The 49,045-nt window shown below is 36.1% G+C and carries 47 protein-coding genes and 1 pseudogene (1 of these 48 running past the window's edge); 3 read left to right on the plus strand and 45 right to left on the minus strand.

What is annotated here, in order from left to right; translation table 11 throughout:
* The 25 genes from J7I90_RS03030 to J7I90_RS03150 all read right to left on the minus strand — a co-directional run.
* Positions 1 to 326, minus strand: partial view of a glycosyltransferase family 2 protein gene (locus J7I90_RS03030; RefSeq protein ID WP_214768332.1) — the start only. It extends 730 nt beyond the left edge of the window; the window shows 326 of its 1,056 coding nt (coding positions 1-326); its start codon is at positions 324 to 326; the stop codon falls past the left edge of the window.
* Between the two features lie 38 nt (positions 327 to 364).
* Positions 365 to 709 carry a helix-turn-helix domain-containing protein gene (locus J7I90_RS03035; protein WP_214768333.1) on the minus strand — a complete coding sequence of 115 codons (345 nt, stop codon included), beginning with the start codon at positions 707 to 709 and terminating at the stop codon, positions 365 to 367.
* Between the two features lie 22 nt (positions 710 to 731).
* Positions 732 to 1,937 carry an aminotransferase class I/II-fold pyridoxal phosphate-dependent enzyme gene (locus J7I90_RS03040; RefSeq protein WP_214768334.1) on the minus strand — a complete coding sequence of 402 codons (1,206 nt, stop codon included), beginning with the start codon at positions 1,935 to 1,937 and terminating at the stop codon, positions 732 to 734.
* Between the two features lies 1 nt (position 1,938).
* Positions 1,939 to 2,580, minus strand: a complete 642-nt coding sequence (locus J7I90_RS03045; protein ID WP_214768335.1) for an acetyltransferase — start codon at positions 2,578 to 2,580, stop codon at positions 1,939 to 1,941.
* Complete coding sequence (locus tag J7I90_RS03050; RefSeq protein WP_214768336.1) at positions 2,577 to 3,191, minus strand: sugar transferase; 615 nt, start codon at positions 3,189 to 3,191, stop codon at positions 2,577 to 2,579. Before J7I90_RS03050 ends, J7I90_RS03045 begins: the two co-directional genes overlap by 4 nt.
* 20 nt (positions 3,192 to 3,211) lie before the next feature.
* Positions 3,212 to 3,349, minus strand: a complete 138-nt coding sequence (locus J7I90_RS03055; RefSeq protein ID WP_214768337.1) for a YwzD family small protein — start codon at positions 3,347 to 3,349, stop codon at positions 3,212 to 3,214.
* A gap of 16 nt (positions 3,350 to 3,365) precedes the next feature.
* Positions 3,366 to 4,439, minus strand: coding sequence for a UDP-glucose 4-epimerase GalE (gene galE, locus J7I90_RS03060; protein WP_214768338.1), 1,074 nt, complete (start codon positions 4,437 to 4,439; stop codon positions 3,366 to 3,368).
* A gap of 29 nt (positions 4,440 to 4,468) precedes the next feature.
* Complete coding sequence (locus tag J7I90_RS03065) at positions 4,469 to 5,668, minus strand: glycosyltransferase (protein WP_214768339.1); 1,200 nt, start codon at positions 5,666 to 5,668, stop codon at positions 4,469 to 4,471.
* 16 nt (positions 5,669 to 5,684) lie between these two features.
* The gene (locus J7I90_RS03070) at positions 5,685 to 6,824 is read right to left on the minus strand and encodes a glycosyltransferase family 1 protein (RefSeq protein WP_214768340.1); all 1,140 of its coding nucleotides are present in this window, start codon (positions 6,822 to 6,824) and stop codon (positions 5,685 to 5,687) included.
* A gap of 20 nt (positions 6,825 to 6,844) precedes the next feature.
* A complete protein-coding gene (locus J7I90_RS03075; RefSeq protein ID WP_214768341.1) occupies positions 6,845 to 7,927 on the minus strand; it encodes an EpsG family protein in 1,083 nt (360 codons plus the stop codon).
* A gap of 6 nt (positions 7,928 to 7,933) precedes the next feature.
* Positions 7,934 to 8,833: a glycosyltransferase family 2 protein gene (locus tag J7I90_RS03080; protein WP_214768342.1), complete on the minus strand. Its 900-nt coding sequence runs from the start codon at positions 8,831 to 8,833 to the stop codon at positions 7,934 to 7,936.
* A gap of 5 nt (positions 8,834 to 8,838) precedes the next feature.
* Entirely contained in the window at positions 8,839 to 9,948 is a 1,110-nt protein-coding gene (locus J7I90_RS03085; RefSeq protein ID WP_214768343.1) for a glycosyltransferase family 1 protein, read from the minus strand.
* Positions 9,933 to 11,090 carry a glycosyltransferase family 4 protein gene (locus tag J7I90_RS03090; protein ID WP_214768344.1) on the minus strand — a complete coding sequence of 386 codons (1,158 nt, stop codon included), beginning with the start codon at positions 11,088 to 11,090 and terminating at the stop codon, positions 9,933 to 9,935. The genes J7I90_RS03085 and J7I90_RS03090 overlap by 16 nt, the downstream gene beginning before the upstream one ends.
* Positions 11,091 to 11,159: 69 nt before the next feature.
* The gene (locus J7I90_RS03095; protein ID WP_214768345.1) at positions 11,160 to 12,986 is read right to left on the minus strand and encodes a polysaccharide biosynthesis protein; all 1,827 of its coding nucleotides are present in this window, start codon (positions 12,984 to 12,986) and stop codon (positions 11,160 to 11,162) included.
* Positions 12,987 to 13,276: 290 nt separating this feature from the next.
* A complete protein-coding gene (locus J7I90_RS03100; protein ID WP_311315188.1) occupies positions 13,277 to 13,975 on the minus strand; it encodes a CpsD/CapB family tyrosine-protein kinase in 699 nt (232 codons plus the stop codon).
* 16 nt (positions 13,976 to 13,991) lie between these two features.
* Complete coding sequence (locus J7I90_RS03105; RefSeq protein WP_214768347.1) at positions 13,992 to 14,741, minus strand: YveK family protein; 750 nt, start codon at positions 14,739 to 14,741, stop codon at positions 13,992 to 13,994.
* Positions 14,742 to 14,922: 181 nt separating this feature from the next.
* Entirely contained in the window at positions 14,923 to 16,710 is a 1,788-nt protein-coding gene (locus J7I90_RS03110) for an ABC transporter ATP-binding protein (RefSeq protein ID WP_214768348.1), read from the minus strand.
* Position 16,711: 1 nt separating this feature from the next.
* Positions 16,712 to 17,893 (minus strand): nucleotidyltransferase domain-containing protein, encoded by a 1,182-nt coding sequence (locus J7I90_RS03115; RefSeq protein WP_214768349.1) that lies wholly within the window; start codon positions 17,891 to 17,893, stop codon positions 16,712 to 16,714.
* A 14-nt stretch (positions 17,894 to 17,907) separates the two neighbouring features.
* A complete protein-coding gene (locus tag J7I90_RS03120) occupies positions 17,908 to 18,363 on the minus strand; it encodes a lasso peptide biosynthesis B2 protein (RefSeq protein WP_214768350.1) in 456 nt (151 codons plus the stop codon).
* A 33-nt stretch (positions 18,364 to 18,396) separates the two neighbouring features.
* Entirely contained in the window at positions 18,397 to 18,696 is a 300-nt protein-coding gene (locus J7I90_RS03125; protein ID WP_214768351.1) for a lasso peptide biosynthesis PqqD family chaperone, read from the minus strand.
* The gene (locus J7I90_RS03130; protein WP_214768352.1) at positions 18,693 to 19,628 is read right to left on the minus strand and encodes an aldolase; all 936 of its coding nucleotides are present in this window, start codon (positions 19,626 to 19,628) and stop codon (positions 18,693 to 18,695) included. Before J7I90_RS03130 ends, J7I90_RS03125 begins: the two co-directional genes overlap by 4 nt.
* Positions 19,629 to 19,715: 87 nt before the next feature.
* The gene (locus tag J7I90_RS03135) at positions 19,716 to 19,841 is read right to left on the minus strand and encodes a paeninodin family lasso peptide (protein WP_133346496.1); all 126 of its coding nucleotides are present in this window, start codon (positions 19,839 to 19,841) and stop codon (positions 19,716 to 19,718) included.
* A gap of 4 nt (positions 19,842 to 19,845) precedes the next feature.
* Entirely contained in the window at positions 19,846 to 21,777 is a 1,932-nt protein-coding gene (locus tag J7I90_RS03140; RefSeq protein WP_214768353.1) for an asparagine synthase-related protein, read from the minus strand.
* A gap of 545 nt (positions 21,778 to 22,322) precedes the next feature.
* Positions 22,323 to 23,228: a hypothetical protein gene (locus J7I90_RS03145; RefSeq protein ID WP_214768354.1), complete on the minus strand. Its 906-nt coding sequence runs from the start codon at positions 23,226 to 23,228 to the stop codon at positions 22,323 to 22,325.
* 238 nt (positions 23,229 to 23,466) lie between these two features.
* The gene (locus J7I90_RS03150) at positions 23,467 to 24,360 is read right to left on the minus strand and encodes a selenium metabolism-associated LysR family transcriptional regulator (RefSeq protein WP_214768355.1); all 894 of its coding nucleotides are present in this window, start codon (positions 24,358 to 24,360) and stop codon (positions 23,467 to 23,469) included.
* Positions 24,361 to 24,494: 134 nt separating this feature from the next.
* Here J7I90_RS03150 and J7I90_RS03155 point away from each other — a divergent pair, with 134 nt between their 5' ends.
* A complete protein-coding gene (locus J7I90_RS03155; RefSeq protein WP_251025088.1) occupies positions 24,495 to 25,520 on the plus strand; it encodes a YeiH family protein in 1,026 nt (341 codons plus the stop codon).
* Positions 25,521 to 25,546: 26 nt separating this feature from the next.
* Here J7I90_RS03155 and speD read toward each other — a convergent pair whose 3' ends face one another.
* The 10 genes and pseudogenes from speD to J7I90_RS03205 all read right to left on the minus strand — a co-directional run bounded on the left by speD (position 25,547) and on the right by J7I90_RS03205 (position 34,238).
* Entirely contained in the window at positions 25,547 to 26,383 is an 837-nt protein-coding gene (gene speD / locus J7I90_RS03160; protein ID WP_214768356.1) for an adenosylmethionine decarboxylase, read from the minus strand.
* 160 nt (positions 26,384 to 26,543) lie between these two features.
* Positions 26,544 to 27,206, minus strand: coding sequence for an ABC transporter permease (locus J7I90_RS03165; RefSeq protein ID WP_214768357.1), 663 nt, complete (start codon positions 27,204 to 27,206; stop codon positions 26,544 to 26,546).
* A gap of 17 nt (positions 27,207 to 27,223) precedes the next feature.
* Positions 27,224 to 28,141, minus strand: coding sequence for an osmoprotectant ABC transporter substrate-binding protein (locus J7I90_RS03170; protein WP_214768358.1), 918 nt, complete (start codon positions 28,139 to 28,141; stop codon positions 27,224 to 27,226).
* A gap of 11 nt (positions 28,142 to 28,152) precedes the next feature.
* Positions 28,153 to 28,806 carry an ABC transporter permease gene (locus tag J7I90_RS03175; protein ID WP_214768359.1) on the minus strand — a complete coding sequence of 218 codons (654 nt, stop codon included), beginning with the start codon at positions 28,804 to 28,806 and terminating at the stop codon, positions 28,153 to 28,155.
* Positions 28,807 to 28,818: 12 nt separating this feature from the next.
* The gene (locus J7I90_RS03180) at positions 28,819 to 29,973 is read right to left on the minus strand and encodes a betaine/proline/choline family ABC transporter ATP-binding protein (RefSeq protein WP_214768360.1); all 1,155 of its coding nucleotides are present in this window, start codon (positions 29,971 to 29,973) and stop codon (positions 28,819 to 28,821) included.
* Positions 29,974 to 30,179: 206 nt separating this feature from the next.
* Positions 30,180 to 31,343 (minus strand): annotated as a pseudogene (locus J7I90_RS03185) (acyl-CoA dehydrogenase family protein).
* Between the two features lie 566 nt (positions 31,344 to 31,909).
* Entirely contained in the window at positions 31,910 to 32,716 is an 807-nt protein-coding gene (locus J7I90_RS03190) for a hypothetical protein (RefSeq protein WP_214768361.1), read from the minus strand.
* Positions 32,713 to 33,180 (minus strand): flavodoxin, encoded by a 468-nt coding sequence (locus J7I90_RS03195; protein WP_214768362.1) that lies wholly within the window; start codon positions 33,178 to 33,180, stop codon positions 32,713 to 32,715. Before J7I90_RS03195 ends, J7I90_RS03190 begins: the two co-directional genes overlap by 4 nt.
* A 48-nt stretch (positions 33,181 to 33,228) precedes the next feature.
* On the minus strand, positions 33,229 to 33,627 hold the full coding sequence (locus tag J7I90_RS03200) for a hypothetical protein (protein WP_214768363.1): 399 nt from the start codon (positions 33,625 to 33,627) through the stop codon (positions 33,229 to 33,231).
* Positions 33,628 to 34,022: 395 nt separating this feature from the next.
* Complete coding sequence (locus tag J7I90_RS03205; protein WP_095391132.1) at positions 34,023 to 34,238, minus strand: hypothetical protein; 216 nt, start codon at positions 34,236 to 34,238, stop codon at positions 34,023 to 34,025.
* Between the two features lie 296 nt (positions 34,239 to 34,534).
* On the opposite strand from J7I90_RS03205, the gene J7I90_RS03210 reads away from it, so the two are divergent.
* Positions 34,535 to 35,725, plus strand: coding sequence for an MFS transporter (locus J7I90_RS03210; RefSeq protein ID WP_214768364.1), 1,191 nt, complete (start codon positions 34,535 to 34,537; stop codon positions 35,723 to 35,725).
* 107 nt (positions 35,726 to 35,832) lie between these two features.
* Positions 35,833 to 36,012, plus strand: coding sequence for an acyltransferase family protein (locus J7I90_RS27170; protein ID WP_251025089.1), 180 nt, complete (start codon positions 35,833 to 35,835; stop codon positions 36,010 to 36,012).
* A 690-nt stretch (positions 36,013 to 36,702) separates the two neighbouring features.
* On the opposite strand, the gene J7I90_RS03215 is transcribed toward J7I90_RS27170, so the two are convergent.
* The 10 genes from J7I90_RS03215 to galU form a co-directional block, all read right to left on the minus strand.
* Positions 36,703 to 37,089 (minus strand): DUF192 domain-containing protein, encoded by a 387-nt coding sequence (locus tag J7I90_RS03215; protein ID WP_214768365.1) that lies wholly within the window; start codon positions 37,087 to 37,089, stop codon positions 36,703 to 36,705.
* A gap of 906 nt (positions 37,090 to 37,995) precedes the next feature.
* Complete coding sequence (locus J7I90_RS03220) at positions 37,996 to 39,726, minus strand: phospho-sugar mutase (protein WP_214768366.1); 1,731 nt, start codon at positions 39,724 to 39,726, stop codon at positions 37,996 to 37,998.
* A gap of 39 nt (positions 39,727 to 39,765) precedes the next feature.
* A complete protein-coding gene (locus J7I90_RS27670) occupies positions 39,766 to 39,894 on the minus strand; it encodes a hypothetical protein (RefSeq protein WP_285289401.1) in 129 nt (42 codons plus the stop codon).
* A gap of 113 nt (positions 39,895 to 40,007) precedes the next feature.
* A complete protein-coding gene (locus J7I90_RS03225) occupies positions 40,008 to 41,318 on the minus strand; it encodes a glycosyltransferase (protein WP_251025057.1) in 1,311 nt (436 codons plus the stop codon).
* Positions 41,315 to 41,647, minus strand: coding sequence for a hypothetical protein (locus J7I90_RS03230; protein ID WP_214768367.1), 333 nt, complete (start codon positions 41,645 to 41,647; stop codon positions 41,315 to 41,317). Before J7I90_RS03230 ends, J7I90_RS03225 begins: the two co-directional genes overlap by 4 nt.
* Before the next feature lie 175 nt (positions 41,648 to 41,822).
* Positions 41,823 to 42,827 (minus strand): NAD-dependent epimerase, encoded by a 1,005-nt coding sequence (locus tag J7I90_RS03235; protein ID WP_214768413.1) that lies wholly within the window; start codon positions 42,825 to 42,827, stop codon positions 41,823 to 41,825.
* Positions 42,828 to 43,187: 360 nt separating this feature from the next.
* Positions 43,188 to 44,369, minus strand: a complete 1,182-nt coding sequence (locus tag J7I90_RS03240; protein ID WP_214768368.1) for a hypothetical protein — start codon at positions 44,367 to 44,369, stop codon at positions 43,188 to 43,190.
* Positions 44,356 to 45,879 (minus strand): glycosyltransferase, encoded by a 1,524-nt coding sequence (locus J7I90_RS03245; RefSeq protein ID WP_214768369.1) that lies wholly within the window; start codon positions 45,877 to 45,879, stop codon positions 44,356 to 44,358. Before J7I90_RS03245 ends, J7I90_RS03240 begins: the two co-directional genes overlap by 14 nt.
* Before the next feature lie 371 nt (positions 45,880 to 46,250).
* Positions 46,251 to 47,570 (minus strand): UDP-glucose dehydrogenase family protein, encoded by a 1,320-nt coding sequence (locus J7I90_RS03250; protein WP_214768370.1) that lies wholly within the window; start codon positions 47,568 to 47,570, stop codon positions 46,251 to 46,253.
* Between the two features lies 1 nt (position 47,571).
* The gene (gene galU / locus J7I90_RS03255; protein ID WP_214768371.1) at positions 47,572 to 48,477 is read right to left on the minus strand and encodes a UTP--glucose-1-phosphate uridylyltransferase GalU; all 906 of its coding nucleotides are present in this window, start codon (positions 48,475 to 48,477) and stop codon (positions 47,572 to 47,574) included.
* Positions 48,478 to 49,045 lie beyond the last annotated feature (568 nt).

Genomic DNA, 49,045 nt, shown 5'->3' on the forward strand with positions numbered 1-49,045 from the left:
GTTAAACTCGTACGAACAAGTTCTTCAATCATAGTAAGTTCCAACCAATCATCACTATCTACAAAAATAGTTAATTCACCTGTAGCTATTCTCATCCCGTAGTTTCTAGCATCGGATAGTCCCCCATTTTTTTTATGAATTACTTGTATTCGGGAGTCCTTTTTTTCATAATCATCTGCAATTTTTCCACAGTTATCCGGTGAACCATCATCAACTAATATTATTTCAAGATTAGTGAAGCTTTGATTTACGATACTATCAATACACCTTGTTAAGTACTTTTCCACGTTGAAAATAGGTACAATAACACTTACTTTCGGTAACATAATCATTGTAACCACCTAACTTTAATGAAAGCTTTATCTCATTTATCGGATGTGTTATTTTGCCATTTTATAAAATCAATTAATTGTTTGTACTGAGGAATCTGTTCTTTCTCAAGACCATTCCTTTTTAGTTCTTGAACAAATTCAATCCATTCTTTTTCTATGTAATATGGAGCCAATGTTGGCGTTTCTTGGTTTAATAGTGAAACAAAATCGACATTCAATACATGCGCAATTTTTTCCATAATGTGAAGTGAGGGATTGCGATTTAGATTGCGCTCAATGTTACTTAGATAAGACTTCGATATATTTGCCTGTTCAGCCAATTCAGATAACGTATATCCTCTTTTCTTACGCAATTCGGCAATATTTTTTCCAATCATTTGATTACCTCTTCATCCTTTTTTACCCATTTCCAATTGGATTCCCTTTGGATGAATGGGTATTATCAATTCCTTTATTTATAGCATTATTAATTGAGTTGATGACTCTCATTTGATCATCTCGAGACATGTTTGATCCGGATGGTAAACAGATCCCTGTAAAAAATAACTGTTCAGAAACGTTCGTTTCTTTATAATGTGGGTAATAGACATACCCTTTAAAAATAGGTTGCATGTGTAGCGGCTTCCAAACATGTCTAGCCTCAATATTTTCCTCCTGTAGAGCCTGTAATAATTTTTTTATAGAAATTCCAAATTCAGCTTCATTTATGGTCAATGCGGTCAACCATCTGTTTGAACGGGTATTTTCTAATTCGGGCATGAATTTTAATCCAGGTAAATCAGCCAAATGCTGATAATATAAATCATAAACCGCTCTCCTTGCTTTTACTCTTTCACCCAATACCTCTAATTGCCCTCTTCCAATGCCAGCAAGAATATTACTCATACGGTAATTGTAACCAACCTCACTATGCTGATAATGAGGGGCAACATCTTTAGCTTGAGTAGCTAAAAACCGAGCTCGTTGTATTGCATTAGTATCGTTAGAAATTAACGCTCCGCCACCAGAGGTTGTGATAATTTTATTTCCATTAAATGAGTAAATTCCAAATTTCCCAAATGTCCCACTCGCTTTTCCTTTATAAGTGGCACCTAATGACTCGGCTGCATCTTCGATAATCGGGACGTCATACTGATTACAAATCGTTACTAGTTCAGCCATTTTAGCCGGTTGACCGTATAGATTAACTATTATGACGGCTTTAGGAAGTTTGCCGGCATTAGCAGCTTCTCTTAATGCTCTTTCTAAAGCAATAGGAGACATATTCCAAGTTTCTGGTTCAGAATCTATGAAAATAGGTTGTGCACTTAAATAAAGAATCGGATTGGCGGTTGCCACAAAGGTAAGACTAGAGCAAAAAACAGTATCATTTTTTCCCACACCCAATAAAGAAAGAGCCAAATGAATTGCGGCAGTTCCAGAGCTGACAGCAAGCACTTCTTTGACTCCTACATATTTGGCTATATCCTTTTCAAAAGCATCCAGATTTGGCCCCAGCGGTGCAATCCAATTTGTTTCAAATGCTTCATTAATATACTTTTCTTCATTTCCGCTCATATGGGGAGCTGAAAGTAAAATTCTTTTTTTGCTTGTTACATTTAACATTCTACACACCTCCTATACCTATTTTTTTCATCTTTGCAGGGGTTCCGACAGCTAAACTATGAGATTGAATGTTATTTATAACAGTAGCTCCAGCACCAATCACGGACCATTCTCCAATATTCACATTTGGTATCAGTGTAGAACCGGCACCTACATGAGTCCCTTCATCTACCTTTACGGCACCAGTTAATGTCGCATGGGGTGAAATATGTACAAAATCACCTATTTCACTATCATGTTCTATCACAGAAGCTGTATTGATGATTGAATGACGGCCAATTTTAGCATCAGCATTGATAACAGTTGATGGCATGACTACTGTACCTACTCCTATCTTTATGCTTGGACTAATAATGGAAGAAGGGTGAATTACCGATACATAATAAGAATCCGGTATATTCAATTCCTCTACAACTTTTTTACGAATATGGTTATTACCTATTGCAACAATGAATTTTATATCCTTGAATTGCTCTAATAAATCGGATACGATTGAAAGCGGTGCAAAAAACAAATGTTCTTTCACGATTGTTCGATCATATTTATCGTCTAGATAACCAATTAATTCGTTCCCTTCAGCTATATCAATCATGTCCTTTATAACTTTACTATGACCGCCTTCCCCAACTAATACAATTTTCATCCCTGCCCCTCTCTTTCCTGACCATCAGATCCTCTAAAGGGAAGCATGGTTTCATTTGTCCCTGAATTTACTCCTTCAGATTTAACCACTTTTACTATCGTGAGTAATAATATTTTAAAATCGAGTAATAATGATTGATGATTTACATACCAAACGTCCAATGTGAATTTTTCTTCCCATGATATCGCATTTCTACCATTTACTTGTGCCCAACCAGTTATTCCAGGACGAACATCATGACGTTTAGCTTGATCATCGTTATATAAAGGAAGGTATTCCATTAATAAAGGACGTGGTCCGACTAAACTAAGGTCACCTTTAACAACATTAACTAACTGTGGCAATTCATCTAGGCTTAACTTTCTAAGTGCATTGCCAAATCTGGTTAATCTCAAATGGTCAGGAAGGGGTTTACCGTGTTCATCGGTTTGATTATTCATGGAACGAAATTTATAAAGGGTAAAAGGCTTTCCATTAAAACCTGGTCTTGTTTGTTTAAAAAGTACAGGCGTTCCAAGGTTATACTTTATAAAAATTCCTATTATCACCATTATTGGACTTAGGATAACCAATAAAATCAATGAAATTAAAAAATCAATTATTCTTTTCATAATCTTCACTTCCGAGATTTTTATTTACCATTTGTCATGACAATTTTTTGTTTGATTTCTTCTATTAATATAGATACTTTCATATCTGATTGATTACCCAACTTATAGGCAACTAATAAAATATCTTTAAAGTTTTCCTTCTTTGCTTTTTTGCTCATCCCTTACACCATTTTTCTAATTATTTGGTATTAAAAAATCCTCGCATTGTATTAAGCGGGGATTTTCCAATTCATCTTTTATTTTATATCCATTAGGATTACGTGATTGCCATCTCCAAGAATCCTCACACATATCGTGAATGCTTTTCTTTGCAATCCAGTTTAATTCTTTTTCCGCTTTCTTAGGATCTGCATAACAAATGGCGGCATCTCCCGGCCTAGGATGTGAAATGTTAATGGGGATTTTTACTCCTGTTGCTAACTCAAAAGCTGACACTACTTCTAAAACGCTGTATCCTATTCCGGTTCCAAGATTATAAATATTAACACCGGTGGATTTTAGAGTTTTATCTAGTGCTGCTACATGGCCATTTGCAAGATCAACTACATGGATATAATCTCTTACACCTGTCCCATCTTTCGTTGAATAACCATTCCCGAAAATATTAAGTACATTTAACTGACCTACGGCCACTTTAGTGATATATGGCATTAAGTTATTAGGGGTTCCGCTTGGATCTTCACCTATCATACCGCTTTCATGTGCCCCTATTGGATTGAAATATCTCAGGATTGTAATGCTCCATTCATTGTCTGAAATATATATGTCCTGAAGAATTTCTTCGACCATTAATTTTGTCCTGCCATATGGATTCAAAGCTTTTAAGGGAAATCCTTCTGATATTGGAACTGTATCCGGCAATCCATATACAGTGGCAGATGAGCTAAATACCAGTTTTTTCACACTATATTTTTGCATAAGGTCACAAATTATAATGGTCGTAGTGATATTGTTTTTATAATATTTCAGAGATTCTTTAACGGATTCACCTACCGCTTTAAGTCCAGCTAAGTGGATAACTGCTTCAATTTGATTTACTAGGAACACTTTTTCTAAAGATTCTGAATCTAAAAGATCCAAATGATAAATCATGATGGTTTTTCCTGTTATTTCACAAACACGCTTTAGCGATTCTGGTTTACTATTAGAAAAATTATCTACCACAATAATCTCATAATCTTCATTCAATAGCTCTATGCATGTATGGCTGCCGATGAATCCAGCTCCGCCGGTGACCAGTATTGCCATTTATTAGATTCCCTCACTTTCATTTAAATTTAATTGTTGATTAATCCATAGATTTTATTAATTTCATTTTCATTGCCATAATCCTTCGCAAGTACGTTCGAAACTATTGCCCCCCTAAATTCATCATCAACAATCATTTTTACAATCCCTCTGGCAATTCCATCCTGACCGCACTCTGTTATTAAGGCATCAAACCCATTATCCGCTTGGCTTTTTGCGGTAGGGAAATTGGTTATCACAACTGGTTTACCAAGCACTTGTGCTTCTCGTATTGTTACTGCTTTACCTTCATAACGTGAAGGTTGAACATAAATATCACAAGCTGCAATATATGGATATGGATTGGTTTTCTTCCCTAATAATATAAATTGCTTTTCAACTCCTAATTTTATTATTAAGTTTCTTAACTCGTTTTCGAGAGGTCCATAACCTACCACATACCACTGAATGTCAAATCCCTCGTCTATTAGCTTTTTACAAGCCCTTATTGCTTCATCCAAACCTTTTGCATGTGTTAAACGTCCCACTGTTACTAATATGGTTTTACCAGGTGAATTAATGATTTCTTTGGGAATATCTGCCTTCGCTTGTTCTCTAACAAAATCTGGAGAAAGAATATTTTCGATTACCGTTGTTTTTTCCTTGAAGTCAGGAAAAACTTCTAAAAATGTTTGAGAACATTCTTCAGAAACCACTACGATATCATCTATTTTCCCCCACATTTTCTTCTCAATTTTCTTATTCACATAAATATTGGAATAATCGGTATGAATCCAGCCGATCTTCTTCTTGGCTTTGACTTTATCCCCGATAAAGTGATGTGGCCATAAAAAACCTATGGCCACATCATATTCTTTATTAAGATTTGGTAAATGCCGGGTAGTAAGCTCCCAACCGTACTGAATGGATAAATAACCTGGTTCTTCAACCTTTTTTACTTTTCCATGTACTACACCTGAATACTTTGCGATGACTCTAGAAATAGCGATAGGGTAAAAACCCTCTTTTACAATTTGTTGAATGGATTTTCTAAAGGTTGTATACGAAGGTTCTTCCGGTAATAAATTAGGACCTTCCGGGATAAATGACAGGAATTCTCCTTCATGTTTAAATAATAATAAATCGACATCGTATTTAGCATAATTGATTTGATTTAACAATCCTATTAGACTTCTTTCGACTCCTCCAATTGCCAAGTCAAAAGATGTAATCAAAATCTTTTTCTTCATCGTAAAAACCTCTTTTTCAGGAAACTTCATATAGCTTTAACCAATCCCTAACATTCCCATGTATATCATAACCCTTATTCGATATTTTTCTTTTAATCGTTTCATTGTCAGGGGTATCGATCAATAAGGATCTAATTACTTCGTTACACCAAACGTCTAGAGGCTCCTGCAAACTAATAAATGATGCTAAGCCGAGTTCCATATCTATACTTTTTGGTAAAGTATCCGACATAATGCAAGGCGTTCCAGATCCTTGTGCTTCTAATGCAGCAATTCCAAAGCCTTCGAATAATGAAGGAAATAAGAAAACATCAAAAGCTTTCATTAATCTAGGAATATCCGTTCTTACTCCTAAGAATTTGATATTTTTTTTAATTCCTAACGCTTCTGCTTTTTGCTCCATTTCCAGTCTTAAAGGACCATCTCCGATTAAAAGGGCAAAAAACTTTCTATCTTTCTTTATTAATGTATTTAAAAATTGCAAAATAAAAAGGTGGTTTTTCGAATCCGAAAACCGCCCCACGTGTCCAATGATTTTTACTTCTTCGCTTAAACCAAACTCTCTAATGATACTATCCTTACTATTTACATTTGATTCAGTAAAATCGTTAACATTTATTCCATTTTTTAATATCGTGACTTTTCCATTTTTCACTCTTTGTTTACCAAACATGAATTGAGCCGCCTCAGGACTACATCCGCAAAATCTATTTGCTGAAATTTTCATGATTGTTTGAAGGAGCTTAAGCGTAAATCTTTCTTTAAAATGGTTTCCTTTTGCCCAATTATTACTGTGTGAATGACAGATCCTTATTTTTATCCCCGCTATCTTTGCTGCTAATGCTGGAAAGCCTGCTTGATAATCAGTATGGGCATGAACAGCTTGGTAAGGATGGGAAGACATGATTCTATTTAGTTCTTTAAGATAGGATATTGGACCGACTTTTCCCAAGCTTGGTATTTTAAACAAGTTTCCACCTAATCTTATTATTTCATCTTCGAAATCTTCTTTCTTATTTGAATGAGTAACAAAGTCAAATTGAATCTTTTCTCTGTCCAGATTCCTATATATGTTCATAATAATTGTTTCTGCCCCGCCACGATCCATCGCACTGACAATATGTAAAACTCTCTTTGGAGACCTTAATTTCTTCATCAAATTTCACCTCCCCACTATTAAAATAAGCTTTCTAAAATATCACTTTTATACAAAATATTTAAACTGGTAACATTTTCGTAAAAATAAAAAACAAAAAATAAAACGAGAATTGAATAATATAAGAGCTTTTGATCTTTTTCACTAAATAATTCAATTAGCCAGGAAATCAGAATTAGTTGATATAAATTAAAATAAATAGAAATCCTCGCGAATATCCATTGTTGTGTGGAAATAATCATAAACACCAATCCCAATAAAGCCATATTTACTATATAGTCACTCTTAGGAAATATTTTGCGAAGTTTATCTTTACCTAGGTAGGCAATTAATAATGGCGCTGCACTGACTGCTACCCTAATCACACTAGCCCCGCCTTCATTAAAATTAGAATAGTCACTATACTGGGTATCCTGTAAAACAGAAAATAAAAACGATGTAAATTTCCCAAAACCAAGGACAATAATAACGGAAAAAGATAACCAAGCAAGAGTTGATTTTGTCCATGCCTTTGTTCTAACTAAAAAATAAATGGGTATAAGGATAAGAGCACTTTGGTGAAATGTAGATGCAATTAATACAATTAATGTGTATTTCACAAAATTTCCATTTAATAAATACTTGGTTGCTGTAAAAATAATGGCAGCTGCAAGCACTTGCCGTATTCCATTCATTGATACTAAGTGCAACCCACCTGTAATATATACATAGGTGCCTAGTTCAAAAAGTCGTGAATATTTATATAAAACCATGACAATTAAAACATTTGTGATCATAGCAGTTGTAAAAATCAATACTTGAGGGTCACCTGAGAATTTCTTTAACAACATCTGCAGAATGCCGAATCCCATATCCTTTTGTGAAGATATATACTCCCAAGTAAAGTCATTTTCAATATAAATATTTTTATAATTGAAAGTATCTCCAATATTTGTCCTGAGTCCCGAAACACAAACTAAACATACAACAGCTAAAAAAACCAACAGCTTATTTGGTTTAAAACCATATAATTCAGTCGGTGTGATTAGTGAATATGTTGAAAAATACCTACCTAAATATGAAAAAATAAATACGATGGCGAGATTGATCCAAAGTATGGTCATTTAACATTAATTCCTTTCAATTAACCTAATCCTAGTTTTACTGATGATGAAGGCATATAAAAGTATGCCTAATGGGAAGGCCAAAACCGTGAGTGCTTTCTTAGGAGTCTCAATGAACAGTTTCGGATTTTTCATTAGTAGGTTGCTCGATACATAATGAATGGCTTGCTTATATTTGAATAACTTTCCGCCAAAAGGTAACTTCATAAGCTCTTTCCGGTAAAATGAGAAGCCCCTAGGATTTTTAAGATATTGGTTATACATATTTCGAGAGGAACCATCAGGAAGATATTCAACATGACACAGTACTTCATTCATCAGTAACATTTTGTATTGCTTATCTAGCATATAGTATTTATAAGCAAGGCCAATATATTTCTCGTTTTTAAAAACAGGATAGGGATATTCCTTCGTCAATTCTGTTCGATAAACCAATTTCTTGTCTCCTGTTACACCATATTTATTATAGAGATCAAACAATGTAGAACTTTTTAATTTCTCAGGTAACTTTGTTCCGATGATTTGGTTATTGATCGTCGCGTCCAGAGCTGCTATACCACTTACATTTTCGTGGCCATGTTTTCTCCAATATGAAAGGATAATTTCTACTGCCCCATCCGCCAAATAGTCATCGGAATCAATACAAACATTCAATTCCGTTTCAATTAGTTTATAGGCTGTATTATGTGCACCATGCATTCCTTGATTTTCTTGCCAGTAATACTTAATATCAATTTTCTTTTCCTGAATCCAATGATGTGCCATTTCTTTTGTATTATCTGTTGATCCATCATCAATAATTAACCAAGTAAAATCTTTATTGTTTTGACGTACTAAGCTCTTATAACATTTTTCGAGACAATAAGCCCTATTATAGGTTGGTGTAAACACTGTTAAAGTTTTCATATGATTCACCCTGACATTGATAGATAAAAATCTTTTAGTTCATTGGCTGTTTCATTTATCGAATACCCCTGTTTGGATAATGAATCCGGTTGAATACTTCTTTTCATTTTCGTGGAGGTTAATTTCATTAAATGGGAAATCCATATTTTGCAATCATATATAGGTAAAAATCGGATCAGATTGATTCCCAAATCTACCTCTTTGGAAATTTGGTCCGAGATTAAGCAAGGCAGTCCAGCTGCCTGAGCTTCGATAAGTGAAACCGGCAATCCTTCATGTAAAGAAGGAAAGACAAAAACATCGAAAGCTTGTAGGACTCGATTTATATCACTCCGAACCCCAAGGAATTTAACTTTATCTTCTAAATTATGTGCTTTAACCTTTGCTAATATTTCTGGTTTTAATGGCCCATCTCCGACTAAAATCAAGTAGGAATTTTCCATTTCTCTAATAAAATTTGCAAAGATATCAATCAAAAAAGAATGATTTTTTTGTTGAGCAAATCTTCCAACGTGTCCTAAAACACATGCATCACTTTCGATATTTAATTCTTTTCTCACTTTACATCTTGTCTCGGGTGAGAAAGAAAATAATTGGTATTCAATGCCGTTTTTTAAAATATTCGCAGTATTTGTCTTATCTTTAAATAACCACTGTGCTGCCTGTCTAGAACAAGCTAATAAATTTGTAGCATTGGGCAGGATTAATGTCCCTGCATACCATTTGTAAATCCTGGAAGACAAGCTGCCTTCACTTTGGGTGTTATGACTATGTGAAATTCTTTTTGGAATTCCTGCTTTTTTAGCTGATTGAAGAACGATTCCGCTCATTTTATCCATATGGGCATGAACGACCTTATAGGAATGATTTTTGCTAAAGAATCGATCTAACTGTTTTTTATAAGCAAAGTGACCTACATCAGAAATATAAGGAATTCTATGAATCTTACCGCCCAGTTTTACGATTTCATCATCAAATACGCCTTCTTTGGATGTAAGAAAATCAAATTGTATTTTCGAGCGGTCCATATTGCGATACAAGTTCATGATCAAGGTTTCCGCTCCGCCCCTATTCATATTAACGACAACATGCAGGATCCTTAGTGGATTCCCCATACTCTTTCCTCCGTATCTTCCATGTATGATTTATAAAGTTCGCTTTTAGCTTCCAGGATTTTTTTTGCACTATATTTTCTTTCCACCATTTTATGGCTACTTTCACCCAGCATTTTTCTCATTCCCCTATTTCCAGCAATTTTTATGATCTTTTCAGCAAATGATTTTTCATCATTCCTTGCAATTAACCACCCATTTTGACCATTGAAGACCAACTCCCTATGCCCTCTATTTTCATTAGCTATTATTGGCAGTCCACAAGCCATCGCTTCCATGATATTTACTGGAAGTCCCTCTCTCAAGCTTGATGCTACAGCGAGATCACTGATTTTCAATAATTCATCAATATCTTTTCGAAAACCAAGAAAATCAACCTGATTTCTGATTCCTAAAGATTCCGCAAGAATCTTGCATTCGTCTAATAAAGGTCCATCTCCGGCCAATAGTAACCTAGCATTTGAAACCTCTTCTTTTATCAAAGAAAAAGCCCGAAGCAATAGTTGCTGGTTTTTGTTTTTATTGAACTCGGCTGCATAAAACATAAGGAAATCCTCTTCACAATACCCTCTTTCTAACCTTAGTTCAGTTTTCTTATTTGTGGAGACAGGATGATATTGATTTGTATCAACTCCAACACCAAGGATATGAGTAATCTCCTTTGCCCTGAAGTTTCTTTGTATGGCAATTTGAAAATCTTCATTATTGATCGTTATCAAACAATCTGTCATTCTTGCTAAAAATTTTTCAATGGGATAGTAGACTAGCCAGTTTAGGATAGGAGCGCCTTTGAAAAAATGGAAGCCGTGTGCCGTATATAGCATTTTTGTATCACGTTCTCTTGCTTTCCGACCAGCAAGCCTGCCTAAAGCCCCCCCCATTGGCGTATGACAATGAATGATTTGAAAATTATTGTTATCGATGATGTACTTTAATTCTTTGTATGCCATAATGTTTTCTTTTTTAAATGGAGACCTCTGAATGGGTATAACGTGTTTTTTATCAACAAATGGGAGATTCAAATCACCATGTGCTGCTGTATGGACCTTATACCCTTGCTCTTTAAACCATTTAAAATATGGCAAGTGAAACGCTTCAAAATGATAATCCTTTGTTGCACAAAATAGGACTTTCTTCTCCATCATTCACTATCCTTTCGATATCTTGTTCCTCGTTTTATTCCATGATACTTATATATAGGATTTTAATATCGTTTAGTTGGAAACGGGCACAAGAAGAGGTGCAGTATCACGTTCATTCGCCAGATCTACTAGTTTTTTTCTTAGTGATTCTTTATCCATATCAGGATAACTGTTTATAATATCTTCAATCTCCTTTGAATATAAATTCCCTGTTTTCCCTATGTAAATATTTGGATATATTTGTTTTTCATGAATTTCATCTTGATTTAACAGTTCTTCAAATAGTTTTTCACCTGGTCTTGTTCCCGTGAATTCTATTGATATATCATCTTCAGAATGACCGGAGAGTTTAATCAAGTTTTTCGCCAAATCTACAATCTTCACTGGATGGCCCATATCTAGTACAAAAATCTCGCCGCCTTGTGCTAACGCCCCAGCTTGGATGACAAGTCTTGAAGCTTCAGGGATAGTCATGAAATAACGAATCATATCAGGATGTGTCACTGTGACTGGCCCGCCTTTTTCAATTTGTTTGGTGAATAGCGGGATGACACTTCCTCTGCTCCCTAGCACATTCCCAAAACGAACGGCTACAAACTTCGTTTTGCTTTCTTTATTTATTTGTTGAATCGTCATTTCCGCTAGCCTTTTTGTGGAGCCCATAACACTTGTAGGGTTAACTGCCTTATCACTGGATATCATCACAAAAGTTTTTACTCCGCTCCAGCTAGCCGCATTGGCAACATTCCTTGTACCTATTAAGTTATTTTTGACCGCTTCTTCTGGGTTTCGTTCCATCAATGGTACATGTTTATGTGCTGCTGCATGATAAACGACATCTGGTTGATATTCTGCCATGACGGACAACATTTTTTTTCGATCTTGAAGATCAGCAATTTCTGTTAAAAACTCGATATTTTTGTTTTTATATGTTTCTTTCAACTCCATTTCTATCGTATAAATACTGTTTTCACCATGACCGAGTAAAATTAACCTGGATGGATTAAATTTAGAAATTTGGCGGCAAATCTCTGATCCAATTGAACCTCCTGCCCCAGTGACTAAAATTACCTTTTCGGTTACATACTCTGAAATTACATCAATATCTAATTCTACAGGTTCACGTCCAAGAAGATCTTGAACCTGTACATCTCTAAATTTATTGACTGAAAGCTTTCCAGTTAATAAATCTTCTAACATTGGGAGGATTTGTGTCTTCGCATTTGTTTTTGCACATTCAAGGAAAATTCGATTCATTTCCTGTTTATTCAATGAAGGAATGGCAATGATAATATGTTCGATATTCAATGCTTCAACGTTTCTTGAAATTTCACCCACTCCTCCCACTACAGGTATTCCTAAAATATCAAGATTATGTTTTCGTACGTTATCATCAATAAATGCTACTGGTAATAAATCTACATCATTATTTTTTAATAATTGCCGGGCAACCATCGTACCTGCTGAACCTGCCCCTATTATTAATGTTCTTTTCTTATTTTCATATTTGATTAAGTATTGATCTCTAAACATTCTCCAACAAAATCTTGATCCGCCTATCAATAGCATGTGAAGTAACCAAGTTACCGCCAACAACCGATAATATACATCTTGAAAAAGAAGTGCCTGTACTATTGATGTAGTAAAAATGGATGCCGTAACAGTTTTGAATATAATGACTAATTCACCTATACTCGCATACTCCCACGCTTTTTTATATAGATGAAAGGTAATAGCAAAAATATGATGACTGAGGAGAATCGTAACAGAGCTGAGCACAATCGGAATAGTAAAAACATAAATACTGGCATCTACTAAAAATCGCCCTAAAAAAATAGCTGATAAGACAATACATGAATCGATTAATATAAAAAGTGATAGTCTTTGTTGATATGTCAATACTTTCCCCCCTTGTAGATCAATTTATTGTTACAGTTAAAAGGAATTAAATGATAAAGTGCTAATGAATGCTGTCCTATTAAGACAGCATTCATTAGCACTTTAATAAAATTATAGGGCATTTAACCCTCCCTCACCCCACACTCTTGACGACTGGCGTCTAAGGTCTATTAAACCCACAGCATGATCGAGTGCCTCCGTTTATAATGGCAAGGAGACATCACCAAATACTTTATTAATTTAATTTTCGTTCGTAATAAAGAACACTGCTATAAAATTTTTTTTCGTCTTTATAGGATTTTCTTCAATAAATTGGTAAACAGATTTTCCGGATTATCGTTTAAAACGACTCCTACAATCTTTTCTTCAACAAATTGAAGGATTCTTTTTGTAGCTAAAGCTTTTTTTAACTCCGTTTTGCCGTTATTGAACACCATAATGATCCCATTACAATAATTGGCCAAAATTTTTGTGTCTGTAACCTCTAATATTGATGGGGAGTCTATGAGAACAATATCGTATTGCTCTTCACACTTAACAAGGAAGTCCTGCATGACTGGCAATCCAATTATTTCGCCTGGATTGAAGGGTATAGGGCCACTTGTCAAAACATCTAAATCACCCATTCCCGTCCTGTATACAGCCTTGTCAAGAGATGTGAAATTTGAATCAGATAAAATATTTGTCAATCCTACTTTATTTGGAATCTTAAAGATCGAGTGAATTGCAGGATTCCTTAAATTAGCATCTATCAGTAAAACCTTTTCTTTATTTTGGGCCATTGAAACAGCTAGATTTGCAGCAGTGGTTGATTTACCTTCTCCAGATGATGGAGAGGTTATCATGATGATATTCCGTTTTTTCGATACGGAGGAAAACCTAATATTTGTTCGAATCGTTCTATATTGTTCGGAGATTAAAGAATCCGGACTTGAAAAAGCCACAAGATTCCTTTTCTTTAGTCTATCCCCGATTTTTTGTTTATTCATCGTCATTCTAACCGCCTCACAATTCTGCTCTTGTTTCTTTTGAATGTTTAGCTTGTTGCACTTCTTTAATTTTTTTAATATTGTTTTTACTGACATTCGAATTCTTTTTATTCATTTTAGATACATGTCCTATAACTGGAAAACCTATGATATCCTCTACTTCTTGCTCTTTACGAATTGTATAATCCAATGAATTCAATAAAAATGTCAGTCCGATACCCAAAAATAAACCTATAATTCCGCTCTTTATTATTGTTCCATTATTGTCTCCGTTAATTGGCACTAAGTTTACCTTGGCCGGGGATAAATTTCGTATTTTTTTAAAGTCCACTATATTAGGAGCCTCATTTTTAAATACTCTCGCCGTCGTATTGGCGATCTCGGCAGCTGTATAAGGATTGGATGATGTGACGCTAATACTGACTACTTCTGATTCCTCTACACTAGTTACGTTTATTGCCCCTGCCAATGCTTCTGGTGATAGTGGTAATTCCATTTCATCGATAACTTTCTGTAAAACTGTAGTATCTTTTATTATGACTTGAAGAGTTTTCATTTTATCTTGATTGGCTTCAATAATTATTCTCGTAGATGCCTGGTAAAGAGGGGTTGTTGTTAAAGTTTTCAAATATCCTGCCAGTATGAATAAGAGTGTGACAATAATGACGATCCATATACGCCTACTAATGATACCGATCAGTTCTTTTAAATTAATCTCTTTGGCAGGTTGTTGATTTTCAAAGTTCCTTTTTGAATAATTTGTCATTGAACCACCTTTTTCAACTTACTTTTCTTTATTAAGAACAATAATGCCTTAATCAACGATATAAAACTGCTAAAACTGTACTGTTCTTATTACGTGTTAATTTTCCTATGAATATATCCTTATTTTAGTTCTTTATAAAGAACGAGTCAACTAGTTATCTACTTTTATTTTAGAAATTATTTCATGAATTTATCGTATCCACTTCTCTTGTTAGCAATTGTTTAAATAAACCTCTTTCTTTAGACAACTCACTATATTCACCGTTCTGTAAAATTTCCCCTTTCTCTAATACGATGACTTGATCGGCATTCCTTATGGTGCTTAAACGGTGTGCAATGACAATGATGGTCATGCGGCCTTGTAAAGTTTCGATAGCTTTTTGAATTTTGGCTTCAGTGTCGTTATCAAGGGCACTGGTAGCTTCATCCAAAACCAGAATCGATGGTTTACGTAATATAGCCCTTGCAAGAACTAGTCTCTGTCTTTCTCCCCCAGATAACCTAATGCCTCTATCCCCAATTACCGTATCTATATTTTGAGGCAATTTAATCACAAAATCAGCCGCCGCAGAAAATTCCAACGCTTCCCATATTTGTTGGTCGCTGGCCTTCGGTTCGACTAAAAGCAAATTTTCCTTTATACTTCCATTGAATAAAAATGGATCTTGGGAAACATAACTAATAGATTTCCTTAAACCGATTAAATCTTTTCTAGAGAGTTTTTTACCATCAACTATAATCTCTCCCACATCAGGGAGCATGAGGCCCATCATTAGATCGATTAATGTGCTTTTACCTGCTCCGGATGGACCGACGATAGCGGTCAACCTATTAGCGGGTATTGCTATATTGATATTTTGCAGTGTATAGTCTGTTTCAGTTTTGTTATAACGAAAAAAAAGATCATGACATTCCAGTTTTTGTTCGATGACAATTGGCATGATATTCTCGAGACTATAAGCCTCTTTGTAGCCTTTTGCTTCACCTTCTATTTTCATAATGGATTTGAAAGCTGGTAAAGTTGAAGATATATTTTCCATATTGCTTTGTATGGCTGTAAATCTAGGCCATAACCTTGAAAAAATAAGGATAATGAGTAAAAGTTCTTCCTGTTGAGCTGCAAAAAGTGTAATGGATAAAAAAACGAAAGATGCGATTAATAAGGCAGATGCTACTTTATATGATAATTGAGATTTTGTGTTTAATTTAATATACTCAACTTGCTCGTCATTCATTTCTTTCGTTAATGAACTGATCCAATTTACATGTGATTTCTCTAAATGATAACTTTTTATATCCTTAATTCCATTTAACTGGTCGGTAACGCTGGCTAAATATCTTAGTGCTAATTGAGATGTCCTACTTCCTAATGACTTAGCTTTTCGGATGAATTTCCTTGAAAATAGTGCCAGGACCAAACCAGCAACCAAAACGAATACTGTAATTTTCGGAGCTAACCAAAACGCCACACCAATTTGAATGAGTGTAAAGATCACAGAAGCTAATAATTGTAAGATTAAATTAATTCCTGCATTAACTCGTGCTAAATCGTTTGTCATGATATTTATTAAATCCGATTTCCGTGTTTTAATAAAGAACTCCCAGTTGGCATGTAATAAAGACTGATACAATTGAATCCTTAAATGACTGATATATGCTTGCTGCATTCTCACATCACGTATTGTAAGATTTCGTTGGAGAATGTTCTGGAGAATCACTAGAACAATATAAAAACCTAAGATAATGGATAAGCTTATCATTTTAGGTATCTCGACTATCCAAGAGAGCGTGGAAGGAAGATTATTTGATAGATCTATATCTATAATTCCACTTACACTTATCATGGGTACTAATAAAAGAATGCCTACACTGTCCATTAAGCTAACAATGACCATTCCTAGCATATTGATAAATAGTATTTTCCCTGTGAAAGTGTATAGCCTTTTGAAAAAGAACCACAGCTGTTTCATCTTATCCTCCTATGACATTTCGTATTCTCGTTTTTCTCCAAAACCATAAAAAAGGCCTCAAAGGAAAATATAAAAAATGGAACTTTTGAGGCAACGGCAAGGTTTTTGTATCCTCAAAATAAGGATGAAGAAAACTGAGTACGAATAACAGTTTATTCTGAAATGACATGAGTGAAAATAGATGCTTTTTATGATAACTAGCAATCTCTTCAGATAGTGGTTCATCATGAAGGTTAATGAATCGTTGAATATAAAATAGTGCTTCTTGTGCCAATCGATTGGAACGGTATTTTAGTGTAAGATCGTTTACTTCTTTGTTTATCGGTGTATTTAACATTTGGGAAGTCAGGACTAATGTTTGACCTGCAACATGCATATATTGATATTTTTTTAGCAGGCTAATTATTTTATCCCAATCCAATTTTTTTTGGCAAAGTCGGTCGATATCCACTAACCAGCGAAGGCGTGACCATCCATGACGCGCCCCATGTGAAGCTAGAAATAAAAAGAGATCCTCATTACCTAAACAATATATCGGATATGAAGTAGTTAGTGAGCTAACCCTCTTTCGTAGCCATAACTCATTAAAAGTTGGTTCCTTGGCTGGACCTGGGTTTAAACGCCAATGAATTTCAAGTTTAATCTCTTTCTCGGTATGAAAATAGACAAAATGATGATGGCGCCACTTCCAATCATTTAATACGGTTTGTATATATTCATCTTTTACATATCCCATTTGAATTAAAAGGGACTCGATCTTCTTTAGATCATCGATGTTAACCAAAATATCAACATCACTTGAAGTCCTTTGAGATATACCTCCATATAAATCAGCTGCCAATATAGGTCCTTTTAAAAATAGCGTCGAAATTTCATTTTCAAAAACAACTCGGGAAATCCTTTCGATTTCTCCACTTAGCTTTAACATTTTAAAGGTATTTTTTTGATAATCGTAGTACATCGATTGAATTATAGGTGCAGGAATATAATTTGCGTATTTTAGTTTTTTATAAATAAGTGGGTAAACCCTATGATGCCTGGCCAGTTTCAAGAACAAATTCCAATCAAGGTTTTGTTCTACATTAAATGGAACCTGCTTGTTTGTTTCACTTTTCAGACAATCCAATAAAAACTTTAATTCATTAGATATGCTTGATGAATCGAAATTGGTTTTGTCATTCATTTAATTCCCTCTTTTTAAGCTTTTTTTGTTTTAGCGAATTTCCCGACAACAATGAATTTACCCATTTCTTCTGCGCCCGTTACATAATACGGACCACTCCGCAACCAAGCATGAGCAATCAAATCACCATTTTCATCTCTTGCCGTGCCAAAATAAACTGTACTTTCCATTCCTCTTCTTTCAAGCATTTTCATTCCAGCTACCGCCTTAACTAAACATTGGCTCTCCCAGAATGTATAGTAGCTCATGATATGTATGGCCTCTGAAATATTCTTTATTACTTCTTTATCTAAATATTTTACAGAATAGCTGGTTTCTTCCATGTGATTTCCCAGTAATCGGGCACTCTTAATAAATGGAAACAATTTAAAAATACGGCCTACTGCTAAAAAAAATAACGCTTCAAACAATAACCACTTCATGCTTCTATTTAATGATATGAACGTGATAATTTTTTTGTAAAGATTCATCTTTTGCCCCTATATAAACTGGAATATAAATGCTTATAATTCAGCTGGTAAGATAATTAACCCCTCATTATATAAATCACTTAAAAAAGATAACACTTCTTCTTCGCATTCTTGTTGACTGACGTCATACTGTGAAATCAATTTATCTAGTAAGTCACTAATTTTAATAGGTTTCTCAATTAAACTCCAAATTTCCCCACCTAGAACTCCCAGATTATAATAATTCCCTTTTTCAATGCTGAGCATGACCAATTCCCCATCCATATCACTAACAATATTCCCCTGATTTTGAGTAATTACATTATTTTTTGATAGAACTGATGCGTTAATCATATATTTTTCTCTCCTTTAATAACACTTAGAATTCTCGTTAAAATTTCGTGGGCTGTGAATGTTGAGTTTGGACGTCTTAATCGATATATCGGCACAGCATTCATACACTTTGCACAAATCTTGAAATGCCAATCCATCATATTCATTCTTTCAATTAGAGATCGTCTATAGGTATGCAAGTGCATTACTTGAAATCGATGAAGCTTTTCAATAGGTTGTAGATCTATGGACACTATATCTGCCCCAACTAATTCGAATATCCCTCCAAGTGGCAAAGGTTTGTTATAGAAGTCAGTTTGCACTGGTATCGAAAATTTTGTCGTTCTATCGAATAATGGTTGGTAATCAGTAGAATTCATTCCAAAAGCGTTTAAACTTTCCTGCCATAATTTTTGTTGAGGGTATGAGGGGATAACCCACGGCTGGTATTCCTCCGTTAGTGTTATAGCCACTACATCATCACTTAAAAGTTTATACCCCTTATTAACGAAAGAGGATGCCAGAGTAGACTTGCCAGCTCCTGATTCACCAATAAAAGCGTATGCTTTTCCTTCGATGGCTATTGCACTTCCATGAAGTGGCAATACCTTTCTTTGCATCAACAGAATTCCTAAACAGCTCCCTAAAATATAAAGCCGAATCCTATCATCTTTATCACTGCCGTAAGTTGAAAATGTAATGGTTTTCCCATTTTCTATTGAAAAAACAGCTAATCCAGGCACTTCGAACATTACGCGATTTCCTTCAACGAAAAAACTAGTACGAATTAAAGGATTTATTTTTGACCAAACATTTGATAAATCTTTCTTTTTAATCGTTATATCGGCTTCCTTTTCAATATCTGTCATTTTCTCTAACTCAGGTAGAGGAAGTACACTTTCTGCAATTAATCCAAATGTGGTATACGTATATGTATTTTCCGTGCTTAGCATTTTTCTTCACTCCAAACATATCATCACTGTTTTCAAAAGAAACCCTTACACTTACACGGTGTAAGGGCATAACCTTTTAAATGAAACTTAACTGAATTTTACCGGATCATCCGGATCTGGTTGAATTGCATCAGGAAGTCTCCTTCCTGGTCCAGCCATTGTTAAATTAACATTAAGTATTTCTAATTTTGGTTTTTCCCATTCTTTTTTCATTGTTTCACCTCCCCTCAAAATGTTTTTTTATAAATCGTGAAACGATTAAGGTTCGCATTAAAATTCTGAAATCATCATCAAACACTTTTTCTGGAAGAGGTGTTTGTTCGACGCTATTAAGTGCTTTTCTAACTTCCTCCATATTTAAAAATTCAGACATGACTTCATCTTTACTAAGACTATGCATTTCATCTATAAAAGAACTCCATAATGATGCCATTCTATGAATTCCATCTGATCCTTGTATTCCGCGCGTTTTATTATTAAGCCTAACATTATCAGGCAGATAGTCCTTAGTGGCCCTTCTTATTAAGGAGCGATCCTGACCATTTAATACATATTGTGATTCTGGGACTGAATTACAAAATTGGATGATACGCAAATCGTTAGTTGGATCACGTTCAGCTATAGAATGTCTTAAGGATAGCTTGGTGGAAATATTCCCATTTATACTCCAATAGTATAATTGTTCAAATTGAGTTCTTTTCATAGTAAAAACATTTGTTTTAATGGTACCTTTAACATCAATGTTATGTTCTTCTAATTTGGTGAATACTTTCGTTCTTTTTGCAAAGTCGGGGTTTATTAACATTGGATAAGGTTCTTCCGCTGATGATAATGATGGGAAGGCTTTTTTTCTTATCGCTGTCATGACTCTTGATTTGTTCACACCATAATTTTCACTGAATGAATGTAATTCTTTGTAAAAGTGAATTAGTTTAAACTGCTTTAATAAACTAGCTTGATAGTCTAAAGCATGTCCCCATGATATGGTCCAATTACCTCTTTGACCATTTAGTAGCACTCTGATATTTTCTTGTGCGGCTTTTTCATAAATGCCTTTTAACCAAAAACTATTTTCATAATATTTATAAGGCATTTCTAGCACCTCAAGCCAATCATCCACCTCGGATAAAGGGCTCTTATCTTTAAAATCCAAATAGTTATCCTTAATATTTCCTACGTACTCAACAGTAGAAGAAATGAAAGGTCTCTCATCAGCAACTCTACTTTTAGGAGTCCAATCGACAAAATCCTCAACTGGTACATAGCTGTATGTATATAACTGTTTTTTTTGCTCATCTAAAGCCCTGGCTGCAAAGCTAACGACGGATCCTGAGTCTAACCCCCCACTTAAATGTGAGCCAATATTGTATGTAGTCCTTAATTTGGATCTCACTACTTTATCGAAAACTTCGCGGAAAGCTTCTTCATATTCTTCATTCGTATTTAGCTTCAGTTTTTCTTGTATTTTTATAAAAGAGTATCTGGAAAAAGTTACACTTCCATCAATGACCGTTATTGAATGTGATGGTGGTATTTGTTTAATGTTCTGATAAACGGTTGATGAGGTATCTACTGATTCAACATTAATGGGAATGGCCAAAAACTCCGATAACCAATCCTCATTCAATCTCTTTTCAATATATGGCAAATTAAGCAACGGTTCAATTGTTGTACAAAATGCTAATTTATCTTGGTTTTTAAAATAATAAAGAGTGCGACTTCCTGAAAAGTCACGAGCTCCGAACAATTTGCGTTGTTTTTGATCCCAAATCATGAAAGCAAATTCACCAACTAAATACTTTGGTGTTTCCTCTTCCCACTTATAATAAGCAAGCAGAATCAATTGGCTATCCGTTATATTAAGTCGGTCAGAATTCTTAACCTGTAATCGTTCAAATAATTCTTCCCGATTATCAATGATTGCGTCGGCGGTAATGGCAAGCTGTCTGGCATAATCAAAAAATGGCAGAGTTTCACTCACCGATTCAGGGGTAATCCATTGATTATGGCAGCCAAATATGATTCGCTCATCATTCCATATTTGAATGCTGTCGGCGGGAAATTTATATAATGATTTCATTAATATATCCCCATGATGGAGATTGATCGGTTCTTGGTTTAAATGATAGAGGCCAGCGATTGCGCTCATTTTTTTCCTCCTGGCGGTGAATGTCCATGATAAAATAAATCGCAAAATATATACGTAAAAAAGGACTTCTCAAACCTTAATTCTTGTACCTTTTTAAAACTCGTTCTTTATAAAGAACGCCTTATGTATAAACTACCACCTTCTTCAATCAACTGTCAATATACAACAAATATATTTTATGAATATTTTGATTTTCATTTTTTATTGACATTTATTTTATTTTTTTGAAATCATCTTTTAATACTATATTGAACGCGGAACATCATAAAGGAAACCACATAATATTTTTTACTAAAAAGGGGTTTTTCATGAAATTTTATCCAAAATATGAATATACTAATCTATAAGGGGAGTGATTCAGATAGCTTTTTTAAATGCCTTTAATAATTTTAAAAATGGGAAAAAGTCTAAGAAAATAAAGAACATGGATTTTCGGGAACAGCATGTAAATAAATCGTCGGAGCTCATTGGTAATAATGTAATTGTCCAAAATATAATTAACAATCACCTTTCCAAAAAAAATAACCACTTGTAGGGTGGTTTTTTTAATTATTAGGGGAAATGGTTTCATTCTTTTCCAACTTCTCACTTGCTTCGTAAATATAGTTATATTGTAAATAGTAATCGTATATGACGTTTTGCAGGATTTTTAGCAGTGATTTATCGAATGTATCGAATTCAGTTTGATAACTATTTAAGACAGTGACGAATTTACCGTCCATGTTTTCGAAATAATGAATAAGAAAATTCTTGTAATATTCACTATCGCTATTGCTTTTATTTGTAATGCACGGTTCGCCGGTTTGAATGGATTTATCAAGCATCGCTTTGATTGATTTAGGCAGCTTTGCTTTTTTGAACTGGTTCAGGGTATAGATATCATAGGTAAAGGAAAGACCTAATTGATCGGAATAAAAATCCACGGCACAGTCCAATGTATAGATTAAGGGTGTTCTAAAGTCCTTGCTGTTGGCAATTTCCTCTGATATCTCCAATTGAAATTCCTCGGAAGTTAAATACGCTGCAAATTTCATTTTTGAACTGCTCATGCTGAATACTTCATAAACGGCTGCATCTTGTTTTTCAATTTCAATTTCAATATTAAAAAATTTAAAATGTTTTAAACGGTAAAAAGCTATCGGGGCTAATAGGAAAAGCAATATCCAAACTAGGTAAAGGAATAACGTGTTAAAGATGATTTGATAAAATTCAGACGTTACGATCGGTTCGATGATTAACGATATCAATGTATGTTCAAAACCCTGGGAAACAGGGGGGGCAGGTACAATGGTTTCCTCTGGATTTTTCAAAGTTTGGATACCTAAACGAGCCATCGCAACCAGTGTATAAACAAAAATTAAAATTGTCCCAATCACATAAAATTTTGGCATGAATCCTATAATTCTGTCGAAAACAGAAATCCGTTTATCTTTCTGCTCTTCTGTAGCCAATGTGGTTGCTCCTTTTAAGATTATTAATATCAGGAAAAGTCTACAGGAACTTAAAATTTCCTGGAGACTACCTATTTAATTTATATGTTTGCAATTATGTTAAAATTCGTAAAATTCGTTTAATCATTGACATATTCCAAATTACTTTCGACGTTTTCATTAAAATTAATGATAATTCGTCGTTAAAAATGCCCACCCCATCATTGAAAATGAAAGGATGAGCAAATGTTTAGGGTTTTTATTTAGGACGGCCCTTTATCGCAAATTCTTCGACCTTCCTTAGAAACAACTCCATCGCTTTTGATGCTTCGAAGTCCAACTTTTTCACGATCGAAAAAGGTCTTATTAGGGGCTCATTTTTCAAATGGAAAGTTTTCAATTCATTGGACTTCAATTCTTTTTGTACTGTCAATCGGGATAATAAGGCAATGCCGAGTCCAGCCATCACCGCTTCTTTCACTCCTTGGATACTGGTGAAAATAAAGGTTTTCTTTATGTTTAACTCCAGACTGCTCAGAAGTTTATCGGAATATGTACGGGTCCCCGATCCTTGCTCCCTAAGTACCCATATTTGGTTTTGGAGCATGTTGCCTTCGATGAGATCCATCTGTGAAAGTGGATGATCCGGGGGAACGACCACAATCATCTCGTCATTCATGAAGGGCCTGACATCTATACCTTTATAATCCGTTTCCCCTTCAATCAAGCCTATATCAAGCTTATTCGAACGGATTCCTTGGGTGACATCATTTGAATTAGAGATGATGATTTGTATATCCACCATCGGATATTTAGTGGTAAATTCTGCTAATACTTTTGGAAGGTAATATTCCCCTATCGTGAAGCTTGCACCTATTTTCATCGTTCCGCTAACCACGTTATTAAATTCATTTATTTCTCTTTTTGCGGTCTCATAATGATTAAGCATTTGCTTTGCATGTCTATACAAAATTTTTCCCGGCTCTGTTATTTGAACTTGTTTGGGGGAACGATAAATTAATTTCGTTCCTAACTCATTTTCCAGATTCCTTATGTGAAGACTGACTCCTGGCTGCGACAGGTTCAGGATATCCCCTGCTCTTGAAAAATTTTTCTGTTCGATTACAGTTACGAATACTTTTAACGGATCCATTGTTACCTCCCTATTTTACTATGCGTTTCATTTTATCATAAGTATAAGTAATCATTGAAATAGCAAAAATATATTTCACTTATTTTTAATTTAGTTTTAAAGTTAAAAGCATCAACATAGATGGAGTGATCACACTGGAACAAATAAAAATTGAAGCTAAAAAACTCGGATTTACAAAAGGAATAGCATTGACTTTGCTAATTGCCATTGCAGCAAAATACTTAGCAGAGCTTCCATTCCTTCATATAATCGGACAGTTAGTCATTGCAATTCTGATTGGTGTTGTTTGGAAATCGCTAATCGGTGTCCCGGCTTACACCGTTGCAGGGACAAATTATTCAAGTAAAGTCCTTTTGAGAGTGGGCATTATCTTATTGGGGATGCGTTTGAACCTAAAGGATATTATTAATGCCGGTCCGAAAACATTTGCAGTGGCTGCCATTAGTCTTGCATTTGGTATATTAGTAGTTTATGGATTGACCCGCCTATTTAAAGTTGAGAAAAAACTTGGGATATTGACAGCTTGCGGAACGGGAATTTGCGGAGCTGCTGCCATACTAGCAATTTCCTCCCAAATAAAAGCAAAAGAAAAAGATACAGCAATAGCTGTAGCGACGGTTGCTGTATTAGGTACAACCTTCACCTTCGGATATACGGTCCTATATCCATTATTGGAGTTATCAAATCAAGGATATGGTATTTTTTCGGGTGCGACACTCCATGAAATTGCTCACGTCATCGCTGCTGCGGCACCGGGGGGGAATGAGGCTGTCGACTTGGCAGTGGTGGTCAAATTGACTAGGGTGGCCCTGCTCATACCCGTTGCCATTTTAATTGGATTCATCATCAATTGGAAAGAACGATCAACGGTTACCAAAAAGAAATTTTCCTGGAAATCCATTCAGATACCGTGGTTCATTTTTGGATTTTTATTGATGAGTGCCATTTATTCTTCAGGTGCAGTTCCTGAACCTTTTGCCGAAAAGCTTGTTATGCTTTCTTATATCCTCATGGCCATGGCGATGGCGGGATTAGGATTGAATATTGACCTTGTAACTTTTAGGAAATATGGCGGTAAGCCTTTTATTGCTGGACTTGTTGGCTCTATATTATTGAGTTGCCTCGGCTATATATTGGTTCAGGCTTTCCATTTAAATTAACTTTTTCAATAAAAAACAAGCATCCCTTAATCGGCATGCTTGTTTTTTTCTATTGGATGTGGAACATTGGCACCATAAAAAATTTCATCCATTTCCGTTTGAAGCCTTTCTATAATTTCTAGCCTTTCCTCTTTATTCAGCTTTTCCTCTGTATAACCGAATAAGTAATTATTAATATCGAACCTTTTCAGCTTACATTTCGTATGGAATATATTTTCCTGGTATACATTTACATCGATCATGTCATATAAACCTTTTACTTCATCAGGAATATAGTTTTGAATGGAATTTATATCATGGTCAATGAACAATTTTCGCCCATCTTTATCTCTCGTAAATCCTCTTACTCGGTAATCGATCGTGATAATATCCGTATCGAAGGAATGAATGAGATAATTAAGGGCTTTAAGGGGTGATATTTCTCCACATGTAGAGACATCGATATCGGCCCTGAATGTGCTAATGCCTTCATTTGGATGGTATTCTGGGTATGTATGTACGGTAATATGGCTTTTATCCAGTTGCATGACCACATTATCAGGTAAAGGCCCTGGTGATTCCTCATAAGTCCCCATTGGTACTTCGACGACAGGTCCTTCTGAAACAAGAATGGTTACACTGGCGCCTTGAGGGACATAATCCTGTTTGGCCGTATTTAAAACATGCGCCCCTATTAAATCCGCAACATTGTGCAGGATCTTCGAAAGCCGCTCTGCATTATATTGTTCATCGATATAATCCAGGTAGGACTCCCTCTCTTCCCTGGTTTTTGTGTAACAAATATCATACATATTAAAGCTTAAAGATTTCGTAAGATTATTAAAGCCATGAAGTTCAATACGCTGCTCAGGTGTAAGTTTCATGAATGATTCCCCTTATACTTTTTTTAGGACTACCCTTATAGTTACCCTTTTCGTGAAATAAAAAACTAAATCTGCCAGTCTAAGCTTCTGACTTCTAATCGGTAAGTTAAAAAAAGCCATTGCAATAACATGCAACGGCTTTTTTATTTTCCTATTAGTTCTAGGCAGTATGAACTTTTTTCTTCTTTATAGGTGAAAGTATCCGTTCCAGCCATCCGAGTAAAAGATCCGAGAGAATGGCCATCAATGCCGTCGGAATTGCTCCTGCAAGTATGATTGCCGTTCCATTTGACGCATTCGTTCCCCTGACAATGATATCCCCCAGGCCGCCTGCCCCTACGAATGTACCGACAGCAGTTACACCAATTGCAACGACAAGAGCTGTACGTAAGCCAGCCATGATGACAGATAGAGATAATGGAAGTTCGACCATTCTTAGTAACTGGAGCTTTGTCATTCCCATTGCCTTGCCAGATTCTAAATAAGCATGATCTATACTTGTAATCCCGACATACGTGTTTCTCAGGATTGGCAGCAATGAATACAAAAACAACGATAAGATTACCGTATTTGTCCCCAGCCCCATCACTAGCATCAGGAGTGCAAGCATAGCCAATGCTGGTGTGGTTTGTATGACATTCGTTATCGAAAATACCCAATTACTCAATTTCTGATGTTTCGCGATGAAAATGCCTATCGGGATGGCTACAATTGCTGCAAATAACACTCCATAAGCAGACATTAAAAAATGGCGATAAAATTCAGTAAGAACATACATCCAATTCTGGGAATAATAAGTTCCCAACTGTTGCAAGGTTTCCATTAGTTTGCACCTCCCAATTATTCAAAATATTTATGTGCTTTAAGGAATTCCGATGCTACGACCGATGGCTCCTTCAAGTTTCCATCCACTTCATAATTCAATTCCTGCATGGTTTCAGTAGTGATCTCGCCAATTAACTTGTTAAGTTCCTCTTCAATTTCAGGATACCGTTCCAATAATTCTTCAGTAACGACCGGTGAACAGTCATATGGAGGGAAATATTGTTTATCATCTTCTAAGAGCTTCAAATCATTAACCTTAATCCGTCCATCTGAGGAATATGCAAGGACAATATCCATCTGACCATTTTTGACTGCATCGTATACTAAGCCAATCTGCATCGGATAAGTTTCTCCAAATTCCAATCCATATGTATCGACGAACCCTTTATAACCATCCCCTTTTCTTTTTAACCAAGCACTATCCACACCTAACCTTAAATTACCTGCATCCTTTTCCAAATCCGATATTTTCTGATACCCTTTTTGCTCAGCCAATTCATTAGAAATCGTAAAGGCATATGTGTTATCGAATCCATAAGAATCAAAAAATTTGAACCCATATTGTTCCTTGAATTCCCTTTGAACAATTTCCATCGCCTTTACTGGGTCCTTTTCGATTTCCTGTCCCAGTACACTCGTTAAATCCGTCCCTGTATATCGAGTAGCTGCTATATCTATATCACCGGTCTCCATCGCTTTTTGCTGAACGAAATTCGAACCTAGATTTTTGATGATTTTCGTATCAAGTTCCGTATTCCTTTCAAGGAGTTGAGCGATCATGTTCGCCAGGATTTCGGATTCGGTCATGCTTTGGGCACCGATCTTTACAGTAGTCTCAGAAGATGACCCTAGACCAGGCAAAGAACAGCCGGTGATCATTAATACACAAACGATAAGAGCCATTAAAATTGTATTTCTTATTTTTTTATTCATGGTAATCCTCCTCAAGCAACTTCCTTCATGCCTTTCAAGCCTTTTGGTACGACTTTTCGCTCTATGATCGAGAATACATAATCAACCAGGATAGCCATGATGATTACCGGAACTGCACCAGCGATGATATATTCTGTTTGGTATAAATTCAAACCGATAAAAATGTAATCTCCCAAGCCCCCGCCTCCAATAAAGGAAGCTAGGGTAGCCCATCCAATTAAATAGACGGAAGCCGTACGGATACCTGCCATAATGACGGAAAGTGCAAGCGGGAATTCTACCAGACGAATCCTTTCCCAGCTTGTCATCCCGATGCCGCGTCCGGATTCCAGCAGATTTTCATTTACGCCTTTAATACCTGTATATGTATTCCTGAGTATGGGTAAAACGGAATAAAAAAATAACGCAATGATCGCGGGTGTTTTCCCAACGCCAAGGAGAGGAATGAAAAAGGCGAGGACCGCTAAGCTTGGCAGTGTCTGCATAATGTTCGCAATTCCGATTATAATCGATGCGCTCCTTTTCATTCGCGTCAACATTATCCCTAGTGGAACAGCGACTATTATTCCAAGGAAAACAGCGATCATGGAAATATATAAGTGCTCCCATGCTTTAAAGATTAATTCTTGCCAGTTCGTTTGTAAAAATTCGAGCATTGTTTCCATCTATTACACCTCCTAAAACATTTCTACTACTTCTGCCACTTGATTTTCGTCCTCTCCCCAAATGCTGTCATATACAATGTCGACCAATGTAGCCCTAGTGACAATTCCGACCAAATGTTTATTTTGGTCAACTACAGGCACGTATTTGAAACCTCGTTTTAAAATCTTTTGAACGGAATCGCGGATTAAAGTATCCTGTTTCACTGAATAGACTTCAGTATTGATGACTTCACTGATTAATTTAGCTTTTTTTCGATATTCACTGATCGTTTCAACATCTACGAACCCTTTCAAAACATTTTGCTCATCGACCACAAGTAATGAATCGACCCTTTTCTCGCGCATTATCGTAATAGCATCGGTAAGGGATTTTTCCTCAGTAATGGAAATTGGGTTTCGACTCATGATTTGTTCAACCAACTCAACATTGGGTCTTGTTTGAAGCAAACGATCTTTGCCGATGAATTCTTCAACAAACTCATTTGCTGGGTATCTGAGGATTTCATCCGGTGTTCCCACTTGGACGATTTCACCAGCCTTTAAGATGACGATCCTGTCGGCTAGCTTAATGGCTTCATCCATATCATGCGTAACAAAAACGATTGTTTTATCAAGTGTGCGCTGCAAATTTTTAAATTCCTCCTGAAGGGCATCGCGGGTGATTGGATCTAATGCGCCAAAAGGTTCATCCATTAAAATGAGTGGAGGATTGGAAGCAAGTGCTCTGAGAACGCCTATCCTTTGCTGCTGTCCGCCGCTTAATTCGTAAGGGTACCTTTCCAGGTATTCGGGTCCCATATCGACAAGCTTAAGCAATTCCAGTGCCCGTTCTTTTTTCTTCTGTTCATTCCATTTAAGAAGTTTTGGAACGAGGGTGATATTTTCAAGAATGGTCATGTGAGGGAAAAGTCCGATTTGCTGGATAACGTAGCCGATCTGTCTTCTTAGCTCAACTGGGTCTTTATCCATGATATTTTCACCATTAATAAGTATGTTGCCTTCAGATGGCTCGATAAGACGGTTAATCATTTTCATTGTCGTGGTCTTACCACACCCACTCGGACCAATGAAGCAAATGAACTCCCCTTTTTTAATATCCAAAGATATATTTTTTACTGCTTTCTTTCCTCCCTTATAGATTTTCGATACATTTTCAATTTTTAACATAAAAAGCACCTCCATCATTCGCATAACAATTACAAATTTTACAAAAATATTAATTTTTCATATGCACAGTCTCTTCTACCCATAAGGCAAGCTGTATAAACCTTTTTTTATAAATAACTAGTTCATTGTAATTATATTGAAAGAATGGTATAAAAAAACTGCCCAGTTTTAATTGAGGCAGTTGGATAGATTTATAGTATTAAAGATTAAAATCCTATATTTTTAGCAATCAGGGTTTTTATAGTTTCATCTGTCCCTGTAAAGAATGTTGGCAAAGAAATGTCCCGATGACGCCGGGCAATTTTATCGTCACCCATACTTCCGTAACGATCATGCAACTGCATACACTTATTAGATATTCTCTGAGACATCTCCGTTATCCATTGTTTAGCCATCGATACTTCAGTTATGATATTCTCCCCATCCATATGTTTACAGATCAACTCATCAATGAACGTTCTTCCCAGATGAATATCTGTCGCTATTTCTGCGACGGTAAACTGTGCATTTTTTTATGCACTTCTTTTCTTCCCAAATGCTTTTTGTCTTTTTATAAAATTCATCGTTAAGTGAAGCATCTCTTTCGCTGCCATTAAAGACCTGATCGCACTCATTAGTCTTTCCTGCTGCAGTTTTTGCATGATATATGAAAGGCCCTTCCTTTCCTCCCCAAGGAGGTTGCCAACTGGAACTGAAGCATCATCGAAAAATAGTTCTGCTGTGCCTGAGCTTCCCTGTTCTGATTTACAAAGCTTTCTTCCCCGTGATAACCCTGGTGTATCTTTATCAATGAGCAGTAGACTGATTCCGTCCTTTGGAGGAACAACATTTAGATCAGTTTTGCATGCTACTATCATGAAGTCAGCTTTAAAGCCATTTGTAACGTACGTTTTGGCTCCATTGAGAAGATAATACCCATCTTTCTTGATGGCTGTGGTTTGAATATCAGCTAATTCCGATCCCATTTCCGGCTCTGTCCATGCAAAGGCAGAAATCATTTCCCCTGTAATGAACTTTGGTAAATATTTTTGTTTTTGATCTATTGTTCCGAAGGAAGCAATATAAGGGGCTACAACATCTGAATGAATGAATACTCCTCCCAAGGCTGAACCCACCCTCTCCAATTCCTCTGCCAGCACAACCGAATATCCAAAATCTGCTCCTATTCCACCGAATTCCACTTCAATCCACGGACATAAAAATCCATTATCTCCTGCCTTTTCCCAAAATGAGTAAGGTATTTCCCCCTCTTTTTCCCAATGATCATAAAAGGGGACAGCCTCCTTGGCGAGAAATTCACGAATTGATTTTTTAAATAATAGGTGTTCTTCCGTTAGAAAGGAACGGGAATCATCCTTATTAATTGCCATCGTGCTAACCATGGGTTTACCTCCATTCTTTTTTTACTGATAATTACTACCATGAACCAAGTAAGATATGTTCAATGCCCCGATGTAAACGGTTACAATTTCATGCGGTTAAAATGTTCCACAATATTCATGTTCAACAAAAGTATTGAATTCCCTTTTGAAAATATATTTTTTTCCATTTTAAATGATTTGATTATGACTTAACCGCTTGAATTTGGTTTTTAACTTATATTCTGGCGAGGTTATTTTTGGAATATAAAATGTAATAAATAGACAATTCTTCTTTTTATGCTCATATCTCATTCTTTTTTTGCTTAATACAATGGTTATTTATCAGCCTTCGTTAGTGAAATATACCAGCAAATAGCATGTCAAATCCTTCTATAAAAGATTCATTTCCCTTAAATCTACTATTTTTGGCCATGCCCAATAGCCCTCCAAAACCTTTTTGGAAGGATATTTCTCTGATTCAGTTAATTAGGCAACATCCAGGAACGTTTCTTTTCTCTTTAATATACGGTAATTCCTAGTGATATAGACAATAATTTCAGGTTTTTTAAATGCGATTATTGACTGTTAAATCTTTCTTGATTTATATTAATTCCTTCATAACATCTTTTTTGGTAAGAACAGCTTTTGCAAACTGCTAAGGAATCCGTTTTCAAATACTTTTTGGGTTCTTGTAAAAGATTCTTGATCATGTTGAGGTATTCCAATCCACCAGAAACATCCTTCTTGGTTGGTATAAATGTTTCTTTTTTACCATCCATAAGCGAGTATATCTCTATTCTTTCCGGTAATTGACCAAATGCCTTTTCACAAAATACCGAAATCATATTATTAAATAAACGATTCATTTCTTCATCTGTATCAACTAAATACTTCTTTATGATGAATGAGTTGCCTGACCATTCTGCCACTTCAAATGTTAAGGAAAGTTCGGTCCCCAACTCATCCATATTCATGTTGAATTTTTCATATAAAAACAAAGGTGGATTTTCAATTCTTTTAGTAGTTAAACATTGAAGTAAATGGTCTGTAATATTAGCAAGAGCCTTATAATAATGGATCTTCGACTCGAACTGACGTACTTCAATGGCACTCCAATGATCATCTATGAACTCCAAAACCTTCTTAGTCGTCTGACTTTCTGGAGGAAGTTTATAATATCGACTTACAACTTGATTAACCACAAATTGAACCATCTTCCTCCAATCCGATTGAGTGGTGATTTTTCCTTCTATATGAAAATAGTAAAATTTATTAGGACATCTTATAAAATCCTGTAAATGATAATCAGTTAAAGTAGCAATGGAAATCCGATGTTTCCTACCGATCATTCCCTTCTCCTCTCTCTCCTCATAAAATTTCAAATTCTATATTGAGTGACAATACTATTCTTAATAAATTCCCTTCCGAAATTTTGGCAGTTTTTGATATCCTCATCATCTGGGGTTAATTCCACTTTTAACCCTTCCAGGACGATAACAGCACCTTGTTCCCTTAATTTTTCTGTCAAAATATCTACAGCTGCACCATATTGTGGGTAAGATGAATCGCAGGAACCAAACGCCGCAGCCTTCTTTCCAGTTAGATCAATATGATCCATATCCTCATAAAAGTCTAATAAATCATCGGGTAACTCTCCGTCACCCCACGTATAAACTCCTAATATGATCCCATCGTAATCTTCAAGCATGGAAGCTTCAGGACCATCCATAATATCTATCTTTTCGATGCTCACATCACTGATTTCAGTGATTCCTTCTGCAATGGCATTCGCCATTTCTTCTGTATTTCCACTCATACTGGCAAAAATTATAATGATTTTAGACATGATAAGTCCCCCTTCCAACTAATTTATATGTACATGTAATTTGCCTTCTTAAAAAGCATGTACATCACCAGAGTTCATTTTATTCTTAATTTTTTGTACGTTGCTCAGTTCATCGGAAAATGAAAGAAATGACTCCCTATTATGTGCATCGAGTGCTTCGTTTACTTTAAAACGCAAATGGTTAATTTTAAGGTTCAAATCCAAAATGGAGCAAATGCTGCCCTTGGAATACAGTTCCTCGATATCTTCCACGTGCATAAAAAATTGAAAATCGTTGTTGACAACTATTAAAGAGTGCCACCCTAGGCAATCAATATACTTCCGTTCATTTGTAATTGTCCAAACATCCCCTTGAAGAAACTCAATTATATGTTGGTGCCTTTGACCCGGACAGCAGCAGCTTACTTCTTGCTGAAAACGTTCTACTATTATAAAATTTTTATCCATAGGTGCTCCTCCTCCACTCACATTCAGTTTTTTTGAATCCTTCTTCAACCTCGGCACTTGGTCAGTCCGTTTGTTTTTGACGGGTACCGCCTATTTGAAATGCAGAGAACCGTTCGAAATTGATAATCATTTTCAATTAGTATTTTATGTGATAATGATTATCATTGTCAATTTGTTTTAGCTAAGTTTTGATATTTTTGTTTTGTTGCCTCGGAAAAATAGATGCCTAGCTACCGCAGCCAAGTACAAAAAAATACTCTGGGATGAGTTATTCTCCAGAGTATTTTTTTACGCTATACAACTATTTTATCGTCTTTACCCTTACCCGGTTTAAAGGCAGGAAACTGTCCACCAACTTATTCTAAAAAGTGCACTCATTATTCCTGCATAACTTTTTATCCTTGTATTTTCCCATTAATGACAACACACTTCCCATTTGTTTGCTTCTTTATCATCCTTCCATCCTTGATGTATACAGTGTAAGTATTATTGACTTTAGCATCTAATTTTGCTAGGTCTCCCGTTATTGCTATGATATTTTTGACAGCTTCCCTCTTCAGATTTTCGATAACTTTCTCTTTCCATTGTTCACGTTTTTTTTCATCAACCATCAGGATCCCATCCTTCTTGTTTGATTTATGTCTTCTCCCTGATATAGAGTATTACATTTTTATTATTTTGTTCCCCTTATGCTTTTCCTTATTAATCCGTTTCAAATTTTTTTTGTTTTCTAACATAGCAGGTTACGGTAAAATGAGTGAATGATTAAGGTACAAGCTTTTTTAGCAGGAAATAATCAATGGTAACTATGCAAGGGTTTTCCTCATAAAAATGTTTTATGTTATGATAGATAGATTGTTTTTCCACCCTGTGACAACTTTTACATTCATCAAGGAAAGAGGTATTTATGCACACCACAGTATTAACCAAGCGGCATTGGCTGCTCATCTTAACACTTACTTTATTAACATTTGTTCTCGGGACAAGCGAATTTGTTATCGTCGGGATCTTAACCGACATTTCTTCGAGTCTCCATATTACAAATGCAAAAGCAGGCACACTCGTTTCTGCGTTTGCCATTACGTTTGCCATTGCCACACCGCTTGTGATGTCGGCAACCAGCCATTTTCCGAAACGGAAATGGATGTTGTTTTTGATAGGTTCGTTCATTATCCTGAATGCTTTGTGCGTGATTTCGACGACCTATGTCATGCTCCTTGCACTTCGGATGATGACTGCGATTGTAACAGGAGTTTTAATTTCTCTTGCCATGATCGTTGCCAGTGAAAACATGCCAATCGCAAAACGTGGACTTGCTATATCATTCGTTTTCGGTGGTTTTACACTTGCAAACGTGATCGGAGTACCAATTGGCACTGTCATCGCTGAAAGGTACGACTGGAATGCAACCTTTCTGTTAACGACTTTTCTTGGAGGTATTGCGTTTTTGGCATCTTTCTTCATTTTGCCTACTATGCACAGTCCATTCCGTAGCTCAATGCGTGATCAATTTTCTTTGTTGACACACCCGCGAATCTTAATGGCTTTTTTCATACCATCGCTTGGTTTTGGAGCGACGTATGCCGTTTATACGTATCTTGTTCCGATCCTGAAAGGAATGGAAGCACCAAGTGGTTCAATCAGTTGGATCTTGTTTGGCTACGGATTCATTTCCATTTTTAGCAACATACTCGCTGGTAAAATTGCCAGCTACAATGCCATCGGACGCCTCCGGTTTGTTTTTCTCGTGCAAGCAGTTGTCCTGATCAGTTTATATTGGACGACAGATAATTTTATCTTTGGCTTGGTTAACATTAGCTTGATGTCATTAATGGCCATCCTTTTAACAACATCTACCCAGCTATATTTGATAGACCTAGCAGGTATTTATCAACCTAAAGCTACAGGATTGGCTGCTTCACTGATGCCTGTGGCAAGCAATGTTGGTATCGCCTTTGGTTCCGCATTAGGCGGAATTGTTTACCATCAGGGAAATTTGATGAGTGTCACATGGGTAGGCGGGCTGATTGCTATCTTGGCAAGTCTTTTAACTTTCCTGAGTCATCGCTTAGACCAGAAACAAAAGCAGGCAGCATAAGATGTTAAAGGATCTACAAACGCCAAGGATAGGTGCTTTCTTGCTGCATGGCTCCCCGTGGAATGAAGGGCAAGGTTAAAAAATCTGGATACATTAACCATTCTTTAATGGCTTTAGGAAAACGTTCATTAACTTTCTATGCTTGGAATGAGACAATGCCCGTGCTATTGCTATCACCAGTAACACTTGATTTAGGAGGGCGTGTGAGTAGAGGTTATAGCTGCTATGATTGCAGTAGGAATTTGGTCTCTTTCTCTCGTTTTGGCGACTTTATTGGAAAAACATAAATCTGAATGGTCCATTTGAAATTTTATTGGGGCGATTAATATATAAACAAAAAATCAAGGCTGTTTTCACATACTTTGTTGCTATTTACCAAGTAGTGAGTTGTTACCCTCCAGATGCTCGCTTTCCGCGGGGCGGGCGGTGAGCCTCCTCGGCGTAAACGCCTGTGGGGTCTCACCTGTCCCGCTGCACCCGCTGGAGCCCCGCACTTCCGCTCCAAAAAAGAGCCATAATCAAAAAGAAAACCGGTCATTTGAGTTCGGTTTCTTTTTTTAAGAAGGCTTTTTTGAATTCATCTACTTCTATGTAGTGAAATATTAAAATTGTAGTTCCTCATTTAGAAGATTTTTTCTATACAGCAATAGATTTTTTGGAGATATTTCTACACTACTCAAAATTTAATAATCATGCTGTCAAACTTCTTTTGAATTCATAACTGAGGAATATGGCTTGGCATAATTTAAATCCACTGGGGGTAGCCTTTGTTAGGAACGGAGAAAAGTTAAATATAAGTTGACCCTTCAAGAAACCTCCCTCTCTAGTTGCATAGGAAAAGGAGCTGCTGAGCTTCCGGTAATGAAGGGAAAACACCATGTTCGTTTAGTAAAACTATTCACAAGCTTCCTAGCATAATCAACATAAATACCCATTTTTAAAATTTCACCTCCAAGAATTAGAGGTGGGGATAGGAATCAATTAAACTTTACATAGTCCCCTTTTTTGATTTGATTCTTTTCAAACCATCCAAGATTCACTTCAATTGCATAATAATAAAAAATTCCTGGATCATAGGTAGGGCAATAATCATCTATACAAGGTTTCATATCAAGTATTTTTAGAATTACCCCATATGAATCAAGAAAAGCGATGGATAAAGGGATAAATGTGTTTTTCATCCAAAATCCACCATATGTTTCTTCTGAAAACACAAATAACATCCCCTCATTTTCGGGTAATTTTCCGACAAACATCAAGCCCTTTTCTCTTTTTCTTTGAGTATCTGCAACTTGAACAGTTAAACCAGTTACCTTGTTTCCACTGATTATTTTTATCACTTTTGTTTTAATTCTATTTTTCATGTTCACTCACCTTCGTAGGGAATAGACCTTTTTTCAAAAAAAGAAAATGTCAATCTCATGAACTTCTTTTAAAAAGACAGCAACTTTCTTTCCCTGCTTTTAAATAATAAAAAGGAAGAAAGTTGGTGATAAACGAATACAGATGAAATAGCTCCATTTAACTTCTAATACTTTATTCCATGGCTTTTAAAATTAATACCCTGTTTTCAATAATCACAGCAACTGTATATAAAAGCATAGGCGTTTTTTGGAGCCAGCGATAATTTCGTGAGCCTGTTCCATATTACAGAAGTATTATTGAAATACGAGCTAGGGAAGCATAATCAAATTAGAAATGTACTTAAAGGTACAAAAATTCACTTAATGTCCAGCCGCGTTTATTATTCCAACCATATAGGACGTTCGTTTTATTGTTAGAATGTTCGATTATGTATGATGTTAAATGTACGTGTCTTAAGACTTTAAAGTGATATTTCAAGGCTTGTCTCATTGGGAAATGCCTCAATATGAACGCCGATGAGGATCCAAAAAAAAAAAAACCTCCCTATTTAGCACCTTTCATAAGGTCCATCCTAGGGCCTGTACAACTGTACTACGTAACGTCATACGGTATCAGCAAGGCTACTATCATAGGGGGATTTGGTGGATTGGAATAGTATATTATATGCTCAATATTCCAATAAGTGTCGAATAGTCATGCATATCCGCATAAGCCCCCGATCCCCTGAACATGTTTGGATAAACCCTATTCAGCCACACTTAATTCGCCCCGCCGGAATTCTTGATTTTTAAGAAGGGTTTTTATGAAAAGGATGGGTGCTATCCATTAATGGACAAAAAAAGGTCAGCATTTCTTGAATGCTGACTCTAGGTTTTTATGAAAATCCTCTGAATGAGGGTACTTCTTTAAAGCATTTTATTGATACTTTTCATAAAGTCTGTCGTAACGGCGGATAATTTTCCCTGAGCTTCCTTCATCGAGCTTCCTTGAACACCGAAATAAAATTTTATTTTAGGTTCTGTTCCGGAAGGGCGTAAACATACCCATGTCCCATCTTCAAGAAAGTATTTTAATACGTTCGACTTTGGGAGTTTGATGTCCTCTTCCCTATTTGTCCCATACATGTATTTTTTACTGCTGAGATAATCCTCTTGAATCACGACTTGATGACCAGAGATTTGATTTGGTGGATTACTCCGGAATTCATTGAGAATCGCTTGAATTTGCTTCGTACCTTCAATTCCTTTTAAAGTCAACGACCGTAAATCTTCCATATAGTATCCATATTTATCGAATACATCCAGTAAACCTTCGTACATCGTTTTACCCTGCTTCTTGTAATAGGCACAGACTTCCACTGCCAGAATAGTAGCCTGTATGGCATCCTTATCACGAGCAAAATCTTTGATCAAATATCCATAGCTTTCTTCATAGCCAAACAGGAAAGAATGTTCTCCACTTGTCTGGTATTCATTGATTTTTTCTGTAATGTATTTAAATCCAGTTAAAACATCTACAGTTTTTAAACCATTTTGCTCAGAAATCGCCCGTCCTATTTCTGAAGTCACGATGGTCTTTAATACGACTCCATTTTGAGGAAGGGTCCCTTTCTTTTGTTTTTGTGAAATTAAATAATCCAAAAAGAGAGCGCCAGTTTGGTTGCCTGTTAATACGACATAATTTCCAGCATTGTTCTTCACGCTAATTCCAAGCCTATCCGCATCCGGATCGGTGGCAATCAATAAATCAGCATTAACACGTTTTCCAAGCTCAATGGCCAATTCAAACGCAGCATGTTCCTCTGGATTAGGCACTTTAACAGTAGGAAAATGAGCATCGGGCAATTCCTGTTCCTTAACAATATGGACATTTCGATATCCTAAATCATGCAAAGCACGTTTTACTGATTTATTGGCTGTACCATGAAGTGGTGTAAACACGAGCTTTACATCGATTTCATCTGCTAACTTTGAATCTTCAGGAATAGTGAGCAAATGCTCGTTATAAGCAGTATCCAGCTCCTCGCCAATGATTTGAATGAGGCCTCTGACCTTTAGGGCTTCTTCTTCCTCCACTACAATGGAAAGCTCACTTTCAATCGCGTTCACGTAATTAATGACTTGATCCACCGCCTCAGGAAGTAGTTGTGCCCCATCTGGACCATACACTTTATACCCATTATATTCAGGCGGATTATGGCTTGCTGTAATGACGATCCCTGCAAATGCACTCAGCTTACGTACAGAAAAAGAGAGCTGTGGGGTAGGGCGTAATTCATCAAATACATAAGCTTTGATTCCCTTTGTGGCCAAAGTCTTGGCTGCTTCCAATGCAAATTCGGGAGATTTATGTCTTGAATCGTAAGCAATTACGACTCCTCTGGATTTTGCCTCATTCCCAAACGATTGAATATATTCAGCAAGTCCTAAAGTCGCTTTACGCACAGTATAAATGTTCATCCTATTCGTACCTGGACCCATTTCCCCTCTCATACCACCTGTCCCGAATTCCAAATTTTTATAAAAGGCGTCTTCAAGTGATATTTCATCATCCTTCATTTCTTCAAGCATTAAACGCATTTCATTATTTAAATTGGGATAACTAGTCCAAATAGTATATAAAGACTTCCAGTCCATGAAAATACAGCTCCTCCTGCCTGTATGTTTTTGCTTTGTTTAACATTTCTTTTGATCGTAATACACATTGCAAGCGATCAATTGAATATGAAGTCTAACCATCGTTCCTAGAGCATTAGCTCCCTTTTCTCGCCCTTCATCCCGTAACGGACGTGGTAGCATCGCCAAATGCGCTACCTCCAAAGTTGTTGGTTACACTCTAATCATTTTACCTACCAATACTTTGGAAGAGTGTCATTTATTCTTCTTTTCCTTCACGCTCTGCTGTTTCCTAACTTGATTTATTTTTTCTTTTTACTCTTTTCCGTTTTCGTTTTTGTTTTCGATTTCTTTTTCATTTCCTTTTTCTTTTCCGATTCCGCTTTGGTTTTCTTTTTCTTTTCCGTTTCCGATTCCGTTTTGGTTTTCTTTTCCGTTTCCGTTTCCGTTTCCGTATTCGTATTCTTTTCCGTTACCGCTTTGGTTTTCTTTTCCGTTTCCGTTTGCGTATACGTTTTCTTTTCCGTTGCATTTTCTGTTTTCACTGTATTTACAAGAGAATATAGTCTTTGTTGCTCAATAATTTGTTTATTGACATCAAATTTTTCTTCAATGACTTTCCGTGCTCTTTCCGTATAGTCGGTCCAAACATCTGGATTTTCTATAAAGAATTGTATGCCTTTCGCTAACTCCAAATCATTTTTTTCTGGCGCTAGGTATCCTGTTCTCTGATGTTCAATTAATTCAGGGATTCCTGCGTGTCGAGTGGAAACGACAGGTAAACCGCTAGCCATTGCTTCTTTTAAGGCATTAGGAATGCCTTCGACATCACCATTATTAGCTGTCTGACTTGCTAGACAGAAGATATGGGCTTTTTTCAATTCGTCCGAAACCTGTTTTGAATCCATAGCTCCTCTAAGAATCACAACATCTTTAAGGTTATATTCTGCAATGGTGGATTTAATTCGTTTCTCATCTTCACCTGCTCCAATAATATGCAGTCTAGCATTTGGATATTGTGAATAAATGTGTTTAAATGCCTTTATAAGAGTTACAAATCCTTTTTTGTCTACAAGTCTACCTACCGATAGAACTCTTATTTCGCCTACTGTAGGAAGAGTGCGGTTAGCATAGGGGAAAAGATCTAATTCGATACCACCATATAATACATGCATATTCTTAGCCGGAATTCCTAACCTTCTTAATCCTTCTGCAAGATATTGGCATACAGGGTAATAGTGTGCACCATGTTTATTTAAAGCTGAATATCGCTTAGCATTTTTTTTGAAAATTTCCGGTCTGTCCGAACCATCTCGTCCTCTAATGCTAACAATCAAAGGAATATTATATTTTTCACATACAGGCAAAATCTCTTGTCCGTGTGATCCGTGATGAGCATGAATGGCTATGATATCTTGTTCTTCGAAGAACTTTTTTAGATCTTTAATTTTGTTTATATTATAGTAGTTTTCAAAGGGGAATTCTGTACGGTCGGTATTGTCGAATGGGCCGATTACGATTGTGCGATAGTTAGTTATTTTTACGATTTGATTATATATAAAACGTTGGTGTGTTTTAATGTTTTCACTTACAAAATAAGCAATGGTTTTCATGCCACCTCAGTCCCTTTAATAAGAAATTTTCTCTTTTCGCGTTCTGCTAAAACTGAAAGTTCATGATATTTGCCTGATTTTTTTAATTTTCCTCGTTCTGCAATTTGTTTCACTTGTTTGTGAAATTCTTGAGGGAACATAGAATCAGCTTTATAAATGTCTTTATATGGCAGATCTTCAAAACAAACTTTAAAGTAGTTTTCAAACAGAGGATTTAATTTGAATAGAGGCTTTTTTGTAGAATTTCGTTTAATGGATGTCATGAGAAAATCTGACAAATTATACTCATTAAGAACTTCCAATGGAGTTTTCATATTTTCAGGATTCAAATTACTTTCTCCTTTTAATAACTTACAAAATTTTTAATCTATATTTTTCACTTGGATTATTCGTCCATATACCCACTCTTTGGTTTTGCATTTTCACATATTAGATTAAACTTTAAATATATTGAACAGTGCTGCCTAATATGCAACATTGAAGTTTGCAAACCCCTTATTTTTCTTATTTATTATACTTTTTGTACCAATTTACAAAATGAGCTAAACCTTCTTCTATTGTTGTTGAAGGGTGGAACCCCACATCAGCATGTAAATCGGCAATATCTGCATATGTCTCCTTAACATCTCCCGGTTGCATTGGTAATAATTCTACTTTTGCCTTTTTGCCAATTAGTTTTTCCAATGTGTTAATGAAATCCATTAATTTTATAGGTTTATTGTTACCGATATTATAAATTTTGTATGGGGCATAGCTTGAACTTGAATCAGGGTTAGATCTGTCCCATCCAATATTATGAACCGGTGGTTTTTCAAGTAACCGGACTATTCCTTCAACAATATCATCAATATAAGTGAAGTCTCTTCTCATATCTCCATTATTAAAAACCTTTATTGTCTTCTCTTCGATAATATTTTTAGTAAAAGAGTAATAAGCCATATCAGGTCTCCCCCATGGGCCATACACCGTAAAGAAACGAAGTCCTGTGGTTGGAATATTATATAAATGACTATACGTATGAGCCATTAATTCATTAGACTTTTTAGTGGCCGCGTATAAACTTACTGGATGATCCACTGGGTCTTTGGTTGAGAAGGGGATATTAGTATTTGCTCCATATACAGAACTAGAGGATGCATAAATTAAGTGCTTTACGTTATTGTGTCGACAAACCTCCAAGATATTGACAAACCCAACAAGGTTGGAATTAACATAAGAATCCGGATTTTCTATGCTATAACGTACTCCAGCCTGGGCTGCTAAGTTAATGACTATATCAATGGTTCTGTCTTTGAATAATTGATTTAATTTTTCTTTATTTGACAAATCCATTTTGTGGAACTCAAAATCAGGGTTTTCTTCTAATATCTTCAGTCGATTGTTTTTTAAAATAACATCATAATAATCATTAATATTGTCTACTCCAATAACCTTGTTATCCAGGGCTAACAAACGTTTTGTTAAATGGAAACCAATGAATCCTGCTGCCCCTGTTACTAAAATGTTCATAGCATTCATTTCAATCCTTTCTTTTACATTAGGATTCTGACACTTTTTAGGAACACTGACTACATTATTTATAAAGTGTGATACTTTCGATTCTTTACACCAACAGAAAAGAATTCATCATTACGGATAAAAAGAGGAAAAAAACTCAAAGTTTTCATTGGAGATAGTTTTACGTTTTATTCGTAACCCACTAATGACATGATATCTTCTTCGCTTAAGCCTCATGAGTTTTTTCACTCTCATACCCGCTGTCAACTAGCACTTACGTAAGTGAGGTTATGCTAAAACCATCTTGGAAACCGGTGAATGCGAAATCATCATCGGTTTTTTATATGCTCGGTTACGGTTAGATAACTATGACTATACAAGGGTATTTTCATTTTCATCTAATGGGATTGGTGTTTTTGTCCATTCAGCATACGTACCGGGATCTATCGCCTTTACTTGTTCTAAAAAGGCATCTAAAAAATTTCTTTCCCGCAGGTCTTTAAATAACTCGAGTGGTCTTTTTTGTTCACGTGAAAAAGAGTACACATGGTCGACTAATTTAAAACCATTCTTGGTTATAATGATATGTCGTAATGGGGCATCAATTTGTTTGAAACCTGATTTTTCCATTGTTTTCAATATATAGAGTAACCGTTTTGTGATGTCCTCAGAAAGTACAGATTGTTTTTTAAGAAACGTATTTAAATCTGGTCCTAATAGATATTCCATTAAAATATAATTGGGTCCTGTTTCAAAGACTTTCGGTATAAAGGGCAAGTCTTGACTTGATAAAAGGACCATTTTTTCCTGATTTGCATGTTCAGTTTTTCCATAAAGTTTGACGCAAGTCTCTTCAGACACTCGATAAACAGCACCTTGATGCCCTTTTCCAATGAGGGTTTGTGTTATGGCACTATCCACTTTCACTCCATTACCTGAACCTCCTGAGAGGACTGGAATATTTCTAAAGTCCAAACTATTTTGATTGAAATAATCCTCCCACTCATTGAAGGTGTCCGGTTCAAGCTTTTTCACTTGAGCTAGGAACGAGTCCTTTAAAAGGATTATTTTCAAATCTCTTAATAATTTTAATGGTACAGGGTGTATCCTTTTGAAGGAATTCACATGGTCAATCACCTTAAGTTCCTCATTACCGACGACAAAAATATGGCGTAGAGGGGCATCTATCATGGTGAACTTTGCTTGTTTTAATTCCTTTAATATATAGAGAAGTTTCTTTACTATAGAATCAGGGATATACGTACAATTTCTCAGATATTCTTTTAAGGTCGGGGCATTAAAATATTCCATGACTATATAGTTTGGTCCTGTATCATATATCAAAGGCATAAAGGGTAGATGTTTTCCAGCTGCAAGAGCTTCTTCCTCCATTTTCGCTTGTATTGGGTCTGAATAGATTTTTACACATTTATCTTCTGAAAGTTGAAAAACTGCACCTTGAGCTCCCATTCCAATCAGCGAATAGCTAGTTGGATTGTGAATTTCCAAAGATTTTTCACCTTTGGTAACAGTAATGGTTTTAAAGTCCTCCATGATCTCCTCCTAACTGCTCATCTATGGCCTGCTGTTGAAATTTTTGAATTTTATAAAGGGCCTTTTTTACTTTTTCGGCTTTCTGAGCCTTTTTCTCTTTTTTATGAGAAGCTATTTTTTCGTCATGATCCTTAGCTCTCTGTTGTACTTTAGCTTTTTTTTCATGTTTATTAGATGCTACAACTTCATCTTTGACTTTATCTTTAGTTTGCCGTTGAAGCTGCTGAAACTGTTTAAGTTGTTGTAGCTGTGGAAGCTCTTGATACCCTTGAAGCTGTTGTAGCTGTTGTAGCTGTTGCATATAAATAAGGGATTTTTTGGCTAATTCGGCTTTTTTTCCAGGCTTTATCCTTTCGCCATCATACTTACCTTGCTGTTGAGACTGTGGAGTCTCCTTAAGGACTTTTTTATCTTCTTGGCGCGGTGTTACTAAATATCGTTTACCTACTTTATAAGGGGCTACAAGTTCATCATAAAATTCAGCTTGTTGTTGAAGTTGTTGGGCGAGGTTAAAGTTTTGTTCTACTTTTTGACGAGCCGCTACTGTATAAGTTTCCCATATCTCTCTGTTCGTCAGCATAAATTCAAGAGCATCTGCCAGTTCATCTACATTGTTTTCTTGTACTAAAACCCCTTCTTTGTTATTAGTTATTAATTCAGGGATGCCGGCATGATTGGTCGAAATCACTGGTACTCCAATCGCCATTGCTTCTTTTAATGTATTAGGTATACCTTCTACATCTCCATCGGCAGATTCTAAGCTCGCGGCGCAAAATATATCTGCATTGGTCATTTGTTTTCGTACTTGATCTTTAGGGAGATGGTTTAATAAGCGAAAAGAGTCACCTAAATTAAGCTGATTTGCCAAAGAAATGAGATATTCTTCAAGCTCCCCTCTTCCGATTATCGTCAAGGTTGCATTTGGAAATTTACCTCTGATTTTTTGGAAAGCTTGCATTAAGATGTGATGTCCTTTTTTTTCCACCAACCTACCGATGGATAAAATGTTTTGAGAGTCCCCTTTATGTGGTGCCCGGTATTTGAATTCTTTAAGGTCAACGCCCCCATATAACACTCTAATTTTTTCTGAAGGACAACCCCAAGCAATTAACCTATCTGCTAAATACTGACAAACTGGGAAAAAACGCTCCCCTCGATCAAATAGCATTTTCATGTTATCTAGATAGCCAATGGGCTGATTGGCTAGGGTTGCATCCCTGCCTCTAATACTTGTTACCAACGGAAGGTTTGTTTCCTCTTTAAAAGGAAGTAATAACATCCCTAATTGGCCATGATGAGCATGTAATAGGGAGATATTATTTCTTTTAACATATTCTTTTGGTGAAAAAACTTCATTGAGATAATGAACCTTCTCATTTAAAAGGGAAAGATCTATCATATACTTAGGTTGTCGTACCATATGAATATAATCATAATCAGGAACTTCTCGAATCTGTGAGATATATTGGGTCGGATCAACTCTTAAGTTCAAATGCATAACTGTGTGCAAATAAATGATCTCCTTTCATGCATGGTAAATTAATTTCCTGGACCTTTTCAAGTATATTATGCAGGACTCTATAGGTACGCATGGACTAATAACATACAGTAAAGCTAAATGGCTTAGAGTATGCGCTTTGTCTAATACAAAAGGATTGAAGTAAGTGCCATGACACAAGATCATTTGCAAACAATGATAATAAAAATAACATGTTATAGTTGATGTTGATCTAAGGTTTAATGGTTCATGAAGATTTTTCTTATATTTTAGAAATATAAAAAAGCACCCAAGAGGGATCAAAGGTGCTGCATTTCCAGTTTGAACCTAATATAGGTTTTCAAAAAAATCATGTCTAAGTTAAAGAAAAAAATTTTTTCGCTTTATGTCTTTCCAATAACAATTGCCGGTCTTCCTATTGGGTAATATTCAATTTTATTGCACTCTCTGATTCGGTCTTCTTCAAGACAATTTCTACCATCAAAAACGATTGGCCGTCTCATTGTTGTCATCAATGTTTTCAAATCTAAATGTCTAAACTCTTTCCATTCGGTAACAATAAATACAGCATCCGCATTCTCTGCCGCTTCACGGACTGTGCTGGCAAATCTGATTGTATTCCCTAATATTTTCTTCGCATTATCCACTGCAACCGGATCATAAGCGACCACTTCTGCTCCAAGTTTTGTTAATGAACGCGCAATTTTGATTGATGGTGCTTCCCTCATGTCGTCTGTCTCTGGCTTGAAAGCTAGACCAAGCATTGCAACTTTTTTCCCTTTTAAATCTTCTAATCGATTTATCGCCTTCGTTACAAGGAGCTCCTGCTGAAAATCATTGATCGCTACTGTTTCTTTTAACAGGGAAAAATGTACTCCATTTAAATTGGCAGCATGAAGCAACGCCTTAACATCCTTTGGAAAACAAGATCCTCCATAACCAATGCCGGGCTGTAAAAAAGCTTCTCCGATCCTTTTATCTTTTCCCATTCCCTTTGCTACATCTTTAACATCTGCACCCACTACTCCGCATAAATTGGCAACTTCATTGATAAAGCTAATCTTGGTCGCCAAAAAGGCATTAGATGCGTACTTAATCATTTCCGCACTTCGAATGCTTGTTAGTATAAATGGTACATTTAATGGACGATACATTTCTTGCACTTTCTTAGCAGCCTCATCATTTTCTGAACCGATTATGATTCGATCTGCTTTCATCGTATCCATGACGGCAGACCCTTGTCTTAAAAATTCAGGATTTGATACCATATTAAAGGTAACACGTTCGTTACAATGTTCTTCAATGATGCTTTTAATAAAATCATTCGTACCAACAGGCACAGTACTCTTTATAACGACTACTGAACTCTGTTCCAGGTTAGCAGCAATATCCTTCGCGGCCTGCACAATATAAGATAAATCTGCTCCCCCATCCTCCATTTGCGGTGTTCCTACGGCAATGATGATAATCTCGGCACCATTTAGCGCTTCTCGATGAGATGTAGTAAATAGCAGTCTACCCGCTGCAGCATTTTGAGCAAGCAAATTCTCCAAACCAGGTTCATATATTGGAGAAATCCCTTGACGTAGGCTTTTAATTTTCTGTTCATCTGTATCGATACAAATGACATTATGACCTATTTCTGACAAACAAACACCAGTGGACAGCCCGACATAACCTGTACCCAAAACAGCTATTTTCATATTATTCAAGCTCTCTCTTTATAATTTGTAGGTTTTCTTTCTTATTTACATCCCTTAAATAGGAAAGTACCTCGTCTCTTATATCATCCCTGCGCAAAGCAAAGTCTATTGTTGCCTTAATGAATCCAACTTTATCACCAATATCATATCGGTTTCCCTCAAAGTTATATGCTAATACAGCCTGCTGTTTATTTAGCTCATTAATGGCATCAGTAAGTTGTAATTCATTACCATGTCCAACCGGAAGCTTGGAAAGCGTTTCAAAAATCTCGGGTCTAAAAACATAACGCCCCATTATCGCATATCTGGAAGGCGCCTCTTCCCTTTTCGGTTTTTCAACCAAAGAATCTATATGAAAAAGGTTTGGCTCAATCATTGTCCCTTTTGGCTTAATAATTCCATATTTACTGACATCCTTTTCCGGAACATTCTGAACAGCTACGACTGAACTGTTGCAATACTCAAAAACACTGATGATTTGTTTCAGACAGGGTGTATTAGACATAACGATGTCATCCCCTAACAAAACGGCAAAAGGTTCATTTCCAATGAAGCTTTTAGCACAGAGAATTGCATGTCCTAACCCCATCGGCTCCTTTTGGCGGACGTAATAGATATTTGCCAAGCTGGATATTTTCTGAACTTCCTCTAAAATATCAAGCTGATTTTTTCTTAAAAGTGCATCTTCCAACTCATAGGATTTATCAAAATGATCCTCTATTGATCTTTTTCCTCTACCGATTATGATAATTATTTCCTCTATGCCCGAAGCTACTGCTTCTTCAACAATATATTGAATCGTTGGTTTATCAACAATCGGCAGCATTTCCTTAGCCTGAGCTTTTGTAGCAGGCAAAAATCGGGTCCCTAGACCTGCGGCCGGAATAATGGCCTTTCGAATTTTCATAAGCTGCCTCCCTCTTGTCATTCATTAATCCTTTATATGCAATAGGACAACTTACGGTCTAGTTAGTAGCCCAATTCGTCCATTTTTATTTAACAGGGACCAGTAGGCTATATATGGAAGAATTCCAATCTGGCTGTGGCCGGGCGTCTCAGCCTGTCGGTTAGTTCCCTTTAAAAACTCCATTACACTTTTTATGTAATGGAGTTTGAAATGATCGATATACGGTTTGGATAAACCAATGTGGAGCTTTTTGCGGTATAGTAGCCTAAATGATTTCCTTTTCTCTTTCTTTGAAAAACTCCATTGCAGGATCAGTTTTTTGTTTAATTTTAAAGGCTCTTTTCGTAAAGGTTGTTGTTTTTAAAACGAAACGATCTAAGGTTGATTGGAGCGGAAGTGCGAGACTCCTGCGGGAGTGGCGGGACAGGTGAAGACCCCACAGGCGTTTACGCCGAGGGGGCTCACCGCCCGCCCCGCGGAAAGCGAGCATCTGGAGGGGAAATCAACCACACCTCACTACTTGGTAAATAGCAACAAAGTATGTGAAAACAGCCTTAATAAATGATCA

The sequence above is a fragment of the Bacillus sp. ISL-57 genome, from assembly GCF_018613135.1.
GTDB classification, from domain to species: domain Bacteria; phylum Bacillota; class Bacilli; order Bacillales; family DSM-1321; genus Peribacillus; species Peribacillus frigoritolerans.

Excerpts from the sequence above, each read along its gene's own strand:
- J7I90_RS03035 (WP_214768333.1), bottom strand. The coding sequence starts at position 709 with ATGATTGGAAAAAATATTGCCGAATTGCGTAAGAAAAGAGGATATACG.
- J7I90_RS03040 (WP_214768334.1), bottom strand. The coding sequence starts at position 1,937 with ATGTTAAATGTAACAAGCAAAAAAAGAATTTTACTTTCAGCTCCCCAT.
- J7I90_RS03045 (WP_214768335.1), bottom strand. The coding sequence starts at position 2,580 with ATGAAAATTGTATTAGTTGGGGAAGGCGGTCATAGTAAAGTTATAAAG.
- J7I90_RS03050 (WP_214768336.1), bottom strand. The coding sequence starts at position 3,191 with ATGAAAAGAATAATTGATTTTTTAATTTCATTGATTTTATTGGTTATC.
- J7I90_RS03055 (WP_214768337.1), bottom strand. The coding sequence starts at position 3,349 with ATGAGCAAAAAAGCAAAGAAGGAAAACTTTAAAGATATTTTATTAGTT.
- galE (WP_214768338.1), bottom strand. The coding sequence starts at position 4,439 with ATGGCAATACTGGTCACCGGCGGAGCTGGATTCATCGGCAGCCATACA.
- J7I90_RS03065 (WP_214768339.1), bottom strand. The coding sequence starts at position 5,668 with ATGAAGAAAAAGATTTTGATTACATCTTTTGACTTGGCAATTGGAGGA.
- J7I90_RS03070 (WP_214768340.1), bottom strand. The coding sequence starts at position 6,824 with ATGAAGAAATTAAGGTCTCCAAAGAGAGTTTTACATATTGTCAGTGCG.
- J7I90_RS03075 (WP_214768341.1), bottom strand. The coding sequence starts at position 7,927 with ATGACCATACTTTGGATCAATCTCGCCATCGTATTTATTTTTTCATAT.
- J7I90_RS03080 (WP_214768342.1), bottom strand. The coding sequence starts at position 8,833 with ATGAAAACTTTAACAGTGTTTACACCAACCTATAATAGGGCTTATTGT.
- J7I90_RS03085 (WP_214768343.1), bottom strand. The coding sequence starts at position 9,948 with ATGGGGAATCCACTAAGGATCCTGCATGTTGTCGTTAATATGAATAGG.
- J7I90_RS03090 (WP_214768344.1), bottom strand. The coding sequence starts at position 11,090 with ATGATGGAGAAGAAAGTCCTATTTTGTGCAACAAAGGATTATCATTTT.
- J7I90_RS03100 (WP_311315188.1), bottom strand. The coding sequence starts at position 13,975 with ATGAATAAACAAAAAATCGGGGATAGACTAAAGAAAAGGAATCTTGTG.
- J7I90_RS03105 (WP_214768347.1), bottom strand. The coding sequence starts at position 14,741 with ATGACAAATTATTCAAAAAGGAACTTTGAAAATCAACAACCTGCCAAA.
- J7I90_RS03110 (WP_214768348.1), bottom strand. The coding sequence starts at position 16,710 with ATGAAACAGCTGTGGTTCTTTTTCAAAAGGCTATACACTTTCACAGGG.
- J7I90_RS03115 (WP_214768349.1), bottom strand. The coding sequence starts at position 17,893 with ATGAATGACAAAACCAATTTCGATTCATCAAGCATATCTAATGAATTA.
- J7I90_RS03120 (WP_214768350.1), bottom strand. The coding sequence starts at position 18,363 with ATGAATCTTTACAAAAAAATTATCACGTTCATATCATTAAATAGAAGC.
- J7I90_RS03125 (WP_214768351.1), bottom strand. The coding sequence starts at position 18,696 with ATGATTAACGCATCAGTTCTATCAAAAAATAATGTAATTACTCAAAAT.
- J7I90_RS03130 (WP_214768352.1), bottom strand. The coding sequence starts at position 19,628 with ATGCTAAGCACGGAAAATACATATACGTATACCACATTTGGATTAATT.
- J7I90_RS03135 (WP_133346496.1), bottom strand. The coding sequence starts at position 19,841 with ATGAAAAAAGAATGGGAAAAACCAAAATTAGAAATACTTAATGTTAAT.
- J7I90_RS03140 (WP_214768353.1), bottom strand. The coding sequence starts at position 21,777 with ATGAGCGCAATCGCTGGCCTCTATCATTTAAACCAAGAACCGATCAAT.
- J7I90_RS03150 (WP_214768355.1), bottom strand. The coding sequence starts at position 24,360 with ATGGATCCGTTAAAAGTATTCGTAACTGTAATCGAACAGAAAAATTTT.
- speD (WP_214768356.1), bottom strand. The coding sequence starts at position 26,383 with ATGAAACTTACACCTGAGCAGCGTATTGAACTTCATGGCTTTAATAAT.
- J7I90_RS03165 (WP_214768357.1), bottom strand. The coding sequence starts at position 27,206 with ATGGAAACCTTGCAACAGTTGGGAACTTATTATTCCCAGAATTGGATG.
- J7I90_RS03170 (WP_214768358.1), bottom strand. The coding sequence starts at position 28,141 with ATGAATAAAAAAATAAGAAATACAATTTTAATGGCTCTTATCGTTTGT.
- J7I90_RS03175 (WP_214768359.1), bottom strand. The coding sequence starts at position 28,806 with ATGGAAACAATGCTCGAATTTTTACAAACGAACTGGCAAGAATTAATC.
- J7I90_RS03180 (WP_214768360.1), bottom strand. The coding sequence starts at position 29,973 with ATGTTAAAAATTGAAAATGTATCGAAAATCTATAAGGGAGGAAAGAAA.
- J7I90_RS03195 (WP_214768362.1), bottom strand. The coding sequence starts at position 33,180 with ATGTCTAAAATCATTATAATTTTTGCCAGTATGAGTGGAAATACAGAA.
- J7I90_RS03200 (WP_214768363.1), bottom strand. The coding sequence starts at position 33,627 with ATGGATAAAAATTTTATAATAGTAGAACGTTTTCAGCAAGAAGTAAGC.
- J7I90_RS03205 (WP_095391132.1), bottom strand. The coding sequence starts at position 34,238 with ATGGTTGATGAAAAAAAACGTGAACAATGGAAAGAGAAAGTTATCGAA.
- J7I90_RS03210 (WP_214768364.1), top strand. The coding sequence starts at position 34,535 with ATGCACACCACAGTATTAACCAAGCGGCATTGGCTGCTCATCTTAACA.
- J7I90_RS27170 (WP_251025089.1), top strand. The coding sequence starts at position 35,833 with ATGGCTTTAGGAAAACGTTCATTAACTTTCTATGCTTGGAATGAGACA.
- J7I90_RS03215 (WP_214768365.1), bottom strand. The coding sequence starts at position 37,089 with ATGAAAAATAGAATTAAAACAAAAGTGATAAAAATAATCAGTGGAAAC.
- J7I90_RS03220 (WP_214768366.1), bottom strand. The coding sequence starts at position 39,726 with ATGGACTGGAAGTCTTTATATACTATTTGGACTAGTTATCCCAATTTA.
- J7I90_RS03225 (WP_251025057.1), bottom strand. The coding sequence starts at position 41,318 with ATGAAAACCATTGCTTATTTTGTAAGTGAAAACATTAAAACACACCAA.
- J7I90_RS03235 (WP_214768413.1), bottom strand. The coding sequence starts at position 42,827 with ATGAACATTTTAGTAACAGGGGCAGCAGGATTCATTGGTTTCCATTTA.
- J7I90_RS03240 (WP_214768368.1), bottom strand. The coding sequence starts at position 44,369 with ATGGAGGACTTTAAAACCATTACTGTTACCAAAGGTGAAAAATCTTTG.
- J7I90_RS03250 (WP_214768370.1), bottom strand. The coding sequence starts at position 47,570 with ATGAAAATAGCTGTTTTGGGTACAGGTTATGTCGGGCTGTCCACTGGT.
- galU (WP_214768371.1), bottom strand. The coding sequence starts at position 48,477 with ATGAAAATTCGAAAGGCCATTATTCCGGCCGCAGGTCTAGGGACCCGA.